A 55,936-nucleotide genomic window follows, 5' to 3' on the forward strand; every position below is an offset into this window, starting at 1 on the left:
GATACCAGCAACTTCTTGGCGTCACGACGCTGCTTGTTGATGAACATACGGCTCAGGATCATGCGTACTCCTTCGCCAGTGACAACGGGTCATGCCCATCAGCAGCGGCAGGCGCAGTCCAACGTGGGTTGGGAACCTCGACCGAGGTGTCCACCACGGCGCGCACCGCATAGTCACGTCGCTCGGGGTCGAAACTCAGTGGCACGTCCTGAACCTGTCGCGCGGCAGTGAGCTCGGCGAAAACTCCCTCGTCCGCTTGTACGTCGAGGGTCACCGTGGGTTGTTTCATGCGTTTCTGATGCGGGACTCCGGCTTGCCAGGGTGTGGTATGCACCAGTTCCTTGACAGGTTCAGCCGAGACTGCGAGCACGATACGACCCTCCGGAACACAGGACCGACGGCCCAGATAGATGGGATAAGCGGGATCGGCGAGGGCCTCGTTCAATCCGTCGATCACCTCGTCTCGACCAGATATGTACGCGGTGTAGACCGCGTCCGACCAGTAGTACCGCTCCGACAATGGCATCGACTTCCCCGAGACCTGATGGTGGGCGGTGTGGAAGTCACGGAGCAGCTCACCGGGTTGATCACACCGAACGGCGAGTGACAACTCGAGAAGGTCCTCCAGCGGATCCTGGCGGCGCATTCCCTTCGCCGCCGCAAGCAGGCCGATCAGCCCGCTCTTGGTTGGCATCGCTTCGGTAGTTCGGCGAACAAACCTGCTGCGTACGCCCCAGCTCTGCAGTGGCCCTGCAAGTCGCAGGACCAAAACGCTCATGATGCGACTCCGGCTTTGCCTGCCCTCGCGGCGAGTTCGTCGAAGCTGACCACATCTCCGAGTTCCGCAAGCCTGGACAGGTCACCCGGCAATCCGCACACCAAGATCTCCTTGGGCTTCCGCCAGGTGTCAAAGACTTCACGGGCATGATCAGCCAGCTTCCCGACAGCGGGCTTCACATAACCGAGGGAGTCCTTCACAGGCTCTTCAAAGGCGCCGACCAGGCTGGCCGGCTGCCCCTCGGCGACGGTGACCAGGACTGCGGTCGGTCGGGTACCCGATGCAAAGGTGTTCTGCTTGCCACTGGGCATCGACTCGACGAACGCGCGGACGAAGGATTCGACAGCCATGGAGACCGCCTTCTCGTCACCCAGGTTGGTGGCGAGTTGGTCCAGGTTGACAGCTGCGTAGCGATAGAAGGTCGACGAGTAGAACTCGACGGTCCCGATCATCCCGGCCCCGGCCTCCTCAGCCGCCTCGACCACATCGTCCACCGCGGTGAAATAGTCAAACTCCGGCACGACTTCGTGCACGCCGATAGCATGGGCGACCTGACAGGCGGCGTCCACGTTGAGGTCGGGAGCATCTGCGACCATCCGCCCGAACAGTGAGATGTCGATCGAATGATCCGCATCCAGCAGGTTCTTGACTCCGGCCGCTTTGAAGGCAGCAACCAGCGCCTTGTCATCCCCGGCATCGGCATTTGCAACGATCACATCCGCGACTGCAGCGATCTGGCGCTGGGAGACGAACAGCAGGTAGCCGAGCTCGGCGGTACCGTCCGGCTCCCCCTTCTTACCCTTCTTGGGCTTGGGGTCGAAACCGGCGGCCTTCAGGGCGGACACTGCGAGAGACTCTGCTCGCTCCTCGAGGTCGCGGTCACGCTCCACCACGGCATCCATGAGCAGCTTGACCACTTGCTTGCTCCGACGACCAACATCCTTCGGATCGAGTTGGTCGTTGAAGTGTCTGCGCATTGCCCGCTTCCAGGACTGGGATGACACCCGGCCGCGTACCGCACCACCGTATGTGGCGGTCTTCGGCGCCCCGGTGTCGTCTCGGTTGAGATTCGCGGGCGGAACGTTCTGGATTGCGTGGATCTCGATATAGGTGGTCATTGTGCTGCTCCTTGGCTGGTCCTGCTGTTGTCGGTGGGGTCATCCATGTCATCAAGGGTCTGATTGATCGAGTCCTCGGTCAGGCGGTAGAAATCCCTTCCCCAGCGCCGCTGGACGTCGACGGCATGGCCGGGGACCTGGATCCAGTAGAGGTCTTCTGCCCAGTCGCCGTAGTTGAAACCGAACCCGGCCGTGCGAAGCTGGCCGATCAAGCCACGCGAGTGGGTGGTGATGCCCGCGAGGTTCCGGCTGGAGGCCAGTGCCATCATGCGTCGGTACGCGGGGCTTTCCTGCGGCGTGGCGCGGTTCTGAGTTGAAGCCAGCAGCCGCAGAGCCGATCCGAATGGCCGGTCCCTGCGATGCATGTGCGCACCCTTTGACTGCTGATGCATGGCCCACTGCGTGAGTGCCACATGCACCGCAACCTCGCGCCGACCAACCGGGGCGGCTGCACCGTCACCGAGTTCGGCCATCGTGTATTGCCAGATCTCGGGGATCGACCCGGGTGGTTTCCCAGCCCCGCGACGAAGCTGGGCGAGGGCTGCGCGCCCGGAAGGGGTCAGGCTGGCTGGGTCCGGGGCCAGCGAGACAATCCGCGCGTTCACGACATCGCGGCAGATCTTGTCAGCCATTTGCGGTCTCCTTCTTCGTGGGCTGGATCGTGGAGAGTTCCTTGCGGAGGTCACGCAGGAAGAACGAGTAAGCCTTGTGTGCGCTCAGATAGCCGAAGTTGGTCTGACGACCCCGGATAGCGGCCGGCCCGGCTCGATCGACGAGGATCCTGGCGTGATCTTGCATGATCCTCTGAACCTGCGTTTGCCAAGCACGCAGGACTTCCAAGGGATCGGAGTCGGCGCTGATCGACGCGACCCACGCGCGGGCCGGCTGGTCCAGGGCGGCCCACGCCTCTGCCATTGCGCGCTGCCGTGCCCCATCGCCGGCATCATCACCGCGCTCGCCCGCAGCCCTTGCGATATTCGCCGCCAACTGCCCGAGCGCCCGAACGCAGGTGTCTGCGTTGTCCACCCCGTCCGTCACCGTTACCTGCAGCTCAGTGCCACCGTCTATGAGCAACACTCCCGGGAGCTCCATCCGATCGTCAATGAGTTCTTCGATCACGGCCTTCTGCGGGCCGTACTGGATACCTACCGCCTGCGCCACATAGGTCGCATCCCGCTCGTCGGCAACTCTCACCGTGTCGGGAGTCTGGAAGCGATCGAACTTCGACCCATTGTCATCGATCTGCTCGGCACCTGCCGCGATCAGTGCGGGCAGCCCCCGCCACATGGCTCGACCCGCTTCGTGCTGGTTCGGCATGTACACGGGCCGGCCGAAGCTCTTCGACTGCGGCTTGGAATACCGCCAGGCGGTCATCGGCTCGATGCCCAGCATTCTCTGTGGGACGACCTTGTCTCCTTGGGCGAGCACCACCCCCCTCACACCTTCCCGATCACCCACAAGGCGTACTCGCCGAGACTGCCAGACAAGGGTCTGGACGGGTCCCGCGGGCATGCTCTCCTCCTCGCGCTCGGACGTGTGTGGTGTTGCCAGTGCCCACACCGGCCGATCATCGAGCGACTCACGGGTTACGGAGATGTTGTTCACCAGGGTCTCGCGCAGGTTGTCACCGTGCAGGACGATCCCACCGATCTGCCCCGCCCAGGACGGGCCGATCGGGTAACCCCTTCCTCCTTTGGACAGGATGTCGCCAACCGCACCGGACCTGATGCCGGATGGATCGAAGGCCTGGACGTGGACCAGCCACCGTGCCGCCTCCGCCGCCGAGATCTTGTCGAGTCCGCGACCGGCGCGGGTTGTGAAGAACGGGGAACCGTTCGGTACATCGGCGATCAACTTTTCCAACCCGGAGTGTTCGTCCTTGGTCGTGCGCAGACCGGCCACCTGCATGAAGGGCCGCTGCGGATGGAACAGATCGAACACATCGTGGTGTTCGATCAAGTAGTCCTGGATGCGGTCGAGGTCGATACCGGAATCGTGGAGGGATCTGATGGCCTTGTTCGTGTGCCAACCGATGGCGTCATGGCAGATGGCCAGTAACACTCTGAGAATCGCGAACCCCTGAGTCGGGATCTCACCGGTGATCGCGCGAATGCTGTCTGCTCTGGCGAAGAGTTGAGCAAGGGACAGTTCGTCGGGCCCCTCAGTGGTCTGGACGAGAACCCACGGTTCGTCAACGAGATTGAAGCTCATCAGGTACCTCTTCAAGTCCTCGATCGGGTGAGTAGTGCAGGTGGATCGGTTTGTTCGTGTCGGCAAAAATTGTGGTCTCCAAGACGTTGCTCCCTTCGTGGGTCTGGTGCATAGGAAGTATCGATTGCCCTTTGATGAGCCGATGCCGGGGCAGTACCCAACCCTTGACGACGCCCTTGTCAAGTGCGGTGATCAATGCCGTCAGTCGAACAGGGTCGATGGTCACCGAGGGAGGCAACTTGACCGTCCAGGTTGCGATGCGGTGTGCCAACTGGTCATCGGGGAGGCTGCTGGTGTCGAGCGTGCCACCATCCGACATCCAAGGCGGAACAATCGCACGACTTCCGTCTGGCTCAAGCGGGATCACGATCACCTCTAGGGAGGGTTTGGCGTCGCGCACCATGGCGCCGAGGTACGCCTCGCTGGAATCGGTCACGAGATGCAACCAGTGGCCGAGATTGTCACCTTCGCCGTCTTCGGGATCCCAGTCGCCAAGGGCGTACCGTTGGGCGTTCGCCTGTCGAGTCCGAACCTCGGCAGAGTGCTTCTCTGCAGCATCGGCCAACTCGGCAGCCTGTGCCTCATCACCGCCGAGGTCCTCACCCCCGAGGGCACGCTGCACCAACGGGGCAATGTCACCGGGGATCCCCAGCTCGCCCCCATGTTGATCGAGTACGCGGGCCGTGCGCAGCAGGTGATGGCCTCCGTACACGAACTTCGACCCTCCGGTGCCTGTCGGTAACGCGCCCGCTCTGTCCGCAATCAGGTACGCCCGTGCATCAGCGAGCCCCGCAGGACGCGTGCGCCACTGGTGTCGATGGAGTCTCCCGACGCGCTGGAAGAGCAAGTCCATCGGCGCCAGATCGGTGATCAGCACGTCGAAATCGACGTCCAGTGATTGCTCGACGACCTGGGTGGCAACGACGATCGACCGCTCAGGCCGAGTCCCGAGGCCCGCCCTCGGCCCGTAGAGTCGCCGAAGCTCGGCGTCATTCTGGGCGCGATCGACAGCCAGGAACCGAGAGTGGGCCAGCGTGACGGGAGCGATTTCACGCGTGCGCAGTAGATCGGCGATCCTCTGGGCGTCCTTGACCGTGTTCCGAACTACCAGTGCGCAACCGCCGTCGGCCAAGTTCTGTTCGAGCAGGTCCGCCAGGTGATCGTCGTCCTCGTCGATCCATTCCCATTGGACGCTGCGCGGGCGGGAACTGTCCTCGACCACCTGTGATGACATGCGCGTGCGAGCCGCGTCGATCCAGGTCAGTTGCGGATAACCCTCGGATTCACAGGTCGTGTCGACACCTGGGGCGTACGCCCGAAGCATGGCGTGTTTCCGCTCGGTCGTCAGCGTCGCGGACAGCAGGATGACGGGCACGCCGTAGAGCCCGAGCCAGCCGAGAACCGTGTCCAGGTAGACATTCATGAAGTCATCGCTGGAATGACACTCATCGATCACCACGACCTTGCCGGCAAACGCGAGGTGTCGAAGCATCAGGTGTTTCTGCTGCAGGCCGGCCATCAATAGCTGGTCGATGGTGCCGATTCCGAAGCTGGCGAGCAGGCGACGCTTGCGCCCCCGGAACCATTGATGCGCGACGGCATTGACCAAGCGGTCCGCACACTCGTCCTCCTCGTCGTGTACGCCTGCGGTTCCTCCCGACCGCTCTATCTCTCGCTCGAAATCGTCAAATGCGGTTACGTGGGCGGCATAGTCCTCATTGAGCGAGGCCTTCCCGTGAGCCAAGGTCATGGACCATGCCGGTACATCCTCGGGTGGCTGCGGGAGCTTTTCCAGCCACGGAAGCATTCTGCTGAACATGCCGTCGGTGGTGGCCTGCGTCGGAAGCGCTACGAACAGGCCTTGGGCGCCCCACTTGGCGGCCAGTATCTCGGCAGCGACGAACGCGGCCTCGGTCTTGCCCGAGCCCATCTCGGATTCGATGAAAAGGAGCCCGATGTCATTGTTGGACACCAGGTCGACCAGGTCTCGCTGCAGTGGCCGAGGTGTTCGATCCTCCCAGCCGTCGAAGCGTGACCGATAGAGTTCACTCGCCGGCAGGATCGGCACCGTCGGCGACCATGAGTGAGGCATGCCGACCTCGCCCCAACCCGCGTCCCAACGTTCGGCGCAGGTGTCTGGGCTCGGCAACTCCGGGCTCAGGTCGTCGTCGGTCATTCTGAGTGGGAAGTAGTCCTGATTGCTCGCCAACCAGTCGGCCATGATGACGAGGCCGCACATCCCTACCAAAGTGGGCAAGGGCACGGATACCCCATCCCACGATCGGAACCGATCGGAGACCCCTCGCTCGGCATCCAGCCAGTCGAGCAGCTCCGTCCTCACCCGACTCCACTCGTCCCCACCGAGGGCCGCCTTCCGTGCTCTCAACTTCGAGAGCCTCCCCGCGGCCGGGCGGCCGTGGTGGGCCCCGACGACTGACGCCAGTTGCTTGGCGAGTACGTCATCGATGTCGTTATCGCGGAGCCACTCCTCCAATGCGAGGTAACTGACCGTGGCATGGGGCAGGTGCTTTCGATCGTTCTTCAGGAGATCCATCACCGCGCAGGGCAACCCTTGCTGACGTGCCCGTTCAGCGAAGGTCTCCACCTGCGCGACGAAGACGGGGGAGGCCTTGCCAACATCATGGGCGGCGGCGAGGAACACGAACAGCGCCCGAGCGTCGATCTCTCCGCCCGGAAACGCCTCACCCCAACGAACCCGAATGCCGGGCGCCAGCCACTGATCCCACAGTCGCTCGGCCATCGCAGCCGAGTCGAGCATGTGCTGATTCAGCGGCAGCCACTCACGGGCACGATTTCCTGATTTCGCCCACACGCAGCGGGCTTGTGGGCTCAGACTGTCATCAACGCCTGCGAAGGTCTCGTCCATGAGATGTCTCCCGGGGGTGGGGGTGACCTACAGCATCGCCCAGTGCCAGCATCGACGTCAATGGCCTGGCAAAACTTTCTACTAAAGCCTTAGAGTTTCGAGAAGAAGCGGGATCATCCCCGCTCACGCGGGGAGCACTCTGACACCCGTGCGGTGGCCAAGCTCTCAACCAAAGCCGGGTCATCCCGCTCCACCACCCAATGCTGTGCACCTGGGCAGCGCAGGAGACCCTACTCGCCTGATCCTGAGGGATCATCCCCGCCCTCGCGGGGAGCACGGCCATCAACTCAGCCGGATACGAGGGCAGCATGGATCATCCCCGCTCTCGCGGGGAGCACCCCTCGTGCTGTGCTGATGCGTATTGCTCGTATGGATCATCCCCGCTCTCGCGGGGAGCACATCGCCGGGCCGTTGGCCTTGTCCTCGATCAACGGATCATCCCCGCTCTCGCGGGGAGCACCGGATCAACTGGTCGATGTCCTTGGCGGTCCGCGGATCATCCCCGCTCTCGCGGGGAGCACCTCCGGGGACCTCGGTGCTTCGCGGTAGATCCGCGGATCATCCCCGCTCTCGCGGGGAGCACCGGCGCGGCCGGGTCACCGATCGAGACCTGATAGGGATCATCCCCGCTCTCGCGGGGAGCACACATCGAGCAGCTCCCCGACTGGCAGACACTCAGGATCATCCCCGCTCTCGCGGGGAGCACGTGGTTCCGTGGCTCGCGTTCGTCGATGTGGGAGGATCATCCCCGCTCTCGCGGGGAGCACCCCCAGACCTGACCGACAACCCAGTCGGACGCTGGATCATCCCCGCTCTCGCGGGGAGCACACTTCCTGACAAGGGATTACACCATCTCCACGACGAACCTGAATTCACTTCTCGAATCCCTGCACCGCCACACCCGGTCGGTTTGGACGACACAGTGGCATACCGACCCCATCCGGCTCGCGCACCCGAAAGACGGCAGGCTGGCCAGGCCGTCACCGATCAGCTCGCCCAGCTCGCCCAATCTAGTCTTCGGCCATGAGCCTGGTCCCGGTCGACCTCGACAATCCCGCGAACCTCAATCACCGCTGGGCGTCATTGGCTGCGCTGTACGCGGCTCAGGGATATGACGACACGTACGGCCGCGGGCGGATCCGGCACTGTCACGACGGCGGCGGCAACTGGGCCCGGATGGCGCTCCTGCCGGGTGGGCGAGCGATCCTCTTCGGCAGGGATCATGAGTACAGCGAGACCTACTGGGAGGGATCCGCCGAATACTTCGAGGAGCCGGAGACCGACCTGCTCACCGGTACACCCCAATGGTGGGGCGAGGCGCTCAACGAGCACCGCGAGGGCGGTGAAGAGGACTGGATCGGTTTCATCTACGGCTGGGAGAACGGCCAATGGTTGCGCGCACCGTACGACGTCGACGACGGGTTCGAGGGCGTCCTGCCGTCCAGGGACCACGACTCCACGGTGGAGCACATCACCGAATGGCTGACCGAGCTCGCGGAACCCTCGACGGTCCCCGATCGCGGCGCGATCGAGAAGTTGGTCCAGGCCGGCCCCGAGGTGACCGTCGAGCAGCTCGCCGCCACGTTCCCATCGCACTGGGACCTGGACGCCGGTGTCACCGCCGCGCGAGCCTTCCGCCTACCGGAGTGATCCGCCCGAAAGCTCAGCGCACCTCGCGCAACAGCGGTACCACGCGCTCACCGAACGTGGTGGTGATCTTGCGTACCACCTCGTACGGGTGGCCGAATGGCAGCGCGAGGATGGCCTCGTCGGCAGCCTGCAGTGCCACATCGCCGGCGAGGAACTTGGCGACGACCTCGGGAGCGTCGGCGACGACGCGGCCGAACATCGCGCGACGGCCGCCCAGCGGGGCGCCGCCCTCGCGGAGCATCGCCTCCTGACGGGTGCGGTCCCGATCGATCAGATATTGGAAGTCGACCAGGTCGCGCTGATCGGTCACCGGTAGCACCTGCCGGCTCGCCGACACATGCCCGTCCCCGTGCCCGGCCTCCCGGCTCGCGGCCCGATAGGCGTCGATCACCTCGAGCTGCAGTTCCTCGAAGGAGCGCCCCGTACCGTCGGTCGGCGCCAGGGTGGAGACCTGCAGTCCGATCCCGAGCCGGCCGGCCATCTCGGCGCTCGTCACCGAACCCGCACCATAGGCGAGCCGGGAGCGTACCGTCGGCGCCTGCGGACGCACCACCAGCTCGGTGCCCTCGTCCTCGGTCTCGAAGAACTCATCGGCCACCGAGACGACCTCACCGTCGAGGAATGAGATCACATCCCCGAGCGTCGCATCGACCTTCTCCCGGACATCACCCACCGCACCGAAGGCGCGCACGTTCACCGCGTCCTGCTTGGCGTACCCCGACCCCATGCCGATGTGCAGCCGCCCACCGGTGAGCAGATCGGTCGTGGCGATGTCCTCGGCGAGCCGGCCGGCGTTCTCGAACCGCAGCGGGATCAGCGCGGTACCGAGCCGCAGCGCACTGGTCCGCATGCCGACAGCGGCCAGGAAGGGCAGGGGTGCGGAGAGGTACGCCTGCAGGTGCCGGTGCCGCACGTAGCCGGCATCGAGCCCCATCCCCTCGGCGCGCTGGAAGAGGTCGATGCCGTCGTCCAGGCCCTGGGAACGCGTCCCGCTGCGCGCGATCCCGGTGTGATCCACGAAGGCGAGGAAGCCCATCGCCTTGTCGCCGATCGAACCGGACGCGGCCGCGGGTGCTGGTGTCGTCTCGACATCACTGGTCATGGAGGAGGAACACCCGGGTCGAGTGAGTTTGTTCCGAACCGCTGACCTCAGTCAACCTGTCCTGGCCGTGCCATACCTGAGGGCGGTCAGCGCATGGCGCTCTGCGCCGAGTAGTGAACGACGACCGCCCCTCCGGTGGCGTAGTTGGCAACGTCGGCAGCGACCTGCCTGCCTACGGCGGACTGTCTCGACTCGATCATCGCTGCCTCGTCTGCGAAGTCCGCCTCGAACACAGCGAAGTAGGGCGTTTCGCCCACGGTTGATGCCACGTCGAAGCTGTAGCGGCATGCGAGCAACCCGGGCATCTGTCTGACCAGGGGTAAGTGGTTATTCACGTAGTACGCGCGGAACTGCTCGGGATCGACGGGTTCGGGATACAGGACCAAGAGTTTGTGCATCAAGACCTCCGATCGATTGGTCGCTTCTCATCGTGGGGCGGATGGCCTCCGCCGCCCAAGCCGCGGTCGATGAAGTCGGTCAGGTACTCGACGCTGTCCGCAACGTTCGCATCCCAGTGGAATGCGTTCTCGGCTTCGAGCTGAGCAAATCCGTGGACGGTGCACCGCACGGTCCGCACTGCGTGGTCGAGGTCGGCTTCGGCGATGTCGTAACCGGCCAGGGCGGCACGCAGGCACGTCACCACTCGGGTGGAGGCGGCCAACAACGGATCACTCTGGTCTCCCAGCTCCTCGCGCAAGGTGGCCGCATACATGCCCGGATGCGACCGAAGGTAGGTGCGCGTACTGGCGAGAATCGCCCGAACTGCGTCCTTACGGGAGGAGCCTTGTATTGCTTCCTCCAGCAGCTCGGCCATCTGGTTCATCCCGCGCACGGCAATCGCGTGGCGCAGGCCTCCCAACCTGTCAATGTGCTTGTACAGCGCGGGTGTTCGCACACCGAGGCGTTCGGCCAGCGAGGCCATACTGAGACTGTCGAGGCCGACTTCGTCGGCCAGTGAGCAACCGGCTTCGACAACGGCAGCAGTGGTGAGTCCGGCTCTAGGCATGCAGGGCATTCTGCAGGAAAGCGATCGCCGCATCGGCGGTCTGTTCGGGGTACTGGGCGTGCGGGTAGTGCCCGGCTCCATCGATCATCGCGATCCGCCCGACGCCGGGCGGCATGGCCTCCACGATGCCGGCGGCTTCTGCGGGAGGATCAGCGAAGTCGGAGTCGTCGGTACCCATGATGATCAACGCAGGACAGCGGACCTCGGCCAAGGACTCCGCCGCGTCCGTCGGCCGCGACTGCAGCATCGCGCGTGCCGCAACCATTCGGCCCGGCTCTCGCAGGTTGTCCAGAAGAGCCGGGAGCCACTCGTCCCAGTCAGCTGGCTTCACCCCGGGATAGGCGACATCCAGGTACTTCGCCCACGTTCGCACACTTCCGGAGATGGCGAATCGCGCGAGGAGCAACGCACCCTTGCGGTAGGCGTGATCGTTGCGGATCAGCGCCCCCAGGCTGAAGGACGGTGGGCGAGTGAACGGTCCGATCTCGATGATCGCCCGGACCAGGTCGGGGCGGGTTGCCGCCGCGATCGTCGCCGATCCGCCGGAGAAGGACTGCCCGACCAGGACGGCGGGTTCGTCCAGAGACTCGATGACCGCTGCCAGGTCGTCCGCCGTGTCGCTGCGGCTGTAGGACGCCCACCCCGTGCTCGACTCGCCGTGACCGCGAAGATCAACCGTTGCCACCCGATATCCCGCGTCGACAAGAAGAGGGACCAGAAATCGATACGTCGCGCGGGTGTCCCCCAGGCCCGGTGACAGGACCACCAGTGGACCAGAGTCGGGACCCTGGAGCTCGGAGGCGATCCAACCGGTGTCACCGCGGCTGACATATCGGACATCTCGCATTTCGTTTCAACTCCTTGGTTACTCCCTATCACTTTTAAGTTAATGCTATTATCCAGATGACGCAACTGGCAATGGCTGAGAGCGAAAGACAGCAGGCCCTTCTCGTTGTTGCGCTCACCCGCCTAGGACCGCGAGAGTGGCGCGGCCCGGCGTACCACTTCCAGCTCGTCGTCGGACACCACCGCCCACGGCTGCCCCGGATCGAGCGGGCAGGAGTAGCGACCGTCAGCGGTCAGGAAGCCGTAGACGCCACCGCTCATCTCGGCCGGATCGAACAACCACGGTGGGTCGGCGTACGGGGCCCCCTCGCTCGCCAGCCAGGCCACCTCGGCACCCTGCTCCACGATGGAACCGAGCATCCGGCGCAGCTCGGCCTGCCACGCGTCACCGGTCAACCACGCGGCGACCGGTACGGTCCAGATGCTCACCTGCCACCCCTGCCCGGTGAGGTCGTGACGACGAGCCCGCGCGGCGGCGTCCAGCGCGGACGGTTGCGGATCGGCGTACGCCGGGAACAGTCCGTGGCACTCCGGGCCGCCACCTTGGCGGTGGCGGCCCGGAGGGCTTGTGATCGGACTCCTCTCGACACGGCCGCAAGCGGCCTACTCGAGGAGCGTGAGGCGTCAGGCGGTGACGGCCTTGGGTTCGCCGACCACGACGAGGCCGTCCTCGTCGTCGGAGCGGTCGAACTTCACCGTGTCGCCTTCGAGCACCTCACCGGAGAGCACCTTGCGGGCAAGGGCATCCTCGATGGTGTTCTGCACCAGCCGGCGCAGCGGGCGGGCACCATAGACCGGGTCGAAACCGGTCATCGCCAACCACTCCTTGCCCGCATCGGAGACGTCGACCTTGATCCGGCGATCGGCCATCCGCTCGTTCAGGCGCTGCAGGTTGATGTCGACGATGCTGGTCAGATCCTCGATGCCCAGCGGGTCGAACATCACCACTTCGTCAAGCCTGTTGAGGAATTCCGGCTTGAATGACTTCCGCACGACCTCCATCACCGCATCGTTCTTGGTCTGCGGATCCAGCTTCGGATCGGCCAGGAACTGCGAGCCCAGGTTCGAGGTCAGGATCAGGATGGTGTTCCGGAAATCGACCGTACGCCCCTGGCCGTCGGTCAGTCGACCGTCGTCCAGCACCTGCAACAGGATGTCGAAGACCTCGGGATTGGCCTTCTCCACCTCATCGAGCAGCACCACGGTGTAGGGGCGCCGCCGCACGGCCTCGGTGAGCTGACCGCCCTGCTCGTAACCGACGTAACCCGGAGGGGCACCGACGAGCCGGGACACCGAGTGCTTCTCGGAATACTCGCTCATGTCGATACGGACCATGGCCTGCTCGTCGTCGAAGAGGAACTCCGCCAGCGACTTGGCCAGCTCGGTCTTGCCGACACCGGTCGGGCCGAGGAAGAGGAACGAACCGGTGGGCCGGTTCGGGTCCGAGATCCCCGCCCGCGAACGGCGTACCGCGTCCGCAACCGCTTGCACGGCAGCCTTCTGGCCGATCAGCCGCTGCGCCAGATGGTTCTCCATCGACAGCAGCTTCTCCGACTCACCCTGCAGCATCCGCCCCACCGGTACGCCGGTCCAGGCGGACACCACCTCGGCGATGTCGGCGGCGCTGACCTCTTCGGACACCATCGGCTTGGCCTCGGCCTCCTCGGCATCGGCCTTCGCCAATTGCTTTTCCAGGTTGGGAATCTGGCCGTAGAGCAGCTCCGAGGCACGGGTCAGATCACCCTCGCGCTGCGCCCGCTCGGCCTCACTGCGCAGCTCGTCGATCTGCTGCTTCAGCTCACCGACCTTGTTCAGGCCCGACTTCTCCGCCTCCCAGCGGGCCTCCAGACCGCGCAACTCCTCCTTGGCGTTGGCGAGCTCCTCCTCCAGACGAGCGAGGCGTTCCTTCGACGCCGGATCGTCCTCCTTGGCCAGCGCCAACTGCTGCATCGTCATCCGGTCCACATTGCGGCGCAGCTGGTCGATCTCCTCGGGGGAGGAGTCGATCTCCATCCGCAGCCGCGAGGCGGCCTCGTCGACCAGGTCGATCGCCTTGTCCGGCAGCTGCCGCGAGGTGATGTAGCGGTTCGACAGCGAGGCCGCGGCAACCAGCGCACCGTCGGTGATCGCGACCTTGTGGTGCGCCTCGTAACGCTCCCGCAGCCCACGCAGGATCGCGATCGTGTCCTCGACACTCGGCTCACCGACGTAGACCTGCTGGAACCGGCGCTCGAAGGCCGGGTCCTTCTCGATGTTCTCGCGGTATTCATCGAGCGTGGTGGCGCCGATCATCCGCAGCTCGCCGCGGGCCAGCATCGGCTTCAGCATGTTGCCGGCGTCCATCGACCCCTCGGCCTTGCCGGCACCGATCACGGTGTGCAGCTCGTCGATGAAGGTGATGACCTGGCCCTCGGCCTCCTTGATCTCGTTCAGCACCGCCTTGAGGCGCTCCTCGAACTCACCGCGGTACTTCGCGCCGGCGATCATCGCACCGAGATCGAGGGAGACCAGCTTGCGGCCCTTCAACGAATCCGGCACGTCACCGGCGACGATGCGCTGGGCCAGACCTTCAACCACAGCAGTCTTTCCGACGCCCGGCTCACCGATCAGCACCGGGTTGTTCTTGGTCCGCCGGCTCAGCACCTGGACCACCCGACGGATCTCCGAGTCGCGGCCGATCACCGGGTCGAGCTTGCCGGAACGCGCCGACTCGGTGAGGTCGATCGAATACTGGTCGAGCGCACCGTTGGTGCCCTCGGCCTCGGGGGAGGTGACCCGCTTGTCACCGCGGGCCTCGTTGAAGGCCTTGGTCAGCTTCTCCGGGGTGGCGCCGACCTGATCCAGAATCGCCTGCGCGTTCGACTTCACCTTGGCGAGCGCGATCAGCAGATGCTCGGTCGCCACATACTGATCGCCGAGCTTCTGGGCCAGATTCTCCGCCTCGGCGTGTACGCGCGCGAGAGCGCCCGACATGGTCGGGTTGGAGACCGTCGAACCCTGGCTCGACGGCAGCTTGGAGATGGCGTTCTGGGCCGCCTGCTCGACGACCTTGGGATCGGCACCGACCTGACTCAGCAGTGCGGCGCAGGTGTTTCCGGGGATGCTCAACAGTGCGAGCAGCAGGTGCTCCGGCTCGGCCTGCGGGTTGCCCTCGGTCAGCGCCGTGCGCACCGCCGCCGAGATCGCATCCCGGCTCATCGTGGTCAGTTTGCTCGTGTCCATACGTCCTCTGCTGGTGAGAAGTTCAAAAGTGTGAGGGGCTCGAGTTGAGCCTTGCAGACTCAACTATGCCGAAAACTCGGCCGTCGGTCCACCCAACTTGAGCCACATAGACTCAACTCCGGGAATGGCCCGGGTATTCCCGGAGCGAGTAGGTCCGACTAGCGTCCTTGGGCATGGGCGACGACGCATCGATCCGGACGCGAGTGATCCTCGTCCGCCATGGCGAGGCCGCGTACGAAACCGACGGAAGCGGCGACAGCGGTGGCAGCCTCACCCCCACGGGACGAGACCAGGCACGACGCCTGGGCCGCAGGCTGGCGTCCTTTCAGCCGGTCCGAATCGTCTCCTCAGAGCTCTCGCGTGCCGTGCAGACGGCCGAGATCGCTGCGAGCGCCCTGGCCCTTCCCGTCGAGGTGAAGGTCGGGCTGCAGGAGTACGACGTGGGTGACGAGCGTGGCCGCCCCTACAACCCCGCCCTGTTCGAGCCACTGCAGCAGCAATGGCTCCGCGGAGATCTCTCGGCCGGCATTCCGGGCGGGGAGGACGGACATGCGGTGGCACGACGAATGTTCACCGTTCTGGACGCCATCTCGGCACGGGCCAGGGGAGCGACGGTCGTCGCGATCAGCCACGGGGGAGCCATCATCTCGGTCCTGGGCAGCATCGCCGCCGGCCATCCGGATCTGCCGGTCGACGGCGACGACATACCCGGCTGCGATCTCTTTGTTCTCGGACGCGGCCGGAACGGATGGCAGTTGATCGGCCGCGACCGGCCCTGAATCCGTCCACGGCATGGGCGGTCCCGCTCCAGCCAACCACCATCAACGGGAATCAACCCTCACAGGATCAGGCAGGAATTGCCGAACTCGTGCCAGGCGTACCCCTCGGCCAGCGCGGCGTCGTAGGCGCGCTGGGTCTTCTCGGCGCCGGCGATGGCCTCGACCAGCAGCAGGTGGGAGGCACCGGCATCGTGCCAGCCGGTGATCAGGCCGTTGACGATCTGGGGCGGCTCCGCGGGGGTGACCACCCGATCGGTCCAGCCCCGGCTCGCCACCACGCGGCCACCGACGACCGCGGATTCGACGGCACGGGTGGCGGTGGTGCCGACCGCGACCACCCGGCCGCCGCTGCGGCGTGCCAGGTTGAGGGTCCGGGCGGTCGCCGGGCCGACCTCGAAGCGCTCCGGCTGCGGCCCCTCGCCGGCTTCCTGGGAGGAGAAACCGGTATGCAGCAGCACGGGCGCGATCAACACGCCACGCCGCAGCAGCGCCTGCACCAGCGCATCGGTGAACGGCCGCCCGGCGCTGGCCATCTCGGCACTGCCGGGCACCTGACCGAAGACCGTCTGGTACGCCGCCAGCGGCCAGCGACCGGCCAGGTAGCCGTAGGCGATCGGCCGGCCCACCGCATCCAGCAGCGCCCGCAGACCACCCTCGGCCTCGGCGCGCCAGAGCCGATTCCCCTCCCCCGTCGGCGACGACCGGTGGGGATGGGGTGCGAGCAACCGCAGACCGGGACCCTCGGTGATCGCCACGTGATCCCCCGGTGCCGCATCGAGGATCGAGCGCCCCGCATCGGGCGCACTGCGCAGCTCGACCACCCAGTCACCGAACGGCCCCTCGGTGGCATGCAGCAAGATCGGCATCCCGCGCCAGCTCGCGTCGACCTCGCCATTGACGGTGGCCGAAGTGTTCACCACCAGCACGTCACCGGCGCGCAGTTCGTCAACCAGGTCGCCGAATCGGCGGTGCCGGATGAACGGCCCGGCGGCCACCAGCAGCCGGACCGCATCCCGCGACCTGGCATCGGCCTCGACGGGCCGGTCCGCGAAACCCGGGGTACGCCCGCCGAACGTCGTGCTGGGCCGCAGCGCGAGCCGGCTCATGCCGCCCCCTCCGTCCGCGCGGAACCAGCCAGCTCGGCCGCCCGGTAGCGACCGCTCGCCGGCCGGGATCCCATCAGGGCACGGATTCCCGGCACGGCGGCCTCCTCGGGCAGCGGCCGGTCCGAGATGTCCTCCCCGGGGAACGCGGCCTGGTGCATCGCGGTCCGCATGTCCCCCGGGTCGACCGCGTACACCCGCAGCCGCGGCTCCTCCACCGCCCAGGTGCCCGCGAGCCGATCCAGCGCCGCCTTGCTGGCGGCGTACCCGCCCCAGGTCTCGTAGCGCTCGACCGCCGCATCGGAGGAGATCGTCACCAGGCTCGGGGCCACTGCCCGCCGCAGCGCCGGCAGCAGACTCCCGCTGAGCGCCAGCGGGGCCACCACATTCGCCTCCAGGATCACCCGGAAGCGATCCGGCGTCAGGTCGGCGAGCGGCACCATCGGGCTCGGGCCGAGGTCGCTGGCGTTGTGCACCAGCACATCGAGCGGCCGGTCGCCGACCGCCTCGACCAAGGCCAGCCGGTGCGCGGGATCGGTGACATCGCCGGGTACCAGCAGGGCGTCGGGCAGCGCCAACCGCAGCGTCCGCAGCCGCTCCGGATCGCGGCCGGTGAGGATCAGTCGGTGACCGGCCTCGTCGAGCGCCATCGCGAGCGCGCGACCGAGTCCGGCAGTCGCTCCGGTGATCAGGGTGAGGGTCATCATCGAGCCTTCCGTCGGTGCCCCCGGGCGGGGGTCGTCAACCCCCACTCTTCAAGTTAGAGTTAGCTTGAAGTCAAGACCTGATCGGGAGGATCCGACGATGAGCGAGCTGACGATGAGCCAGGTGACCCGGCGCTCGGGGGTGAGCGCTTCGGCGCTGCGGTTCTATGAGGAACGCGGCCTGATCAAGGCGCATCGCACCCCGGGCAATCGGCGCGTCTATCCCCGCCACGTGCTCCGCCGGCTGGCGGTGATCCGGGCGGCCCAGGCGGTCGGCATGTCGCTGACCGAGATCGCCGCCTCGCTGGAACCCATCCCGCACGACCGCCCGGTGAGCCGTGCCGAATGGCAGCGGTTGTCGGAGGCCTGGCACGACTCGCTGGAGCTGCGCATCGAGGCGCTGATCGAGCTGCGCGACGGCCTCACCGGGTGCATCGGCTGCGGCTGCCTGAGCCAGCCGAACTGCCCGATGAACAACCGCAACGACGAGCTCGGCGCGCAGGGGCCGGGGCCACGCTCCCTCAGCGCAGTGATCCGCCTGGCGGAGCGGGACGCGGCGACTGCTGATCCGGCTTCCCGTTCCGGGCCGCGTGCGAACCCGCGGGGGACTCCGACTCCAGCGCCTCGGCGACCTCGAGGGTGACCTCGCGGCGGAAGATCCGCGACTCGACCGCGCGCACCCGGCGGACATCGCGCGACAGCGCCTTCCACAGGCTGATGCAGATCAGGATCATCACCACCGAGAACGGCGCGGCGGCGATGATCGCCATCGTCTGCAGGGAATTCAGCCCACCGCTGGCGCTGCCCGCGCGATAACCGGCCCAGAGCAGCACCGCCGCGATCAGGCCCTCCATGGTGGCCCAGAAGACCCGAGACCAGACCGGCGGATGCTGGTTGCCACCATGGCTGATCATGTCCACCACGAAGGACCCGGAGTCGGAGCTGGTGACGAAGAAGACCAGCACCAGCAGCACCGCGACACCACCGAGCAGGGCACCGCCGGGCAGCCGGTCCAGGACCGAGAACAGCGCCTCATTGGTGGACACCGAGCCGTCGGTGATCAGGCCGCCGTTGGTGACCTGCTGATAGAGCGCGGTGCCGCCGATGATGGAGAACCAGGCGGTGGTGAGCAGGGTCGGTACCACCAGGACACCGACCACGAACTCGCGAACCGTGCGCCCCTTGGAGATCCGGGCGATGAAGACGCCGACGAACGGCGCCCAGGCCATCCACCAACCCCAGTAGTAGGTGGTCCAGGAACCCAGCCACTCCTCACCGGAGGCGCCGTAGTAGGGCAGCGTGGAGAAGCTCAGTCCGACGAACTGCTGGGCGTACGAGCCGATGGACTGCACGAACTCGCGCAGCACGAACAGCGTCGGGCCGAGCGCGAGCACCGCCAGCACCAGCAGCGCGGCGAGCACCATGTTGAAGTTGGAGAGCCACTTGATGCCCTTGTCCAGGCCGGAGAGGACCGAGAAGGTGGCGATGGCGGTGATGGCGACGACCAGCACCAGCTGGACCATCTCGTTGTCCGGCAGGATGCCCAGGCTCTGCAGACCGGCAGACATCTGGGTGACACCGAGGCCGAGCGAGCTGGCGACACCGAACAGGGTGCCGACGATGGCGGCGACGTCGATCGCGTGACCGACCGGGCCCTGCACGATGCGCTTGCCCAGCAGGGGTTCCAGCGCCCAGCGGATCGAGATCGGCCGGCGGCGACGGTGCACGGCGTACGCCACCCCGAGACCGACGACGGCATAGATGGCCCAGGCGTGTACGCCCCAGTGCAGCAGGGTCTGCGTCATCGCCCGCTGCGCGATCGCCGGCGCGCCGGCTTCGGCGACATCGGGACGGGGGTTGGCCAGGTGGTTCAGCGGCTCGGCCGCACCCCAGAAGACCAGGCCGATGCCCATGCCGGCGGCGAACAGCATCGAGATCCAGCTGAGGGTGCCGTATTCGGGCTCGTCGTCATCGGCGCCGAGCCGGATCCGGCCGAGCGGGGAGGCCGCGACCACCACGGCGAAGAGGACGAATCCGGTGACGATCAGCACGTAGTACCAGCCGATGCTGGCGGTCACCGCGGTATTGATCGTCTTCAGGGCATCGGAGAACCCACCGCCACCGATCACGGCGGCGATCACGACGAGCGCGATGATGCCGGCGGCGGGTCCGAAGACCGGCCAGAGCGGGCGCTTGGAGCCGGTTTCGGGGGCCGACTGCTCGATCTCGTGCTGAGTGCTGCTCACGGATTCCTTCCGGGGATGGTTGAAATTGCGACCATCCATAGAACGTCAGATCCTGAGGAGATGCAAATCCAACGGGGGAGGATCAGCGCAGGGCGGCGGTCAGCGCTTCCCGGTCCAGGGTGAGATCGGCCGCGGTGGCGGCCAGCGCGCACGCCCCGACGACCGGGTGCGCGGCGTGGCGTACGCCGGGACGCCGGGTCTCGATCCGCTCGCGTACCGGGCCACCGGCCAGCAGCCCGCCGGCGAGCACGAGCTCGTCATCGGCGGTGAGGCCGAGCGCCTCGACGGTCTCCCAGAGCAGCCCCGCCGCCTGGTCGAACAGTGCGCTGACGACCGGGTCGTCGGCATGGTCCGCCAGCAGCGGGGTGAGCGCGGCGAACTGGGCCGGCCGCAGCTCGTCGACGGCACGGATCAACCCCTGCCGCGGATCGCTCGCGCTCTCGGTCGTCACATCCAACCGGGCCAGCAGCGCCGGAGTGAGTGCGGTCCGCGGGCCGCGGGCGTCGAGGTCGGCGGCGACCGCCCGCAGCGCGGCCAACCCCAGCCAGGCACCCGAGCCCAGGTCACCGAGCAGCCAGCCGAGCCCGTCCCGGCGTACCGCGGTCACCCAGCGACGATGCCGGACCGCGATCGCCCCGGTCCCGGCGAGCAGCAGCACCCCGTCCCCGGTCTCGGCCACCGCGCGATAGGCGATCTCGGTGTCCGGCACCACGATCGGCGACCTGCTGACACCGGCCTGGTGCAGGCCGCGGGCGAGCAGCTGGGCCACCTCGAAACCGCGCGCCTCGGCGGCCCCGGCGGCGCCGATGGCGACCGCGGTCACCTCCGCGCCGGTCAGCCCGGCGCCGAGCAGCGCACCCCGGGTGGCCAGCTTCAGATTGCCGGCCGGGTCACCGACCGAGCTGCGCAGATTGCCCCCGGCGGAGCGACCCTGCCCGAGCAGCCGGCCGTTCTCGTCGGTCAGCACCGCCCGGATCGAGCTGCCTCCCAGGTCCACACCAAGCAGTACCGCCACGCCCGCCACCCTCTCGTTCAGCTTCCGGACGATTCCATCACAACCCGAACGAGCAAATAGTGTTAACTTCTCTTCACTGCCGAATCTGCAGAAGTTTGTTCCACTGCACCGGATCCACAGGGAGGTGGGCCCTTGAGTGCCGCGCTCGGCGTTCTGCTGCCCGGAGTGTCCGGCACGACCGTGCCCGACTGGTTGCGGACCCGGATCCGCGCCGGACTGGCCGGAGTGCTGCTGTTCGCCGAGAACACCCCCGATGTCGCCACCACCCGCGCGCTCACCGACGCGCTCCGCGCCGAGCGGGCCGACCTGGTGATCGGCGTGGACGAGGAGGGCGGCGATGTCACCCGGCTGCAGGCCGACACCGGTTCGAGCCTACCCGGGGCAGCCGCGCTCGGCGCCCTCGACGACCCCGATCTGACCCGCCGCGCCGCCCAGTTGCTCGGCGGGCTGCTCGGCCAGGCCGGCATCGATCTCGATCTGGCCCCGGTCCTCGATGTGGCCAGCGAACCGGACAATCCGGTGATCGGGGTACGCAGCTTCGGCGCGGATCCCGAGTTGGTCACCCGGCACGGGCGGGCGTACGCCGAGGGCCTGGCCGCGGCCGGGGTGGCGAGTTGCGGCAAGCACTACCCGGGGCATGGCGACACCCGCAGCGACAGCCACGTCGGTGCGGCCGTCGTCGATGTCCCCGCCGACCTGCTGGCCCGCCGCGATGAGGCACCGTTCGCCGCCACCGGAATGGATTCGGTGATGACCGCCCATGTCGTGGTGCCGGTGCTCGGCCCCGAGCCCGCGTCGGTGTCGGCCTGGTCCACCGAACGGCTGCGCGCGGCCGGATTCAGCGGGCCGATCATCACCGACGCGCTCGGGATGGCCGCGATCAGCGACCGCTGGCCGCTGGGTGAGGCGTGCGTCCGGGCGTTGCAGGCCGGGGCCGATCTGGTCTGCCTGGATGCCCCGCAGAACCGGGAGCCGGAGGCCGCGCTGATCGAGGCCGAGCAGGCCATCGAGCAGGCGCTGGCCGAGGGGCGGCTCTCGGCGGCGGCGCTGGCCGCCTCGGCCGCCCGCAACCGGGCGCTGCACCGGCGCGCTGCGGCGTACTCACCGATGGCGGTCCGCGCGATCACCGCCGAACTCGACGAACTCGGCCTGCAGATCGCCCGGCAGGCGCTGTGGCGCCGCGGTGATCCGGTGCTCTGCCGCGATCCCGGTCAGGCCGCCGACCCGGTCGTGATCGATCTGCGTCGGCGGCACAATCTGGCCGCCGGGAACACCGCCGGGCCGCTCGCCGAGGCACTGCGCCAGGTCTGGCCCGGGGTACGCCTGGACGGCGGGCCGGAACGGGTCGAGCCGGACGCGCCGCTGCTGGTGCTGACCGCCGGCGCCGACCCGGCCGAGGCCCGGGCGCTGGCCGCGTTGCGGGAGCGCCATCCGGATCCGGTGGTGCTGCACACCGGGGTCGCCGCGGCCGCACCCGCCGAGGTACGCCTGATCTGCAGCCATGGCGCCGCCCGCCCGAACGCCCGGGCCGCCGTCGAGGCCCTGCTGGGTCACCGATGAAAGGAATCCGGTCATGACCGCCACCACCCCGCTCGACTGGAGCACCGAACAGGTCAACCCCGATTCGATCGATCTGGACACCCGGGACAGCCAGGCGGTGGTGCAGACCATCCTGGCCGGGGACGCGGGGGTGGCGGCCGCGGTGCAGGCGGTGGCACCGGCGATCACCGAGGCGGTCGATCTGGTGGTGGCCGCACTGTCCACCGGCGGCCGGGTGCACTACGTCGGCTCGGGCACCTCGGGTCGGATGGGGGTGCTCGATGCGGTCGAACTGCTGCCGACCTACAGCGTCGGCGAGGACCGCTTCGTCCCGCATCTGGCCGGTGGGCCGGGGGCGATGATGCAGGCCGTCGAAGGCGCCGAGGACGATGCCCAGGCGGGCGCGCGGGCGGTCGCCGAGGCCGGCGCCGATGATGTGGTGATCGGGCTGGCGGCCAGCGGACGCACCCCCTATGTGCGCGGCGCGCTCGCTGCGGCCCGGGACCGCGGGCTGTCGACGGTGCTGATCGCCGCCAACCCGAAGGCGCCGCTGGCGGCGTACGCCGAGGTGGCGATCCTGGTGGACACCGGGCCCGAGGTGATCACCGGGTCGACCCGGATGAAGGCGGCGACCGCGCAGAAGCTGGTGCTGAACACGCTGTCCACGGCCGCGATGGTGCGCCTGGGCAAGGTCTATTCGAATCTGATGATCGACATGCTGCCGACCAACGAGAAGCTGCGGGCCCGCTCCCTGCGGATGCTGGTCCAGGGCAGCGGGGAGCCGGTGGAGCGCTGCGCCGAGGTGCTCGCGGCGGCCGATGGCGACGTCCGGTTGGCGCTCACCGCGCTGCGGTCGGGCTGCTCGGTCCAGGCGGCGGCCGCGGTGCTGGACGAGCTGCCCCCGGCGGCGGACCGGGCCGGCGACCCGACCGGGATCCGGACCGCGGTGGCCCGGTTGCGGGATCGGGGGAAGCGGCCATGAACGGGCCGCTGGTCACCGTCGGGATGCGGGCCCGGCTGCCGTCGCTGCACCCCGCGCTGCGCGAGGTGGCCGAGCAGATCCTCGCCGATCCGCCGGCGGCGGCCGCGCGGACCATCTCCGAGTTGGCGACGGCCGCCGGCACCTCGCAGTCCACGGTGGTCCGGCTGGCCCACGAGCTGGGCTATTCGGGCTATCGGGAGCTGCGGCAGGCGCTCGCCTCGGAGGTGGCGGTCCGCGAGTTCGACCGGCCCGAGCCGGAGGGTGACATCGCCGCCGGCGACGATCTCGCGTCGGTGATGCGCAAGATCGCCGCCGCCGACGTGCAGGCGGTCAAGGACACCGTCGCCACCGTGTCGGTTCCGGTGGTGGAGGCAGTGGTCACCGCGATGAACAGTGCGCGGCGGATCGACCTCTACGGTGTCGGCGCCTCCGGGGTGGTGGCCGGTGACCTGCTGCAGAAGCTGCACCGGATCGGCGTGCTCGCGATGGCCTTCACCGATTCCCATCTGGGGCTCACCTCGGCGGCCCTGCTGGAACCCGGGGACGTCGCGATCGCCTTCACCCACAGCGGTTCCACCGTCGACACCGTCGACTGCCTGGCGCTGGCGGCCCGGCGCGGGGCGACCACGGTCGCGGTGACCAATGTGCCGCGCTCCCCCGTCACCGAGGTCGCCCAGCACAACCTGCTCACCGCCGCCCGCGAGACCACCTTCCGCGCCGGTGCGACCGCCTCCCGGCTGGCGCAGCTGACGATCGTCGACTGTCTGTTCGTCGCGCTCGCCCAGCGCCGCTTCGACGCCACCCAGCAGGCGCTGCAGGCGACCGCCGATGCGGTCGCCGAGCGCCGCCGGATCAGACGCTGACGCTCTCCCGCGGCTCCGGGGCCGCGGTGCGGATCAGATGGTCGAAGGCGGACAGGGCCGCGGTGGCACCGGTCCCCTCGGCGACCACGATCTGCTTGAACGGCACCACCGTGCAGTCACCGGCACCGTAGATGCCGGGCACATTGGTCCGGCCACGGTCGTCGATCACCAGTTCGCCGCGCTCGGACAGCTCGACACCACTGTCCACCAGCCATTCGGTGTTGGGCAGCAGCCCGATCTGCACGAACACACCGTTGACGTCCAGGGTGCGCTGCTCGCCGGATTCCCTGTCCTCATAGGAGATCCGGGTGAGCTGTCCACCGTCGCCGTGCACCTCGGTGGTCCGGGCGCCGGTGAGGACGGCGGTGTTGGGCAGGCTGTGCAGCTTGTCCAACAGCACCTCGTCGGCCTTCAGGTCGTCCAGGAACTCGATCACGGTGACCTTCTCGGTGACCCCGGCCAGGTCGATGGCGGCCTCGACACCGGAGTTGCCACCGCCGACCACGGCGATCGGCTTGTCCTTGAACAGCGGGCCGTCGCAGTGTGGGCAGAAGGAGACACCCTTGTTGCGGTAGTCCTGCTCACCGGGTACGCCGAGGGTCCGCCAGCGGGCGCCGGTCGCCAGGATCACGGTGCGTGCCTTCAGCGAACCCCCGCCCTCGAAGTGCACGGTGTGCAGTTCACCCTCGGCACCCGGTTCCAGGGAGGTGGCGGTGACATTCTTCATCAGGTCGAGGTCGTACGCCGCCAGGTGCTGTTCCAGCCCCGCGGCGAACTTCGGGCCCTCGGTGTAGGGTACCGAGACGAAGTTCTCGATCGCCATGGTGTCCAGCACCTGCCCGCCGACGTTCGGCGCGGCCAACCCCGTGCGGATGCCCTTGCGGGCGGCGTAGATGGCGGCCGCGGCGCCGGCGGGGCCGCCGCCGAGGACCAGCACCTCGTAGGGATCTTTTGCGTTGAAGGATTCGGTGGAGACACCGGCGGTGGACAGCTTGGCGACGAAGTCACCGATGTCCATCCGGCCCGAGCCCCATTCCTCACCGTTCAGGAACACCGTCGGGACGGCCAGGATGCGGCGCTCCTCGACCTCGTCCTGGAACAGCGAACCCTCGACGGCGGTGTGCTTGATGTTCGGGTTCAGCACCGCCATCGCGTTCAGCGCCTGGACCACCGTCGGGCAGTTCTGGCAGCTGAGCGACATGTAGGTGACGAACTCCAGTTCGCCCGGAATCGCCTTGACCGCTTCGATCAGCGGCTCGTCGGCCTTCACCGGTACGCCGCCGACCTGCAGCATCGCCAGCACCAGGGAGGTGAACTCGTGGCCCAGCGGCAGCCCGGCGAAGCGCACCGAGATGTCGGTTCCCGGCCGCTCGATCGCGAAGGAGGGTCGGCGCTGGTCGTCGTCGCGCTGCTCATGGGTGACCAGGTCGGAGACCGCGGCGATCTCGTCGAGCATCGTCTTCATCTCCGCCGACTTGGGCCGGTCGTCGAGCGAGCTGGCCAGCACGATCGGTTCGGTGATGCGCTCCAGGTAGCCCTTGAGCTGTTCCAGCAATTCCTTGTCGAGCACGAAAATCTCTCCTGCGGGGTCGTTTGGTGGGGGTGCGGGAAGGGTTCGGATAAAGCAGTGGCGGGTGTCATCCACCGGCGTGGACAACACCCGCCAACTCGCCGGGTAGGCGTACCTGAGGTCGGATCAGATCTTGCCGACCAGGTCGATGCCCGGCTTCAGGGTCGCGGCCTCGGCCTCTTCCCACTTGGCGGGGCAGACCTCGCCCGGGTGGTTGCGCACATACTGCGCGGCCTTCACCTTGCGGACCAGCTCGGCGGCGTTGCGACCGACACCCTCGGAGGAGGTCTCGGTGAACTGGATGATGCCGTCGGGGTCGACCAGGAAGGTACCGCGGTCGGCCAGGCCCTGGCCCTCGCGCATGTTCTGGAAGTTGTTGGTGATCACGCCGGAGGGGTCGCCGAGCATGTAGTAGTCGATCTTGCCGATGGTCTCGGACGTGTCGTGCCAGGCCTTGTGCACGAAGTGGGTGTCGGTGGACACCGAGTAGACCTCGACACCGAGCTGCTGCAGTTCGGCGTAGAAGTCAGCCAGGTCGCCGAGCTCGGTCGGGCAGACGAAGGTGAAGTCCGCCGGGTAGAAGAAGAAGATCGCCCACTTGCCGAGCACATCGGTGTCGGACACGTCCACGAACTCGCCCTGCTTGTAGGCGGTGGTCTGGAAGGGGAGGATCTTGGTGTTGACGAGAGACATACGCGTCCTTTCATGCGGTGACTTCTTGAATGATTCAACACCACGGTAGCCGTGAGTATTCGCCTTTCGCAGGTGATGTCAATCACCCGCGAAAAATGGAACCCAGCTTGACAGAGCGGGCTTGTTCACCGTGCCGTTGCGGTGAGTTCAGCGATCCGGCCGAGGGCCAGTGCGACCTCCGCGAAGCTGGTACTGAGCGGCGCCAACCCCAGCCGGATGCCGTCCGGTTCGCGGAAGTCGGGGATGATGCCCTCGGTCCACAGCTGCGCGCAGAGTCGCCGGCTGTCCGGGTGGGCGATGGTGACGTGCCCACCGCGGATGGCCGGGTCGCGCGGCGAGACGAGGCGTACGCCCTCGCCGGCCTGCCCGGCGTCGACGGCGGCGACCACGAACTCGGTGAGCGCGATCGACTTCTCGCGCACCGAGGCCAGCGACACCCGATCGATCAGCTCGATCGTGTCGGCCACCCCGGCCATCGCGAGGACCGGTGGCGTACCCGAGATGAAGCCCCGCATTCCCTGGCCTGCTTGATAACCCGGCCCCATCCGAAATGGATCGGCATGTCCCATCCAGCCCTGGATCGGTTGCCGGAGATGCGGTTGATGCCGGGTGGCGACGTAGCAGAACGCCGGCGCGCCGGGCCCGCCGTTGAGAAACTTGTAGCTGCAGCCGACCGCGAGGTCCACCTGGTGGGCATCCAGGTCGGCGGGGACCACCCCGGCGGAATGGCACAGGTCCCACAGGATCAGCGCGCCGGCGTCGTGGGTGAGCTTCGTGATCGCCGGCAGGTCGGCGATCTGCGCGGATTTGTATGCCACCTGGGAAAGCAGCACGACGGCGGTCCGCTCGTCGAGCACGGCGGCGACCTGGTCGGCGGTCACCGCGGCGGCCGGATCGGGGGTGATCCAGACCAGCTCGAAACCGGCCTCGGCGGCGACGCCTTCGGCAACGTAGCGGTCGGTCGGGAAGTTCTCGGTGTCCACCACGATGCGGTTGCGCCCTGCCGGTGCGGCGGCGGTCGCGGCCCGGAGCAGCTTGTAGAGCAGCACGGTGGTCGAGTCGGCGAAGCAGACCTGACCCGGCGCGGCGCCCAGGCAGACCCGGCCGAGTTCGTCACCGAGACGGAACGGCAGCTCCATCCACTGCTCGTCCCAGGAGCGGATCAGCCGGGTGCCCCAGGCACCGTCGACGAGATCGAGCAACCGCTGCCGGGTGGCCCGCAGTGGGCGGCCCAGGGAGTTGCCGTCCAGATAGGCCTGGACGGCATCGACACCCTGGCCGGCCGGTACGAACTCGTCGCGGCAGGCGCGCAGCGGGTCGGCGGCGTCGAGTTGGTCGGCGCGCTCGGTGAGGGTGTTCTGCTGCTGGGTGCTCACCGGCCGATCTCCGTCCGGACGGCGAACAGTTCGGGGAAGAAGGTGAGGTCGAGCGCCCGCTGCAGGAAGCCGACCCCCGAGGAGCCACCGGTACCGGTCTTCATCCCGATCGTGCGCTGCACGGTCTTCAGGTGCCGGAAGCGCCAGAGCTGGAAGTTGTCCTCCAGGTCGACGAGCTCCTCGCAGGCCTCGTAGACGTCCCAGTGGTCGTGGGCGTGGGAATAGATGTCGGCGAAGACCTTGGTGAGTTCGGGGTCGCTGACGTGGGCGGTGGTGACATCGCGCTCCAGCACCCGCTGCGGGATCGGGTAGCCGCGGCGGGCCAGGCCGCGCAGGAACTCGTCGTAGAGGCTGGGCCGGTGCAGCAGATCATCGAGCAGGGCGTACGCGTCGGGGTCGGCACGGTGCACCTTGAGCATGCCCCGGTTCTTGTTGCCGAGTGCGAACTCGACGGCCCGGTACTGCCAGGACTGGAAACCCGACGCGTGACCGAGGAAGCCGCGGAACTCGGCGTACTCGCTGGGGGTCAGCGTCGCCAGCACCGACCACTGATCGGTGAGAGTGCGCTGGATGTGCTTCACCCGCGCGATCCGCTTCAGCGAGACCCGCATCTCGTCACCTGCCAGCAGATCCATCGCCGAGGTGAGCTCGTGCAGCATCAGCTTGAGCCAGAGCTCGGAGGTCTGGTGCTGGATGATGAACAGCATCTCGTCGTGGTGCACCGGGTCGCTGACCGGTTGCTGAGCGGCGAGCAGGGTCGGCAGCTGCAGATAGGAGTCGTAGCTCATCTGCTCGGCGAAGTCCGTGTGCACCCCGGCCTCGATGTCGCGGGTGTTGCGGGCACGGGTCTCGTCGGTCACCTTCTGCACCCTAAGTGTCCGATTTGAACTCTGTCCACAGCGCGCGATCCGGACAGCATCCGCGCGGTCGGATCGGAGTTGTCCACATCCCACGGGGTGTACGCCCGACATCTGCGACGGGTTGTCCACAGGGGGTGCACGAATCGGCGCGAGCTTCACCAAGGTGCGGTATGAGACCACGACAAGATCCCTCTCCCGGACTACTCGCGCTGGCCGAGGCCCAGGCGTACACGCTGAGTCGACGGCAGTGCCGGGCACACGGGCTCGGCCCCGATGTCATCGCACGCCTGATCCACTCGAACTGGCAGGTGATCACCCCGGGTGTGTATGCCGTCCACCCGCTGCCGATCGACTGGCTGGCCCGTGCCTGGACCGGGGTCCTGATCGGCGGTGAGACCGCACTGGTCGGCGGCTGGGCGGCTGCTCATCTGCACGGATTCGCGAACGAACCGCGGTTGATCCAGATCTGGGTCGGCAAGACCCCACCGCGCCCTCGGCCCCAGATCTACTTCCGCCGCGATGGCCACGGACGCACGGCCACCCAGGACGGAATCCCGCGTACCGGTGTCGTGGACACCGTCCTCGATCTGTGCCAACGATCGACAGCCGATGGCGTGGCCTCGTTGATCGCCGAGGCCTGCAACAAGACCGCGGTGACACCCGACGAACTGGCCGAGGCGGTGGGCCGCCGCGTGACACTGGGGCAGCGGGAGCTGATCCGGGAGTGCCTGGAAGCGGTGACCGGCGGTGCCGACAGCGCCCTGGAGCGTCGCTATCTCCTCGATGTGGAACAGGCGCACGGCCTCCCCACCGCACATCGGCAATCGTGGACCGATCAGGCCACACGAGTGGACGCACTGTTGGCCGAGTATGGCGTGGTGGTCGAGCTCGACGGCCGCAAGGGGCACATCGGCACCGGTGCTTTCCGCGACCTGCGGCGCGACAACGAACACCAGACCCGGGGGCTGATCACGCTGCGATACGGGTGGGACGACTTGGTGTTCCGGCCCTGCGAGGTGGCTCGGCAGATCGCGATGGTGCTCATGCAGCGCGGTTGGCCGGGGCCGATGACGCGATGCGCGCACTGCTTGGAAGCCCCGCTGGCAATCGCGGGGTGACTACAACTGGTGAATTGGACGACTTCGGAGGGGTGTACCCGGGAGCCGTCCAATTCACCGGTTGACAACACAGTTCAAATTGGATGGTTGCCGGGGCCCCGAGTTCGGCGGGGTGTAACCGGGATGTCACCCGGGCGGGTGATGCTGGGCCGGTGACCAACGCTGCTCGAGACCTCTTCCCTCGCCCGGACCACGCGGTGCTGACCCGGCGAGCACTGCTCGGGGTGGGTGGCTCGCTCGCCGCCGCGGGCCTGCTCGCCGGGACGGCCCGCCCGGCCGCGGCCCGGCAGCCGTTCCGGATCGCGGTGGCGACCAACGAACCGTGGGGCACCTACCACGTCAGACCGATGCTCGATGAGGTCGCGGCCCGCGGTGGAACCCTCACCCAGCTCGTGCCCGACCGCTCCGGGCTGCCAGCCGGGGATCCGGTGACCGCACTCCCGCTCGCCACCGCGAACCCGCGCGACGTCGATGTGCTGGTGGTCTCCGGCGCCACCGACTGGCCGGCCCGGGCGGTCCGCGCGCTGCCCGGCGTACCGGTGGTGGCCTCCGGACTCGCCTATCTCAACCCGACCCGCGCCCCGTACGCCGCCGAGGTCGCCGCCCGGATCACCGCGGCCACCGCCGGCTCGAACGCCGAGCAGCAGACCTTCGCCGCGCATCTGGGAATCCGGCCGCAGCAGATTCGGGTCGTCGGCATCCCCGAGCTCGACGACCTGCCGGAGCGCCGACCCGAACCGGGCACGGTGTTGATCCTCACCTCGGTCACCTACCCCGACGCCACCGGCGGTGCCGCCCCGGGGACCGAGCTGCTGCTGGCCTCCGCGCGGGCCCTTGCCGCGCAGGGCAAACGGATCATCGTCGGCCTGCACCCGCGCGAGAATCCCGCCCTGTGGAGCGAGTTCGAGATCGCCGCCGAGGGGTCGCTCGCCGCATCGGCGCGCGCGGAGGTCGCGATCGGCATCCCGGGGACGGTGTTCCCGAAGATCGCCGCGGTCGGCACCCCGCTGGTCGGGGTGGTCGCCGACGGGCTGAACGTTCCGGACTACCTGCTCAGCGTGTGTACGCCGGCCCGCACCCTCGATGAGGTGCTGGCGGCGGTCACCGCCGCCCGGCCGGTGTCCCGCCAGCAGCTGCGCGAGGTCGTCGGGCCGATCGGGCGCGCTGGTCGCACGCTGGTCCAGGCCTGGTACGCGGCCAGCCGGGCCGGCGCTCGCTGACCTCCGATCAGCGGACGGTTCCTGTCCGGTTGCCCCGGGATCCTTGTGCTCATGGACATCACAACGTTCACCCTGCGCATCGACGACGATCGGCTGGCCGATCTGCACCGCCGCTTGGGCGAGACCCGGTGGCCCACCGAGGACCCCCGGGCCGAGGAGGACTGGGGGTTGCCGCAGCCGGTCGCCCGAGAGCTGGCGGCCTACTGGGCCGACGGCTTCGACTGGCGCGCCCAGGAGGAGCGGATCAACGCCGTGCCGCAGTTCACCGCACCGATCGACGGCCATGAGCTGCATTTCTTCCACCAGCACAGCGATCGCGAGGATGCGACCCCGTTGCTGCTGCTGCACGGCTGGCCCGGTTCGTCCACCGAGTTCTTGCCGATGCTCGATGCCCTCACCGACCCGCCGGAGGATCAGCCCGCATTCGAGGTGATCGTGCCCAGCCTGCCCGGATTCGGGATGGGCGGGGCGGCACCGGGCTGGGATGCCGATCGGGTGGCCGCCGCACTCGCCACGCTGATGCGCGGGCTCGGCTATTCGCGCTACTGGGTGCATGCCTACGACTTCGGCGCCATCATCGCCCGCAAGCTCGCGATCACCGCCCCCGAGGAGGTGGCGATGCTGCATCTCACCCAGGTGCTGCAGGGTGAGCAGTTGACCCGGGAGACCGCCGACCCCGACGACGCGTGGGAGCAGAAGGCCCTGGCCGCCGGCGAGCACTATGCCTGGCAGCTGATGGGGTACGCGATGCTGCAGTCCACCCGGCCGGAGGCGCTGGCCTACGGCCTCAGCGATTCACCGGTCGGCCTGCTGGGCTGGTTGGTCGACGTCCAACGGGTCTGGGCGGCGACGCCCGATGCCCTGGACCGCGACGAGATGCTGACCACGGTCTCGCTCTACTGGTTCGGCAACACCATTGCCTCCTCGATCCGCTACTACCGCTCCGGGGCCGGGGAGTGGGGTGCCGAACAGGCCGATTGTCCTGTACCGGTGGCGATCGCGGCGATGCCGGACGACTTCGGCATCCCGGTCCGTCGGCTGGTCGAGAAGCACAACGACGTCCGCCGCTGGCGGGTGCTGGAGCGCGGTGGGCACTTCGCCGGATGGGAGCAGCCCGAACTGATGGTGGCCGAGTTGCGGGATGCGCGGACCGAGCTGGGCGGTTAGGCCCCCTGGAGACCCGGCGGGACCGGTTGCGAGGGATGCGGCCGGTCCCCCAGCTCCGCCTGCTTGCGCCACAGTTGTCGGGTCAGCTCCGCGCGCACCTCGGCGTACGCCGGATCTCCTGCCACATTGCGCAATTCCTGCGGATCAGCCTGCAGGTCGTAGAGCTCCCAATAGGGGTCGAAGCGGGCCTGCGTGGTACCGGGGATGCCCATTCCGTCGTTGTAGAAGTAGATCAGCTTGTAGCGATCGGTCCGCAGGCCGTAGTGCGCGAGGGTGCGGTGGTTGTGCTCGTCGTTCTCCCAGTAGCGGTAGTAGAAGGCGCCACCGGGTTCATCGGCGCGGGCACCGGTCAGCTCGGGCCAGACGCTCTCCCCCTGCATCCGCGCGGGCGCGGGCACGTCGGCGGCCTCGAGGAGGGTCTGGGCGAAGTCGACGTTGGTGACGATCCGCCGGATCGGTTCCGGATCGGCCGGGATCAGTGCCGGGCAGCTGATCAGGAACGGCATCTGGATGGATTCCTCATACATGAAGCGTTTGTCGAACCAGCCGTGGTCGCCGAGGAAGAAGCCCTGGTCGGAGACGTAGATCAGGATCGTGTCGTCGAAGCGGCCGTTGTCGTCCAGCCAGTCGATCACCCGGCCGACATTGTCGTCGATCGAGGCGACGCAGGCCAGATAGTCCTCCATGTAGCGGCGGTATTTCCAGCGTGCCAGCTCTTCACCGGTCAACCCCGCGGGCGGGGCGACCTTGAGATCGTCCAACGTCAGATCGTCCGCGATCCGCATCAGCGCCCGCCGGGCCGCCGCACCGCGGGTGGCGTAGTCGTCGTCGAAGGTGTCCGGCAGCGGGATCTCCGCGTCGGCGTACATGCCGGCATGTTTCGCATCCGGTTCCCAGTTGCGGTGCGGGGCCTTGTGGTGCAGCAGCAGGCAGAACGGGTCCTCGGCCGGCACCGTCGCCAACCAGTCCAACGAGAGGTCGGTGATGATGTCGGTCGCGTACCCCGGAATCGTCCGGATCCCTTCGCTGGTGAGGAATCTGGGATCGTGGTATTCCCCCTGACCGAGCAGCACCGCCCAGTCGTCGAAGTGTTCCGGGTCGTGTCCGGGTCCCTCACCGAGGTGCCATTTCCCGAAGACCGCGGTGGCGTACCCGGCCTCGGAGAGTGCGGAGACGAAGGTCGGCTGGGTGGACAGCATCGGCGTCTCCAGCCCATACACCCCGTTCACGTGCGAGTACGCCCCGGTGAGGATCGAGGCGCGGCTCGGGGTGCAGATCGAGTTCGTGACGAAGCAACGATCCAGCCGCCGACCCCGCTCGGCGATCTCATCGAGCCGCGGGGTCTGGTTCACCCGTGATCCGTAGGCCCCGATCGCGTGCGCGGCGTGATCGTCGGTGAGGATCATCAGGATGTTCGGGCGAGCGGCCACGATCACCGTCCCAGTTGACGTGGCGGATTGCGCCGGGCGTAGCGGCGCTGCGCGGGAGTGAGGTGCACCCCACCGACCTGATCGGCGGTGAACAGGCGGGAGCCGGCGGGCGCCGAGTGGGCGAGCCGCAGCAGTTCGGTGAGTTCGCTGGCGTGTTCACGCAGCTCCTCGAGTTCGGCCTCCAGCTCGAGGATCCGGCGGATCCCCTGCAGGTTGATGCCCTCGTCCTGGCTGAGCCGCTGGATCAACCGCAGGCGGCTGACATCGCGCGGGGAATAGCGGCGGCCGCGACCGGAGGTGCGGCGCGGTTGGACGAGCCCCATCCGGTCATAGCTGCGCAGCGTCTGCGGGTGCATCCCGGAGAGCTTCGCGGCCACCGAGATGACGAAGATCGGGGCGTCCCGGTCGACGACCTGGAGGCCGTCACCGGGAACCTGCCCCGACTCGTCGTCCTGCTTGCGCGGGGACATCAGGCACCGAGCCCGGCCCGCGGATCGGGTTCGGAGGCCTTGTCGGCGTACGCCTGCAGCGCCGAGCGGGCGTCCTCGGACAGCTCCGAGGGCACGACCACCTCGACGGTGACCAGCAGGTCTCCCGGCGTACCGTCCTTTCGGGTGATGCCCTTCCCGCGGGCCCGGAAGGTGCGGCCGTTCGGCGTACCCGCCGGCACCTTCAGGCGTACCGGAAGACCGTTCAGCGTCGGCACCTCGATCTGGGCGCCCAGGGCGGCCTCGGTGAAGGTGATCGGCACGGACACGGTGAGGTTGTCACCGCTGCGCCCGAAGACCGGGTGCGGCAGCACGTGCACGATCACGTAGAGGTCGCCGGCCGCGCCGCCGTTCTCGCCGGCACCGCCCTTGCCCTTGATCCGGATCCGCTGCCCGTCGGTCACCCCGGCCGGGATGCGTACCTGCATCGTCCGGGTCGACTTGGCCCGCCCGGAGCCGTTGCAGACCGGGCAGGGATCCTCGACGATCAGGCCGCGGCCGCGGCAGTCGACACAGGGTTCGCTGACCGCGAAGACGCCACCGGAGGTGGAGGTGGTCATCCCCGAGCCGTGGCAGGTCGGGCAGACCTTCGGCATCGTCCCGGCGCGGGCGCCGGTGCCGTGGCAGGCGGAACAGGCATCGGTGGACACCATCTGGATCGGTACCGTCTTGCCGGCCACCGCGTCGGTGAAGTCCAGGGTGACCTCACCCTCGACGTCGGTGCCGCGGCGCGGCCCGCGTCCACCGGTGGAGGTACGCCCGCCACTGCCGCGGTTGAACAGCCCGCCGAAGATGTCGCCGAAGTCACCCGCGCCGCCCTGGGCCTGCCGGAACAGGTCCTCGGCGGTGGGTGCGCCACCGCGACCGGATCCACCGCCGCTGCCCGGGAAGCGAAATCCGCCGCCGCCGAACAGCTTGCGGGCGTCGTCGTATTCCTTGCGCTTCTTGGCATCGGAGAGGATCGAGTTGGCCTCGGAGGCCTCCTTGAACCGCTTCTCCGCCGCGGCGTTGTCGGGGTTCTGGTCCGGGTGGTTCTCCCGGGCGATCTTGCGGAACGCCTTCTTGATCTCGTCCGCACTGGCGTCCTTGGACACGCCAAGGACCTTGTAGTAGTCCTTTTCGATCCAGTCCTTGGTGCTCATCGGCCTTCCTTGCGTGTATCGATGTCAGCCAGCGTTGGTGTCGCCACCCTCGGCGCCCGGTTCGGGTTCCCCGGTGGGCATCGCCACCGCGACCCGGGCGGGACGCAGTACGCGGCCGCGGAAGCGGTAGCCGACCTGCATCACGTCGAGCAGCGTCGGCTCACCGGCACCGGGCGTGGGCGCCTGCATCAGGGCGTCGTGCAGCTGCGGGTCGAAGGGCTCACCCTTGTCGCCGTAGACCTCGATGCCGTACTTGGCGGCGACCTTCTCCAGCTCCTCGGCGAGCAGCTTGAACCCGCCGCTGAGTTCCTCGTGCTGGCGGGCGGTGCGCAGATCGTCCAGCACCGGCAGCAGGTCGACCACGACGGCCTCGATGCCGGCCCCGCGGGCCTGGTCGCGGTCGCGGTCGACGCGCCGCTTGTAGTTCACGTATTCGGCCTGCAGCCGCTTCAGATCGTTGGTCCGCTCACCGAGCTGGGTCTCCAGTTCGGCGATCCGGGCGTCCTGCGCTCCGGTGCCGGTCTCCGCACCGTCGGCGGAGGCGTTGTCGGGGTACGCCTGGTCGGCCGCGCGGCGGGGGGTGCCCATCGGCTCCTGGGGCACCTGCTGCGCGGCGGCGGGGTCGAGATCGTCGCCGCTGGGGGCGCCCGGCTCGGTGTGTCCGTGCGATGGTTCCACGTTGTCTCCTGTGTTCTTCGTCAGCGTCGGCTCGGCGATGGCCGAAGTGGTGCGCAGCCGGCGGCACGATGGCCGCGAGGCCACCGTGCCGCCGGATGCGGTCAGCTCACTTCTTGTCGTTCTCGTCGTCCACGATCTCGGCGTCGACGACATCGTCGTCGCTGCCGGAACCGGACTCGGAGTCCGAACCGCTCTGCTCCTGCTGATCGCCACCGGCCTGCTGCTGCTCGGCCGCGGCCTGGGCGTACATCGCCTGACCCATCGCGGAGGCCTTGGTGTTCAGGTCCTCCATCGCGGCCTTCAGCTGGTCGGTGTCGGCGTTCTCGTTCTCGAGCAGCTCCTTGAGGCTCTTCAGCGAGTCCTGCACCGGGGTCTTCACGTCATCACCGAGCTTGTCACCGTTGTCGGTGAGCAGCTTCTCGGTGCGGAAGGCCAGCGAGTCGGCCTCGTTGCGGACGTCCACGGCCTCGCGGCGCTTGCGGTCCTCCTCGGCGTGCGACTCGGCGTCCTTGACCATCCGGTCGATGTCGTCCTTGTTCAGGGCCGACCCGCCGGTCACGGTCATCGACTGCTCCTTGCCGGTGGCCAGGTCCTTGGCGTTCACGTGCACGATGCCGTTGGCGTCGATGTCGAAGGTGACCTCGATCTGCGGCACGCCACGCGGCGCGGGCATGATGCCGGTCAGCGAGAAGTTGCCGAGGGACTTGTTGTCCTTCGCGAAGTCGCGCTCACCCTGGTAGACCTGGATCATCACCTCGGGCTGGTTGTCCTCGGCGGTGGTGAACACCTCGCTCGACTTGGTCGGGATCGTGGTGTTGCGCTCGATGATCTTGGTCATCACGCCGCCCTTGGTCTCGATACCGAGGCTCAGCGGGGTGACGTCGAGGAGCAGCACGTCCTTGACCTCGCCCTTCAGCACACCGGCCTGCAGGCTGGCGCCCAGGGCGACGACCTCGTCGGGGTTCACACCCTTGTTGGGCTCCTTGCCGCCGGTCAGCTCCTTGACGAGCTCGGCGACGGCGGGCATCCGGGTGGAGCCACCGACCAGCACGACGTGCTTGATGTCGCCGACGGAGATGCCGGCGTCCTTGATCACGGCGTTGAACGGGGCGCGGGTGCGCTCCAGCAGGTCGGAGGTCATCTTCTGGAACTCCGAGCGGGTCAGCTTCTCCTCCAGGTGCAGCGGACCCGACTCACCCAGGGTGATGTAGGGCAGGTTGATCGAGGTCTCCGAGGCGGAGGACAGCTCGATCTTCGCCTTCTCGGCGGCCTCGGCGAGGCGCTGCTTGGCGATCTTGTCCTTGCCCAGGTCGACGCCGTTCTTGTTCTTGAACTGGGTGATCAGCCACTCGACGATCCGGTTGTCCCAGTCGTCGCCACCGAGGCGGTTGTCACCGTTGGTGGCCTTCACCTCGAAGAACGACTTGCCGCCCTCGTGGCCGATGTCCAGCAGGGACACGTCGAAGGTGCCGCCACCGAGGTCGAAGACGAGCACCATCTGGTCGGAGTCGTCCTTGTCCAGGCCGTACGCCAGCGCGGCGGCGGTCGGCTCGTTGACGATCCGGTCGACGGTCAGCCCGGCGATCTCACCGGCCTCCTTGGTGGCCTGCCGCTCGGAATCGGAGAAGTACGCCGGAACGGTGATCACGGCGTTGGTGACGGGCTCACCCAGGTACGCCTCGGCGTCGCGCTTCAGCTTCATCAGCACACGGGCGCTGATCTCCTGGGCGGTGTACTTCTTGCCATCGATGTCGACGCTCCAGTCGGTGCCCATGTGGCGCTTGACGGAGCGGATGGTGCGGTCGACGTTGGTGACGGCCTGACGCTTGGCGACCTCGCCGACCAGGACCTCGCCGCCCTTGGCGAACGCGACGACCGACGGCGTGGTGCGCGCGCCCTCGGCATTGGGGATGACGGTGGGCTCGCCGCCCTCGAGGACGGCGACTACGGAGTTGGTGGTGCCCAGGTCGATGCCTACTGCACGAGCCATGTGTGTTTCCTCCAGTGCGGTGTTTCGATTTTTTGAGTCTTGGGGGCTCAACTCTGACATTGAGCCTTGCGCACTCAACTATGTCGAAGTCCTGCACGGGGATCAAGTCGAAGTTGAGTACATCTGACTCAACTCCGGGAAGGGTCGGGGTTATTCCCGACTCCTGAAATCCGCAACTACCGGGGCGCCGCCGAACGCTGGGACATGCACAAGCTGGATTCAACCGAGCGGTAATCCCAGTCCCACTGGGTTTGATCATGGAACCTCTGGACCACTGCATGTCCCAGCGCACGCGCACCACCGCTCGCTGCACCACTTAGTGTGGATCGCATGGAGTTGCCACCGACCAGGCACGGGGAGTGGACGGCGACGCACGTCTCCGGCGAGCACCTGCTCTACGGCCGTACCGGCGGTTGGCGGACCATCATCGCGCACCCGTCGGGCTGGCGGATCGAGCACTACGAGGCCCAGCGGGAGGCGTACCTCTTCACCCCCGACGATGCGGAGGTGGGCACACTGCGGGTGCCCAAGGGCGCCGGGATCCGGATCGACGACATGATCAGCTATGCCCGCGCCTGGATCGAATCCGAGGGATTGACCCGAGGACTCCCCCAGCTCGACCAACCGGGTTAGCGTTGCGCCATGCCGATCGAAGCCGTGATGCCGCCCGAGCTGCCCGAGGGCCCCGCCGTCAACAACAGCTACAGCTATGGCGTCCGCGCGGGAGACACGCTGCACGTCTCCGGCATGGTGTCCTTCGGTCCCGACGGGTCGATCGTCGGCGAGGGCGATGTCGAGGCGCAGCTCGAGCAGGCGCTGACCAACCTGCGGCACGTCGTCGAGGCGGCCGGCGGCACGATGGCCGATGTCGTCTCCACCACCACCTATCTGATCGACACCGGGGACGCCGCGAAGGCGTCCGCGGCCCGGGCCCGGCACTTCACCGGCCCGGTCAAGCCGACGCACACCGTGATCGGGGTGGCCGCGCTGGCACGGCCGGCCTTCCTGGTCGAGATCGCGGCCATCGCCTGGCTCGGCTGACCCCCGGTGGCTTCGACTCGCAAGCTCGCTCAGCCGGCGGGAGGGAGGGTACGCCGCAGTTCGGCGAGCCAGTCGTCGAGGTCCCAGCCCTGCTCGGCCACCCAGGCGTCGTCGAAGTAGGTGTTGGCGTATCGGTCCCCGGAGTCGCAGAGCAGCGTCACCACCGACCCCTGTTCGCCGCGTTCGCGCATCTCGGTGATGATCCGGGCGACGGCGACGATGTTGGTACCGGTCGAGGCGCCGACCCGGCGGCCGAGCCGCTCGGCCAGGAATCGGGCCCCGGCGACCGAGGCCTGGTCGGGCACCCGGATCATCCGATCCACCACCGTACCGACGAAACTCGGCTCGACCCGGGGTCGGCCGATCCCCTCGATCCGCGAGCCACGGTCGCAGGTCGCCGTCGGATCGCCCTCGACCCAGCCACCGAAGAAGGCGGAGTTCTCCACATCGGCCACGCAGAGCCGCGTCCCCATCCGACCCAGCCGCAGATAACGGCCCAGGGTCGCGCTGGTACCACCGGTGCCGGCGCCGACCACCACCCAGCTCGGGATCGGATGGGTCTCGGCGCCGAGCTGGCGGATGATCGATTCGGCGATGTTGTTGTTGCCGCGCCAGTCGGTGGCCCGCTCGGCGTAGGTGAACTGGTCCAGGAAGTGCCCGCCGTGCTCGCGCGCCAGGCGTACCGACTCGGTGACCATCTGATCGGCCCGGTCGACGAAATGGCAGCGGCCGCCTTCGCGCTCGATCAGCTCGATCTTCTGCCGGCTGGTACCGCGCGGGACGACGGCGACGAACTTCAACCCGAGCATCCGGGCGAAGTGCGCTTCGGAGACCGCGGTCGAGCCCGAGGACGCCTCCACCACCATCGTGTCGGGGCCGAGCCAGCCGTTCACCAGCGCGTAGAGGAACAGCGAGCGGGCCAACCGGTGCTTGAGGCTGCCGGTCGGGTGGGTGGATTCGTCCTTCAGATAGAGGTCGATCCCCCAGTCGGTGGGCAGTTCCAGCCGGATCAGATGGGTGTCGGCGGAGCGGCGGGCGTCCGCGTCGAGGCGGCGTACGCTCTCGGCCACCCAGTCCCGCAGGGCCGGGTCGCTGCGATCCACATCGGCGAGATCGGCGAGGCGGGTGGGGCTGGCATCGGCGGTCACGCCCGTCATTGTGCCCCAGTCCCTGCGGGAGCGTCGGGGTCGCGATGACACACTGGGCGTCATGACCACCCACGAGGAAGCGGGCTTCGGGCGATCGATCGTCTTCCTGCCGCCATTGGGTGGCACGGCCGCGTTCTTCGCCGATCAGCTCGCCGCCTTCGCCCCGGATCATCGCAGCATCGCGGTGACCCTCTCCGGCAACGGTGACGCCGGTCCGCTGGATGTGCCGGTGAGCGAGGTGGTGCGGACCCACGCGGCCGAGGTGGTACGCCTGCTGGAGCGGCTCGGCGTCCCGCGGGCGCACCTGGTCGGGGTCGGTTACGGGGGCGCGGTCGCCCAGCAGCTGGCGCTGGAACACCCCCAGCTGCTGCGATCGCTGATCCTGGCCGACACCTGGGCCGAGCTGACCCCGAACAATCCCGCCGATCATCTGATCGCCGCCGCCCTGCGGACCGCGCCGCTGACCTACAAGTTGCCCCGCAGCCTGCAGGTCGGGTCGGTGCTGAACAACTATCTGCGCTGGCCCGCGGTCGGTCAGCGGCTGGCCGAGCAGCTGCGGGATGCCGACCTGGCGAGCCTGGAGCTGCAGCATCGGGCGTACCTGCGGATCCGGTACGCCACCGCGATGCGTGGGGTGAATCTGCCGTCGCTGGTGCTGGCCGGGGACCAGGCGCGGCATCTGGTGGGGTTGGGCCGCCAGCTCGCGGCGCAGATCCCCGATGCCCGGTTCGAGACGATCGCCGGCAGCATCGAGCCGTCGAATCTGGTGCAGCCGGAGCTGTTCAACGAGGCGGTACGCCGGTTCGTGACCCCCCTGGAGGTCAGCTGAGGTCGAGGTCGACCATCAGCTCGTTGGCGATCGACTCCAGCGCCTCGGCCAGCAGCCGGCGATCCACCTCGGCCGGGCCGACCAGCCGGGCGCGGGCCTCGAAGAGCTGGCCACCGAACTCGGGGGCGTCGCGGACATCGGTCTCGAGCTGTTCGATGCTGACACCCTGGGCGGCCAGCACCGAGGAGATCTGGTGCACGATGCCGGGCCGGTCGTTGCCGAGCAGGTGCAGTTCCAGCAGCGCGGTCGACTCCTCGGCCTCGCCATCGGTGCGCGACATCGTGACCTCGAGCAACCCCTGATGACCCAGCGACCGCAGTTCCTGGGTGAGCGGGTCGACCTTCTCATCGCTGATCTCGACCAGCACGATGCCGGCGAATTTGCCGCCGAGGCGGGCCATCTCACTGGTGTGCCAGCTGCCACCGCAATCGGTCACCGCCTGCGCCAGCGCGCTCACCAGTCCGGGACGGTCGTCGCCGACCAGGGTCAACACCACGCTTGCCATGGGCTCAGCCTAGGCCGAAGGGGATCCCCAGACCGAACCAGATCATGAAGAAGATGATCCAGACCACCCACACCACGGCGGCGATCGGAATGGTGAAGGAGGCCAGCGTGCCGATCCCGGCGGAGCGGCGGTACTGCTGCATGAAACCGAGCGCCATCACGAAATAGGGGCTCATCGGGGTGACGCAGTTGGTCACCGAGTCGGCGATCCGATACATCGCCTGGGTGGTGGCGGGGTCGATGCCGAGCAGCATCAGCATCGGCACGAAGATCGGCGCGGCCAGCGACCACATCGCCGAACCGGAGGTGATGATGAAGTTCATCACCGAGATGATCATGGCGATCAGCAGCAGGATCAGCCAGGCGGGCATGTTCGCGTTGTCGAGCACCCGGGCGCCGGAGATCGCGATCACCTCACCGATCCCGGACCACTTGAAGTAGGCCAGGAACTGGCTGATCGCGAAGAACAGCACCAGGATCGGCGCCAGCTGCGCGATGCCCTTGGCCATCGCCTGCACGACCTGGGAGAGCTTGGTGAACTCCTTGGCGACGAAGCCGTAGACGACACCGATCAGGGTGAAGAAGATGCCCAGCAGCAGCGCCATCCCGCTGAACACCGGTGAGCTGGTGATCGAACCGCCCTTGCCGCGGAAGGCGGAGTTCTGCGGGATCATGATCACCACGATCAGTGCGATGAACGCCGCCCCGGCGACCGCCGACCAGATCAGTCCGCGGCGCTGGATCGGGGTGATCTGCAGGGATTCGCGGGAGACCTCCGCGATCCCGTGGTCGGTGTCCTCGGCGAGATCGGGCCGTTTGGCCAGCACCAGTTCGACGACCGCGGTGATCGTCAGTGCCACCACGAAGGAGGAGGCCAGCCCGAACCAGTAGTTGGCCAGCGGGGTGACCAGCACGCTCGGGTCGATGGTCTGCGCGGCGGCGGTGGTGATCCCCGACAGCAGCACGTCGGTGGTGGTGATCGACGGGGAGGCGTCGTAACCGGCCGAGATCGAGACGAAGGCGACGACCGCACCGAGGATCGGGGAGCGGCCGGCGGCGCGGAAGACCATCGCACCGAGCGGGATCAGCGCGACATAGGCGGAGTCCCCGGCGACGTGGCCGATCATCGCGGTCATCGCCAGCGCGAAGGTGAGGTAGCGGGCCGGCACCTTGGTCACGGTGTTGCGCAGCAGGGTGTCGATCAGCCCGGAGTGCTGGGCCACCGCGATGCCCAGCATGGTGGTCAGAATCGTTGCCAGGGGTGGAAAATTGGCGTAGTTGGTGACCGCCTTGCCGACCATCTCCTGCACGCCCTCGGCGGTGAGCAGGCTCTTCACCGCGATCACCTTGCCGGTGGCCGGATGGTGCACTTGGACGCCGGCGGCGGCCAGCGCGGCGCTCAGCACCATGGTGAACAGCGCGAGGATCGCGAACAACCAGAATGGGTGCGGCAGCTTGTTGCCGACCCGCTCGATGGCCTCGAAGCTCCTGATGGCGGCCTGCAGTCCACGGGAGGTGGATGGCTCCGCGGTGCGCTGTGTCGACATGGAACGGGACCGTAGTCCTCCCCCGCGCGCGAATGGAACCCGTCTCCATCCCTTGATACTTCGATGGTAGGAATCTCACCCGCGTTCACCGACGCTCACCGACGCGGGTGGGCGGCCTCCATTTCCAGCAGGTACGCCTTGGCCTCGGCCCCGCCGCGATAGGCCCCCGTGCCGCCGTCCGAGCGGACCACCCGGTGGCAGGGCAGCAGCAGCGGCAACGGGTTGGTGGCGCAGGCGGTACCGACGGCGCGCACCGCCCGCGGCCGACCTGTGTCGGCGGCCAGTTCGGCGTACGAAACCGTTGCGCCATAGGGGATTCCGGCGAGCGCCCGGACCACTTCGGCACGGTAACCGCGGGTCAGTCGCAGGTCCAGTGGCACCCGCGGCTCGTCGTGCCGGCCGGTGAAGTAGTGGTCCAGCCGGTATGCCGCGGCGTCCAGGCGGCGCGGGCCGTGCAGGGTGCGCGGTGAGATCCGCTCGGCGAGTTCGGCGAGCACCGCGTCGTGGCCCTCGATCGCGAACCCGACCCGCACCACACCCTGCTCGGTGGCCGCCAGCAGCAGCTGACCGATCGGTGAGTCGACGGTCCGCCAGGCGATGTCGATCAGCCCGGCACCCTCGGCGCGGGCGGTGAACCGCTCGGTGAGGGCGGCCAGCCGCTCCGTCTCCTCCTGCTCGGTGGTCACAGTTCATCCTTTCGTCGGCGCAGGGAGCGCATCCCGTCGGCGGCGGCCCGCCGGACCGCCTCCGGGGTGGCGCCGACCAGGGCCGCGGTCTCGGTGTGGGAGAACCCCAGCAGGTAGTGGTGGGTGATCGCCTGCCGCTGCTTCGGCGGCAGCTCGGCGACCAGACCCCACACCGGTTCCGGAGGTGCCGGGTTTCCCTGTCCGGACGGGGTTTCCGGGAGCTGGTCGGTGGGCAGGACGCGGCGCCTGCGGATCAGGTCGAGGCAGCGGCGCCGGGCAATGGTGACCAGCCAGGCCTCGACGTTGGCGTCCTCGGCCAGCTCCGGCCAGCCGCGCAGGGCGGAGAGGAACGTCTCCGACCAGGCGTCGTCGGCGTCCGCGGCGGGCAGCACCGCGCGACAGACCCGGAGCACGGTCCGGCCGTGCTCGCGGACCACCTGGTCGAACGGTGCCCGCACGTCACGCCTGGCTGAAGGTGGGTGCCTCATCGAAGGCGTCGCCGAAGAGTGAGCCGGGCAGCGCTCCCTCCCGCTCCAGCAGCCAGACCTTGCGGTCCACGCCACCGGCGTACCCGGTCAGGCTGCCGTCGGCTCCGACCACCCGATGACAGGGCACGATCACCGAGATCGGGTTGTGTCCGACCGCCTGGCCGACGAGTTGGGCATTGCGCACGCCGACCCGTGCGGCCAGCGCCCCGTAGGAGGTGGTCTCGCCGTAGGGGATCTGCAGCAGCTCGGCCCAGATCTGTTGCTGGAAGGCGTTTCCGCGCAGCTCGATCGGCACGGTGAACGCTTGCCGCGTGCCCGCGGCGTACTCCGACAGCTCGGCCCGGACCTGTTCGATCACCCCGTCGGGGGCGCTCGGTTCCCCCCAGGCTCGCCGGTCGGGATTGGTCCAGTGGCCGGGGAAGTAGATGCCGACCACCTGCTCCGCGCCGCCCGCACCCCCTGCACCGTCTGTACCGTCCACGCGGTCGGCCACGACGGTCAACGCGCCCAGGGTGGTGTCGATTTCTGCGTATCGCATGATTCCTCCTCACCCCGGAGTCGCACCGGCCACCGGATCCGTGAGGTCCATCCTGCCGCAGGTGATAGGACAGGGAGGTGCCGACTCCGCCCGCCGACCCGTTCCCCGGACACCTCCCGGGCGATCCGGCGTACCGGCGGATCGCGGTCTGCCTGTTCCTTGCCGGATTGGCGACCTTCGCGCTGCTCTATGCCCCGCAGCCGTTGCTGCCGCAGTTGTCACAGCGGTTCGCGGTGAGCGCGGCGACGGCGACGTTGAGCGTCTCGGTGACCACCCTCGGGTTGGGGGTGGCGTTGCTGCTGGCCGGCCCGGCGACGGAGGTGCTGGGGCGTACGCCGCTGATGCACGCGTCGCTGTTCGCCTCCAGCCTGGTCGGCCTGGCCTGTGCATTCGCGCCGAACTGGGAGCTGCTGCTGGTGCTGCGCGGCCTGCAAGGGTTGACCCTGGCGGGGTTGCCGGCGGTCGCGACGGCGTACCTGCGGGAGGAGGTGCATCCCACCGCGGCGGCCCGGGCGACCGGCCTCTACATCGGCGGTACCGCGCTGGGCGGGATGAGCGGGCGGTTGATCGGCGGCGTGGTCGGCGATCTGGTCGGTTGGCGCGGTGCGTTCGCCGCGATCGGTTCACTCGGGTTGATCTGTGCGGTGGTGGCGTTCCTGCTGCTGCCCCGCTCGCGGAACTTCATCCCGGTACCAGCGCGGGCCGGTGAGGTGCTGCGGACCGCCCGCCGGGTCCTCTCGGATCCCGCATTGCTCGCCCTGTATGGGATTTCGGGGTGCCTGATGGGTGGGTTCGTCGCGGTCTACAACACCATGGGGTTCCGGTTGGCGGCACCACCGTTCGTGCTGCCGCTCGCGCTCGCCTCGCTGATCTTCGTCACCTATGCGGTCGGGTCCTTCGCGAGCTCGTACGCCGGGTCGCTGGCCGATCGGCACGGGCAGCGGGTGGTGGTGCCGTTGGCGATCCTGGTGGGGTTGTTGGGGTTGGCGATCACGCTGCCGTCCTCGCTGGTCGCGGTGCTGATCGGGTTGACCGTTTTCACCGCGGGCTTCTTCGCCGCGCACGGGGTGGCCAGCGGCTGGGTGGCGGCCCGGGCGGCACTGGGCGGTGGCGGTACCGGGCAGGCGGCCTCGCTCTATCTGTTCGCCTACTACCTGGGGTCCTCGGTCTTCGGTTCCCTCTCCGGAATCGCCTGGACCCGCGCCCACTGGACCGGCGTGGCCGCCATGGTCGGCGCCCTCTGGTTGGTCGCCCTCGTCCTCAGCCTGCTGCTGCGCCGCATCCCCCGCCTCCGCCCCTGACATCCGCCACCCCGTTCATCGCGCAGGTCGCACCGCGAGGGCCTTCCCCATGTTCATCGAGTAGGTCGCGCAGCGACCGTGTCGAGATGAACCCCGCACCCTTCTGAACCGGTCGGGGCATCGTCCTTCGGTCCGAGCATGGTGTGCCATGCCCCAACCGAACTCCCATGCCCCGACCACAGGCGCGCGGCCCCCCACGTTGGTTGAGCGAGGAGCGCAGCGACGAGTCGAAACCAAGCCCCCAGAAAGCTCGCTCAGCCGACGTGGCAAGTCATCACCGATCCGTCGGACCGACGCACAGTCAGTCGATGTGGCGGGTACCCGCGTCGATCAGCTGGTCGATCCCCTTCGTGACCGCCCGGCGCGGCGACCGCCCGGGGACCAGGGTCAGGTTCGGCGGCATCGCGGCACAGTCCAGCACCATCGTGCCCAGGGTCTCGGGGCCACGGAACACCCCTCTCGGCATCGATCTGCGGGCGAGCTGCTGGACACACCACTTGACCGGATCGGAATCCGGTCGCGTCCAAGCCGACGCGGTCTTCGCGCGGATCAGGCTGTTCTCCGCGGGCTGATCCAATCCGTCGAGGGCGCGCAGGTGGTTGGTGTGCCAGCTGACCCCCGGTTCGGCCGGCAACTCGGCGTACTGTCCGGCGACCGCCTCGACCCCGACATACTCACCGGTCCGCCAGTCGGTCAACGCATAGTGGAAGCCACCGGCCGACGGGTTGTCCCGCAGATATTCCAATGCACCGGACAGCGACGAGCAGTCGGCCAGTCCGCGGGCCACGAAGTGCCGCCCCGGGGCCAGCGCGGGCTGGATGACGGTGATCGAATCGCAGCCGTACGCCAGGCTGAGTTCGTTGACCACGAACGAGTTCGACGGCAGCATCCCCGGCGTCCAGAACACCCAGATCGCCGCCCGACCCTCGATGCCCAGGGTGAGTGGAACACAGTCGAACTCCGGCGGCCCGTCCTCGTTGTGGGCGACCACCAAGCCCCGCTCACCGCGTACCGCCACATCGGTGCAGCCGCGCGGATCAGACCCGAGATCCCCACGCAGGTTGAGAATTTCGAGATCGGCCAGGGGTACGCCCGCCCCCTCGGCCAGCGCGCGCAGCTCGGCGTGCGCAGGCGTACGCCGGGACGCGGCCAGCACCCCGGTGAAGTGCGGCGATCGCTCCGCCCGCTCCCGCAGCGCGCGCATCGACGGAGCCGCCAGCACCGCTCGGATCCGCTCGGCACCGGCCCGGCCGAGCTCGGCGAACGCGGTCTCGGTCTCCCCGCGCACGATGAACCAGTCCAGCCCGGCCAACCGCTGCTGCTTGATCATGCGATCTCGGCCACCTCGCCGCCGGTCAGCACGATCAGCTCCTCGAAGCTCATCGGCAGCATCCCGTGCGGGATCCCGCCACCGGACCAGATCTCGGGGTAGCCGCGCAGCTCGGTGTCGATCAGGGTGCGGATCGGCCGCGGGTGCCCCACCGGTGCCACCCCACCGATCACCTGACCGGTGTGGGTGCGCACGAACGCGGCGTCCGCCCTGCCGATCGGCTCCCCGATCAGCGCCGCCACCTTGTCGGTGTCCACCCGGTGGGCGCCGCTGGTCATCACCAGCAGCGGCGCCCCGGACTCGGTCCGGAAGATCAACGAGTTCGCGATCGCACCGACCTCGACACCCAGCAGTTCCGCGGCCGCGCGGGCCGTCGGGGCCGCATCGGGCAGCACCACCACCCGCCCGGCGAAGCCCTTTCCGGCGACGACCTCGTTGACCCGCTCGACGCTGGGATGCATCGTCATGAGAATCCTCTCGGAAAAACTGCTGCTAGCGTGGGCCGCCTTGTCCGACCCGTAGCCCTGAGAGTGCCATGCAGATCTATGAACACACCACCGAGATCGCCGTCGAACCGGAGCGCCTGTTCGCCCGGCTCAACGATGTCGACGCGCTGACGGCGTACATGCCACGCCACGCCGCGCTGGCGGAATCGGTGAGCGATGCCTGGTTGCGGGTCGAAGAGCCCGACTGCACGCTCAGCTGGGGTTCGGACCAGCACTACCCCGGCAGCCTCGACGTGCTGCCCACCGGAACCGGGCACAGCCAGCTGGTGGTCCGGGTGAGCGCCGACAGCGACGTCACCGCCCAACTGCTGGTCGCGGTGGAGGCCCTGCGGACCCGTGCCGAGGAGTCCCAGGCCGCCTGACAAACGGAACCATTGCAGCCCGTCCCGCACCGACGTACAGTTTTCTGTACAGGGGGTTGACATGAAGACCATGAGCTACAGCGAGTCGCGGGCGCGCTATGCCGAGGTGCTTGACGGCGTCACCAATGACCGTGAAGAGGTGGTGATCACCCGCGCCGGCCACGAACCGGTGGTGATCGTCTCGCTGGCGGACTACGAGGCGTTGCGTGAAACGGCGTATCTGATGCGTTCCCCGGCGAATGCACGCAGGCTCCTCGATGCCATGGAACGCTTGGAATCCGGACGCGGAGAAAGGCACGACCCGGTCGAGGCGGACTGAGGTGCTGCTCGTCTGGGACGAGAACGCCTGGGGTGACTACCTGTGGTGGCAGGCCCAGGACCGCAAGGTGCTGAAACGGATCAACCTGCTGCTGAGCGACATTCAGCGAAACGGCATCGACGGAATCGGAAAGCCCGAACCGCTCCGTCATGACTTCGCCGGGTACTGGTCGCGCCGCATCACCGACGAACATCGACTGGTCCACAAGGTCACCGACGGCGAGGTGAGGATCGCCGCCTGCCGCTATCACTACGGCTGACCACACTCAGGTCGTGTGGCGGCTCGCACCCCGCCAGCCTGACCCTTAGGGTATTTCCATGGCCACCTTCATCCATGTGCTGCGGGACCTCGCGCTGCTGATCGCCCGCGTGGCATTCGGCGCCCTGCTGGTCTTCCGCGGCTGGCGCCGCTGGACCGGTGAGGGCGGCATGCAGTCCCAGATCGACTATCTGGCGCAGTTCCAGACCCCGCAGCCGGAGATCCTGGCCTGGGGCGGGACGCTGCTGGAGATCATCGGCGGGCTGTTCCTGATCTTCGGTCTGCTCACCCCGCTGGTCGGCCTGGCGATCGTGGTGCAGCAGGTGATGGTGATCCTGTGGACCCGCTACTTCCGCGGCCCCTGGCTGGAGAACGGCGGGTACGAATACAACGTCGTGCAGGCCGCGCTGGCCCTGCTGCTCGCCGTCTTCGGCGCGGGCCGGGCGGCCATCGACCAGCTCTTCAAGCGCCCCAGGGACCGCGACGACGATGACGACGCCCTCCCGCTGGGGCGTACGCCGCAGCCGACCGGCAGCACCGCGGTCAACTCGCGCACCCGGGTCGACGACAACGACCCGGCCTGACCCTTCGACTCGTCGCTGCGCTCCTCGCTCAGGGTGCGTGGAGGTCACAGGATTCACACAGCCAACACATAGCCGGGCAGCATCGCGCGGTGTCACAGTGGAACCATGGCACGTACCGAAGAACCCGCGCTGACCCGGCCGGACGGTTCCCCGATCCGGGTCCTGACCGTGGACGACGAGCAGTCGCTGACCGAACTGCTGTCGATGGCGATGCGTTACGAGGGCTGGGAGGTGGCCACCGCCGCCTCCGGCAACGAGGCCGTCAAGGTCGCCCGTGAGGTACGCCCGGACGCGATCGTGCTGGACATGATGCTGCCCGACTTCGACGGGCTCGAGGTGATGCGCCGGATCCGCACCGAGCAGCCCGAGGTGCCGGTGATCTTCCTGACCGCCAAGGATGCGGTCTCCGATCGGGTCGGCGGGCTGACCGCCGGCGGTGACGACTATGTCACCAAGCCGTTCTCGCTGGAGGAGGTGATCGCCCGGTTGCGTGGCCTGCTGCGCCGCTCGGGTGCCTCGCTGCTGCGCTCGGACTCCCAGCTGGTCGTCGGCGATCTCACCCTGGACGAGGATTCCCACGAGGTCACCCGCGGCGGTGACGACATCCAGCTCACCGCCACCGAGTTCGAACTGCTGCGCTATCTGATGCGCAACCCGCGCCGGGTGCTGTCCAAGGCCCAGATCCTGGACCGGGTCTGGAACTACGACTTCGGCGGCCAGGCCAACGTGGTCGAGCTCTACATCTCCTATCTCCGCAAGAAGATCGACGCCGACCGGGCGCCGATGATCCACACCATGCGCGGCGCCGGGTACGTGCTCCGGCCCGCCGCGGGCTGACATGCCCGAATTCCTGCCAGCCGACGACGGCCGACCGGGCGTACCGGCCGAACCGCCGCACCCCGGCGGGCTGGCACCGATCGCCCCGCTCGGCCCCGGCACCCTCGGCCGCCGGTTGGTGGTCCGGATGGCCGCCCTGGTGGCGGTGGTCGCGGTCGTGCTGTCCACGCTGACCACGCTCTCCACCCGGCAGACCCTGGAACGCAGTGTGGATCGCCAGCTCGAAACCGCCTTCTCCCGCCAGGACAAATACCCCAAGGGCGGCATCAGCGGCAGCCGGCCCGCACCCCCGCTCACCCTCTCCCCCTCGCTGCCGATCGGCACCATCGTGATGGTCAGCGACGGGAAGAACTTCGCCGCCAACATGCGCGTCGACCGCAACACCCCCGAGGACACGGGCAACTCACTCAGCGATCCGGACACCCGGAAGCTGCTTTCCCTGCCACCGAACGGAAAACACGTCAGCGTCCGGCTCCCCCAGTCCGGTCACTACCGGGCACTGGCGGTGAACCGCGACGGCCTCACCTATCTCGTCGCCCTGCCGCTGGCCGAGCTGGACAAGACGATCGCCGAGATGATCATCTTCGAGCTGATCCTCTCGCTGCTGGCCATCGGGTTGTCGATCCTGGTCGTGCGCACCGTGGTGATCCGCAGCCTGAAACCGCTGAACCGGCTCGCCGGCACCGCCCAGCAGGTCTCCCAGCTGGAGCTGTCCCGCGGCGAGGTCGAGCTGCCGGTCCGGGTCAGCCCCACCGACGCCGACCCGGCCAACGAGGTCGGTCAGGTCGGCTGGGCGTTCAACCACATGCTCGGCAACGTCGAGGGTGCGCTCGCCTCCCGGCAGGCATCGGAGACGAAGGTGCGCCAGTTCGTCGCCGACGCCTCCCACGAACTGCGCAATCCGCTCGCGGCGATCCGCGGGTACGCCGAACTGACCCGCCGGCACCGCGACCAGGTGCCGACCGACACCGCCTTCGCGATGGCCCGGGTCGAATCCGAGGCGGAGCGGATGTCGCGGCTGGTCGAGGACATGCTGCTGCTCGCCCGGATGGACTCCAATCCGAACCTGCAGCTGGAACCGGTGAACCTCAACGATCTGCTGCTGAACGCGATCTCCGACGCCCAGGCCGCCAACTCGGCGTACGACTGGGGAGTCGACCTGCCGGAACCGCCGGTGATCGCCCGCGCCGACCGGCACCGGCTGCACCAGGTGGTGGCCAATCTGCTGGCGAACGCGCGCAAGCACACCCCGGAGGGCACCGTGGTCACCGTCGGTACCCGGCTGCAGGGCGATCAGGCGGTGATCACCGTCGCCGACAACGGGCCCGGCATCCCACCGCAGATCATCGACCACGTCTTCGAGCGGTTCACCCGCGCCGATGTGGCCCGGACCCGCTCGGGCACCTCGAAGGACTCCACCGGACTGGGCCTGGCGATCGTGCAGGCGGTGATGGAGGCCCATCGGGGCAGCGCGTCGGTCGAATCCGAGCCCGGGCGGACCGTCTTCACCCTGCGGTTGCCGGCCGCCTGAGCACCCGGCACCGGTGTGCCAGACTGGTTCGATGCCATCCCGGTCGCTCAGCGACGCACCCCCTCGGCTGACCGGCTTCCGGATCGCCGTCGCGGTGATCGGGGTGCTCGGGATCGCGGCCAGCGGGTGGGTGCTGCGGCTGCCGGTCACCGACACCCGCTTCTTCCCCGCCACCGCCGTCCTCGGCCTGATCTGGCTCGGCGGCGCCCTGCTCGCCGTCCGGGTCGGCGGGCAGCGGATTCCGCTCGGCGGACGCGATGCCCGCGCGCTCGGACTCGGAATCGGCGCCGGTCTGGCGCTGCTGACGCTCTTCGTGCTCGGCGCGCTGATCGTCTCCCGGTTGCCGCTGCTCCGCGACCCCGTGCTGGCGCTGATCGGGCACGCCGGGCAGGGGGCGCTGCCGGTGGCGATCATCGCCACCGCGGTCAACGGCATCGCCGAGGAATGCTATTTCCGCGGGGCGCTCTACCAGGCCCTGCCCACCCGCACCGCGATCCTCGGCAGCACCGCGGGGTACGCACTGGGTGCGGCGGCCAGCGGCATCGTCCTGCTGGTGCTGGCCGCACTGCTGCTGGGTCTGCTCACCGCCCTGCTGCGACACCGCACCGGGGGCATCGCCGCCCCGGTGCTCGCCCACGTGATCTGGTCGCTGGGCATGCTGCTCCTGCTGCCGATGCTGCTCACCAACTGACCCAGGAGGCTCGATGAACGACACCGCAGGCCCGCGTACCGCGTTCGTCACCGGCGCGAGTGGCTCGATCGGCAGCAAGCTGATCGCGACCCTGCTGGACCGCGGCTGGCAGGTCCGGGCGCTGACCCGGGACCGCGGGCACCTGGCTCGGTTCGACTGGTCCGATGCGGTGCAGATCGTCCAGGGCGAGGTCACCGACACCGACCGGCTCACCGAGGGGATGCGGGGCGCCGACGCGGCCTGGTACCTGTTGCACTCGATGGGTGAGGGTGCCGACTTCGTGGCCAAGGAGCGGGCCAGCGCCGACAGCTTCGCCACCGCCGCCCGGGCCGCCGGGGTGGAACGGATCGTCTACCTGGGCGGGTTGCATCCCGACGGCGTGGAGCTCTCCGAACATCTCGGTTCCCGGGTGCTGGTCGGTGACATCCTGCTGGCGAGCGGGGTGCCGACCGCGGCCCTGCAGGCGGGGCCGGTGCTGGGTGAGGGCTCGGCCTCCTTCGACATGTTGCGTCAGCTGTCCGAGCGGTTGCCGGCCGCGATCGCGCCCGACTGGTTGAAGAACCGGACCCAGCCGATCGCCATCGATGACGCGCTGCACTATCTGACCGCCGCGGCCGAGCTGCCGCCCGCGGTGAACCGACGCTTCGACATCGGCGGCCCCGAACCGCTCAGTTTCGCGGAGATGATGAAGCGGTACGCCCGGGCCGTCGGCCTGGGTTCGCGGGGCGTGCTGATCCTGCCGATCACCACCCCCGGGCTCGCCGCCCGCTGGATCGGACTGGTCACCAGTACGCCCGCGGCGCTGGCCACCCCGCTGATCGGCAGCCTGCTGCACGACAGCATCGTCACCGAGCGGGACCTGGACGAGCTGGTCGGGCCGCCGCCGGGTGGCCACACCGGTTTCGAGGAGGCGATCCGGCGCGCCACCGCCGGTCTCGACACGCGCCGCTGGCGGCGTACCATCGCCGCCACCGCCGCCGCCTGCACCGCCACCGCCGTCGTCGGCGCGCTCGCCACCACCCCGGCGGTGCGCTGGTTCCGCGGCCTGGACCGGCCGAGCTGGCAGCCGCCGGACAGCGCCTTCGGGCCGGTCTGGACGCTGCTCTATGCCGACCTGGCCGCGATGTCCGCGCTGACGATCGCCGAAGCGGCCGAGTCGGATCCCGACCGGGCCCGTGCCCTGTGGCGGGCGCTGGCGGTCAACCTGGTGCTGAACGCCGGCTGGAGTGTGGTCTTCTGGCGGTTCCGGCGGCTGCCGCTGGCCGCGCTCTGGGCGGCAGCGCTGACCGCCAGTTCGGCCGACCTGACCCGCCGGATCGGCGAGCGGAACACCGCCCGCGGGTTGCTGCTCGCGCCCTATCCGCTCTGGTGCGGTTTCGCCACCGCGCTGTCCACCGCGATCGCCCGCCGGAACCGGAACGAGGACCGATGACGAATCTGCTCTGGCTGCGCCGGGATCTGCGTCGCCACGACCATCCGGCGCTGGCCGCGGCCGCCGACGGGGCCGATGTGGTCGCCCTGTTCGTGCTCGACCCGGGGTTGCTGGCCGGGGCCGGTGCGGCGCGGCGGGCCTGGCTGGCCGCCACGCTGCGGGCCACCGCTGCGGCGTACCAGGGAAAACTCGTGCTGCGGATCGGCGACCCGCGCGCGGTGGTCCCGGCTGTGGCGGCCGAGGCCGGTGCGGTCGCGGTGCATGTGTCGGCCGAGACCACCCCGACCGGGCGGCGACGCGACGCGGCGGTCCAACGGCGGCTGGCCGATACCGGGGTGGACTGGGTGGAGACCGGCTCGCCGTATGCGGTCACCCCGCCCCGGGTGGTGAACAAGCAGGGCGAGGGTTACAAGGTGTTCACGCCGTTCTCCAAGGCCTGGCTGGATCACGGTTGGCGGGCGCCGGCGGCCGATCCGGACCGGTTGCGGTTGCGAGAGCTGCCGAGCGACCCGGCGGCCGAGCAGTGGCTGGAGCAGGCGCTGACCGAGGGCCCGCAGGAGCTGCCGCCGGCCGGTGAGGAGGCCGCGCTGGATCGCTGGGCGGAGTTCCTCGACGAGGAGTTGACCGACTACGACGGTGGCCGGGATCTGCTCGCCGAGGATGCCACCTCGCGGCTGTCCCCCTATCTGAAGCTCGGCGTGATCCATCCCCGGACCCTGCTCGCCGATCTGGCCGGGCGGAGTGGTGAGGGCGTGCAGCGCTATCGGACCGAGCTGTGCTGGCGCGAGTTCTATGCCGATGTGTTGTGGCGCGACCCGGACAGCCTCTGGCACGACCTGCGCCCGGAGCTGGCGACGATGGAATACGACCACGACGAGCAGCTGGTGCAGCGCTGGCGCGAGGGGCAGACCGGTTTCCCGGTCGTGGACGCGGCGATGCGGCAGCTGCTGGCGACCGGCTGGATGCACAACCGGGCCCGGATGATCACCGCCAGCTTCCTCTGCAAGGACCTGCACGAGTGGTGGCCGATCGGTGCCCGGCACTTCCTCGACCACCTGATCGACGGCGATGTCGCCTCCAACAACCACGGCTGGCAGTGGGCCGCGGGCACCGGTACCGACGCGGCCCCCTATTTCCGGGTGTTCAACCCGATCAGCCAGGGGCAGAAGTTCGATCCGAGGGGTGACTATGTACGCCGCTGGGTGCCGGAACTGCGGCACCTGAACGGGGCGAGCGTGCACACCCCCTGGGATGCCGCCGACGGCTATGCACACGGCTATCCGGAGCCGATCGTCGACCATGCCGCCGAGCGCAAGGAGGCGCTGGCCCGGTACCAGACCGCGCGCGGCAACTGACCCTCAGCCGGTGTTCAGACCGGCCAGGTCTCCTGCCGGTAGGCACCGTCCCAGAACATCCACTCGTAGCGCGAGGTGGTGGTGAAGTGCTGCCGCATCCGCTCCAGCTCGACCGGCGAGGCGGTCGCGCCGACGGTGTCGGTCTCGGTGAGCACCGCGTCGACGATCTGCCGGAATTCCTCGCCGGCATAGAGATCGATCCACGCCTGGTAGAGCGGATCGGGTGAGCCGGCGGCCACCAGCGCCTCCCCCACCCGGGCATAGATCCAGTAGCAGGGCAGCACGGCGGCGACCGCCTCGGCGTAGGAGCCGGTGTGCACGATCGCGGTCAGATAGCTGACGTAGGCCTGGGTGGCCGGGCTGGGTGGGCCGAGCCGGGCCGGGTCGACGCCGAGTTCGCCCAGGAGGGATTCGTGCAGCTCGCGTTCGGCGGCGATGGCGCCGGCGGCGTGTTCGGCGAACATCACGGTGGCCTCCGGCCGCGGCGCCCGCGCCGCGCAGCCGGCGAGCGCTGCGGCGTACCCCCGCAGATAGAGGGCGTCCTGGACGATGTAGTGCCCGAACGCCTCCCGGGGCAGGCTGCCGTCGCTCAGCCCGGTGAGGAACGGATGGTCGAGGATCGCGGCATAGATGGTCTCGATGTCGGACCAGAGCACATCACGGGTACGCGTGGTCATGGGAGCCACGCTAGGCGGTGGCACCGGATCAGCGCAGACCGGGGGGCAGCTGCACATCCGCTCTCAACAACTCGATCTGTGCGAGTTCGCCACTGGCTCCGAAAGTGACCGAACCGATCACGTTTCCATCCGAATCACTCAAGCGATACTGCTTGGCCTCACGCCCCAGGATGCTTGCATTGAAAGTGA

56 protein-coding genes, 1 pseudogene and 1 CRISPR repeat array (2 of these 58 running past the window's edge) are annotated in these 55,936 nt (G+C 68.5%); of the genes and pseudogenes, 22 read left to right on the forward strand and 35 right to left on the reverse strand.

The window, feature by feature from the left end; genetic code table 11:
- The 6 genes in view from cas6e to BI335_RS09445 are tightly spaced (each overlapping or abutting the next) and all read right to left on the reverse strand, a layout consistent with a single transcriptional unit that may run on beyond the window.
- Positions 1–62 carry the 5' end (the start) of a type I-E CRISPR-associated protein Cas6/Cse3/CasE gene (gene cas6e / locus BI335_RS09420; RefSeq protein ID WP_094430535.1) on the reverse strand. The gene continues 580 nt to the left of window position 1, outside the view, so only the first 62 of its 642 coding nucleotides appear in the window; it begins with the start codon at positions 60–62; its stop codon lies beyond the left edge, outside the window.
- Complete coding sequence (gene cas5e, locus BI335_RS09425) at positions 59–778, reverse strand: type I-E CRISPR-associated protein Cas5/CasD (RefSeq protein ID WP_229119525.1); 720 nt, start codon at positions 776–778, stop codon at positions 59–61. Before cas5e ends, cas6e begins: the two co-directional genes overlap by 4 nt.
- Positions 775–1,896, reverse strand: a complete 1,122-nt coding sequence (gene cas7e / locus BI335_RS09430) for a type I-E CRISPR-associated protein Cas7/Cse4/CasC (RefSeq protein WP_094430539.1) — start codon at positions 1,894–1,896, stop codon at positions 775–777. Before cas7e ends, cas5e begins: the two co-directional genes overlap by 4 nt.
- Positions 1,893–2,528 (reverse strand): type I-E CRISPR-associated protein Cse2/CasB, encoded by a 636-nt coding sequence (casB, locus tag BI335_RS09435; protein ID WP_094430541.1) that lies wholly within the window; start codon positions 2,526–2,528, stop codon positions 1,893–1,895. Before casB ends, cas7e begins: the two co-directional genes overlap by 4 nt.
- Positions 2,521–4,107, reverse strand: coding sequence for a type I-E CRISPR-associated protein Cse1/CasA (gene casA, locus BI335_RS09440; RefSeq protein ID WP_094430543.1), 1,587 nt, complete (start codon positions 4,105–4,107; stop codon positions 2,521–2,523). The genes casB and casA overlap by 8 nt, the downstream gene beginning before the upstream one ends.
- Positions 4,088–6,994 (reverse strand): CRISPR-associated helicase/endonuclease Cas3, encoded by a 2,907-nt coding sequence (locus tag BI335_RS09445; RefSeq protein ID WP_094430545.1) that lies wholly within the window; start codon positions 6,992–6,994, stop codon positions 4,088–4,090. The genes casA and BI335_RS09445 overlap by 20 nt, the downstream gene beginning before the upstream one ends.
- A gap of 249 nt (positions 6,995–7,243) precedes the next feature.
- Positions 7,244–7,822: a CRISPR direct-repeat array (repeat unit 28 nt; unit sequence GGATCATCCCCGCTCTCGCGGGGAGCAC).
- Positions 7,823–8,017: 195 nt separating this feature from the next.
- Here BI335_RS09445 and BI335_RS09450 point away from each other — a divergent pair.
- Positions 8,018–8,644, forward strand: coding sequence for a hypothetical protein (locus BI335_RS09450; RefSeq protein ID WP_094430547.1), 627 nt, complete (start codon positions 8,018–8,020; stop codon positions 8,642–8,644).
- A gap of 13 nt (positions 8,645–8,657) precedes the next feature.
- Here the strand turns inward: BI335_RS09450 and BI335_RS09455 are convergent, their stop codons facing one another.
- The 6 genes from BI335_RS09455 to clpB form a co-directional block, all read right to left on the reverse strand.
- Entirely contained in the window at positions 8,658–9,746 is a 1,089-nt protein-coding gene (locus BI335_RS09455; RefSeq protein ID WP_094430549.1) for an LLM class flavin-dependent oxidoreductase, read from the reverse strand.
- Positions 9,747–9,832: 86 nt separating this feature from the next.
- Entirely contained in the window at positions 9,833–10,144 is a 312-nt protein-coding gene (locus BI335_RS09460) for an EthD family reductase (RefSeq protein ID WP_094356564.1), read from the reverse strand.
- On the reverse strand, positions 10,144–10,752 hold the full coding sequence (locus tag BI335_RS09465; RefSeq protein ID WP_166646814.1) for a TetR/AcrR family transcriptional regulator: 609 nt from the start codon (positions 10,750–10,752) through the stop codon (positions 10,144–10,146). Before BI335_RS09465 ends, BI335_RS09460 begins: the two co-directional genes overlap by 1 nt.
- Positions 10,745–11,518, reverse strand: coding sequence for an alpha/beta fold hydrolase (locus tag BI335_RS09470; protein ID WP_208109280.1), 774 nt, complete (start codon positions 11,516–11,518; stop codon positions 10,745–10,747). The genes BI335_RS09465 and BI335_RS09470 overlap by 8 nt, the downstream gene beginning before the upstream one ends.
- 203 nt (positions 11,519–11,721) lie before the next feature.
- Positions 11,722–12,027, reverse strand: coding sequence for a hypothetical protein (locus BI335_RS09475; RefSeq protein ID WP_094356567.1), 306 nt, complete (start codon positions 12,025–12,027; stop codon positions 11,722–11,724).
- Positions 12,028–12,222: 195 nt separating this feature from the next.
- Entirely contained in the window at positions 12,223–14,820 is a 2,598-nt protein-coding gene (clpB, locus tag BI335_RS09480) for an ATP-dependent chaperone ClpB (protein ID WP_094430555.1), read from the reverse strand.
- Between the two features lie 173 nt (positions 14,821–14,993).
- Between clpB and BI335_RS09485 the strand changes: the two genes are divergently transcribed.
- Positions 14,994–15,599: a histidine phosphatase family protein gene (locus BI335_RS09485; RefSeq protein ID WP_094356569.1), complete on the forward strand. Its 606-nt coding sequence runs from the start codon at positions 14,994–14,996 to the stop codon at positions 15,597–15,599.
- 59 nt (positions 15,600–15,658) lie between these two features.
- Here the strand turns inward: BI335_RS09485 and BI335_RS09490 are convergent, their stop codons facing one another.
- Together BI335_RS09490 and BI335_RS22270 are read right to left on the reverse strand one after the other, a co-directional pair.
- On the reverse strand, positions 15,659–16,705 hold the full coding sequence (locus BI335_RS09490) for an S-adenosylmethionine:tRNA ribosyltransferase-isomerase (RefSeq protein ID WP_094430557.1): 1,047 nt from the start codon (positions 16,703–16,705) through the stop codon (positions 15,659–15,661).
- Positions 16,702–17,409 carry an SDR family NAD(P)-dependent oxidoreductase gene (locus BI335_RS22270; RefSeq protein WP_267489861.1) on the reverse strand — a complete coding sequence of 236 codons (708 nt, stop codon included), beginning with the start codon at positions 17,407–17,409 and terminating at the stop codon, positions 16,702–16,704. Before BI335_RS22270 ends, BI335_RS09490 begins: the two co-directional genes overlap by 4 nt.
- Positions 17,410–17,521: 112 nt before the next feature.
- Between BI335_RS22270 and soxR the strand changes: the two are divergent.
- A pseudogene (gene soxR / locus BI335_RS21890) lies at positions 17,522–17,872 on the forward strand (redox-sensitive transcriptional activator SoxR); the annotation flags it as partial.
- A gap of 55 nt (positions 17,873–17,927) precedes the next feature.
- Here the strand turns inward: soxR and BI335_RS09505 are convergent.
- Together BI335_RS09505 and BI335_RS09510 are read right to left on the reverse strand one after the other, a co-directional pair.
- The gene (locus BI335_RS09505) at positions 17,928–19,652 is read right to left on the reverse strand and encodes a BCCT family transporter (protein WP_229119526.1); all 1,725 of its coding nucleotides are present in this window, start codon (positions 19,650–19,652) and stop codon (positions 17,928–17,930) included.
- 82 nt (positions 19,653–19,734) lie between these two features.
- The gene (locus BI335_RS09510; RefSeq protein WP_172421816.1) at positions 19,735–20,667 is read right to left on the reverse strand and encodes an N-acetylglucosamine kinase; all 933 of its coding nucleotides are present in this window, start codon (positions 20,665–20,667) and stop codon (positions 19,735–19,737) included.
- A gap of 132 nt (positions 20,668–20,799) precedes the next feature.
- Here BI335_RS09510 and BI335_RS09515 point away from each other — a divergent pair, with 132 nt between their 5' ends.
- The 3 genes from BI335_RS09515 to BI335_RS09525 are packed head-to-tail and all read left to right on the forward strand — an operon-like array spanning position 20,800 to position 24,051.
- A complete protein-coding gene (locus BI335_RS09515; RefSeq protein ID WP_094430563.1) occupies positions 20,800–22,227 on the forward strand; it encodes a glycoside hydrolase family 3 N-terminal domain-containing protein in 1,428 nt (475 codons plus the stop codon).
- 13 nt (positions 22,228–22,240) lie between these two features.
- Positions 22,241–23,188, forward strand: a complete 948-nt coding sequence (locus BI335_RS09520; protein WP_094356575.1) for an N-acetylmuramic acid 6-phosphate etherase — start codon at positions 22,241–22,243, stop codon at positions 23,186–23,188.
- Positions 23,185–24,051, forward strand: a complete 867-nt coding sequence (locus tag BI335_RS09525; RefSeq protein ID WP_094356576.1) for a MurR/RpiR family transcriptional regulator — start codon at positions 23,185–23,187, stop codon at positions 24,049–24,051. The genes BI335_RS09520 and BI335_RS09525 overlap by 4 nt, the downstream gene beginning before the upstream one ends.
- Here the strand turns inward: BI335_RS09525 and ahpF are convergent.
- The 4 genes from ahpF to kynA form a co-directional block, all read right to left on the reverse strand.
- Positions 24,041–25,621 carry an alkyl hydroperoxide reductase subunit F gene (gene ahpF, locus BI335_RS09530; protein WP_094430565.1) on the reverse strand — a complete coding sequence of 527 codons (1,581 nt, stop codon included), beginning with the start codon at positions 25,619–25,621 and terminating at the stop codon, positions 24,041–24,043. The genes BI335_RS09525 and ahpF overlap by 11 nt on opposite strands.
- Before the next feature lie 126 nt (positions 25,622–25,747).
- Entirely contained in the window at positions 25,748–26,314 is a 567-nt protein-coding gene (gene ahpC / locus BI335_RS09535) for an alkyl hydroperoxide reductase subunit C (protein WP_094356578.1), read from the reverse strand.
- 125 nt (positions 26,315–26,439) lie between these two features.
- On the reverse strand, positions 26,440–27,690 hold the full coding sequence (gene kynU / locus BI335_RS09540) for a kynureninase (protein WP_094430567.1): 1,251 nt from the start codon (positions 27,688–27,690) through the stop codon (positions 26,440–26,442).
- A complete protein-coding gene (gene kynA / locus BI335_RS09545; RefSeq protein WP_208109279.1) occupies positions 27,687–28,550 on the reverse strand; it encodes a tryptophan 2,3-dioxygenase in 864 nt (287 codons plus the stop codon). Before kynA ends, kynU begins: the two co-directional genes overlap by 4 nt.
- Positions 28,551–28,720: 170 nt before the next feature.
- On the opposite strand from kynA, the gene BI335_RS09550 reads away from it, so the two are divergent.
- The 3 genes from BI335_RS09550 (at position 28,721) to BI335_RS09560 (ending at position 32,055) form a co-directional block, all read left to right on the forward strand.
- On the forward strand, positions 28,721–29,668 hold the full coding sequence (locus tag BI335_RS09550) for a PDDEXK family nuclease (RefSeq protein WP_144009106.1): 948 nt from the start codon (positions 28,721–28,723) through the stop codon (positions 29,666–29,668).
- A gap of 152 nt (positions 29,669–29,820) precedes the next feature.
- Positions 29,821–30,888, forward strand: coding sequence for a hypothetical protein (locus BI335_RS09555; RefSeq protein WP_229119527.1), 1,068 nt, complete (start codon positions 29,821–29,823; stop codon positions 30,886–30,888).
- Between the two features lie 51 nt (positions 30,889–30,939).
- Positions 30,940–32,055, forward strand: a complete 1,116-nt coding sequence (locus BI335_RS09560) for an epoxide hydrolase family protein (RefSeq protein WP_094430569.1) — start codon at positions 30,940–30,942, stop codon at positions 32,053–32,055.
- On the opposite strand, the gene BI335_RS09565 is transcribed toward BI335_RS09560, so the two are convergent.
- From BI335_RS09565 to dnaK, 5 genes are all read right to left on the reverse strand, one after another.
- Positions 32,052–33,491: a sulfatase family protein gene (locus BI335_RS09565; RefSeq protein WP_229119528.1), complete on the reverse strand. Its 1,440-nt coding sequence runs from the start codon at positions 33,489–33,491 to the stop codon at positions 32,052–32,054. The genes BI335_RS09560 and BI335_RS09565 overlap by 4 nt on opposite strands.
- The gene (locus BI335_RS09570; RefSeq protein WP_094356582.1) at positions 33,488–33,955 is read right to left on the reverse strand and encodes a heat shock protein transcriptional repressor HspR; all 468 of its coding nucleotides are present in this window, start codon (positions 33,953–33,955) and stop codon (positions 33,488–33,490) included. Before BI335_RS09570 ends, BI335_RS09565 begins: the two co-directional genes overlap by 4 nt.
- A complete protein-coding gene (gene dnaJ, locus BI335_RS09575) occupies positions 33,955–35,115 on the reverse strand; it encodes a molecular chaperone DnaJ (RefSeq protein WP_094402645.1) in 1,161 nt (386 codons plus the stop codon). Before dnaJ ends, BI335_RS09570 begins: the two co-directional genes overlap by 1 nt.
- Positions 35,116–35,139: 24 nt before the next feature.
- The gene (locus BI335_RS09580) at positions 35,140–35,793 is read right to left on the reverse strand and encodes a nucleotide exchange factor GrpE (RefSeq protein ID WP_229117644.1); all 654 of its coding nucleotides are present in this window, start codon (positions 35,791–35,793) and stop codon (positions 35,140–35,142) included.
- A gap of 106 nt (positions 35,794–35,899) precedes the next feature.
- Entirely contained in the window at positions 35,900–37,783 is a 1,884-nt protein-coding gene (gene dnaK / locus BI335_RS09585) for a molecular chaperone DnaK (protein WP_094404518.1), read from the reverse strand.
- A gap of 330 nt (positions 37,784–38,113) precedes the next feature.
- On the opposite strand from dnaK, the gene BI335_RS09590 reads away from it, so the two are divergent.
- Positions 38,114–38,416, forward strand: a complete 303-nt coding sequence (locus BI335_RS09590) for a hypothetical protein (protein ID WP_094356585.1) — start codon at positions 38,114–38,116, stop codon at positions 38,414–38,416.
- A gap of 9 nt (positions 38,417–38,425) precedes the next feature.
- The gene (locus BI335_RS09595; protein ID WP_229119529.1) at positions 38,426–38,824 is read left to right on the forward strand and encodes a RidA family protein; all 399 of its coding nucleotides are present in this window, start codon (positions 38,426–38,428) and stop codon (positions 38,822–38,824) included.
- Positions 38,825–38,853: 29 nt separating this feature from the next.
- Here the strand turns inward: BI335_RS09595 and BI335_RS09600 are convergent, their stop codons facing one another.
- Positions 38,854–39,972, reverse strand: a complete 1,119-nt coding sequence (locus BI335_RS09600; protein WP_458859441.1) for a PLP-dependent cysteine synthase family protein — start codon at positions 39,970–39,972, stop codon at positions 38,854–38,856.
- Between the two features lie 61 nt (positions 39,973–40,033).
- On the opposite strand from BI335_RS09600, the gene BI335_RS09605 reads away from it, so the two are divergent.
- Positions 40,034–40,801, forward strand: coding sequence for an alpha/beta fold hydrolase (locus tag BI335_RS09605; protein ID WP_094402640.1), 768 nt, complete (start codon positions 40,034–40,036; stop codon positions 40,799–40,801).
- Here the strand turns inward: BI335_RS09605 and BI335_RS09610 are convergent.
- The 5 genes from BI335_RS09610 to BI335_RS22370 all read right to left on the reverse strand — a co-directional run bounded on the left by BI335_RS09610 (position 40,794) and on the right by BI335_RS22370 (position 44,564).
- Complete coding sequence (locus BI335_RS09610) at positions 40,794–41,306, reverse strand: glycine cleavage system transcriptional repressor (protein WP_094356588.1); 513 nt, start codon at positions 41,304–41,306, stop codon at positions 40,794–40,796. The genes BI335_RS09605 and BI335_RS09610 overlap by 8 nt on opposite strands.
- Before the next feature lie 4 nt (positions 41,307–41,310).
- Positions 41,311–42,852: an AbgT family transporter gene (locus BI335_RS09615; protein ID WP_094356589.1), complete on the reverse strand. Its 1,542-nt coding sequence runs from the start codon at positions 42,850–42,852 to the stop codon at positions 41,311–41,313.
- A gap of 95 nt (positions 42,853–42,947) precedes the next feature.
- The gene (locus tag BI335_RS09620) at positions 42,948–43,538 is read right to left on the reverse strand and encodes a methylated-DNA--[protein]-cysteine S-methyltransferase (protein ID WP_094356590.1); all 591 of its coding nucleotides are present in this window, start codon (positions 43,536–43,538) and stop codon (positions 42,948–42,950) included.
- Positions 43,535–43,996 carry an RNA polymerase sigma factor gene (locus BI335_RS09625; protein ID WP_229119530.1) on the reverse strand — a complete coding sequence of 154 codons (462 nt, stop codon included), beginning with the start codon at positions 43,994–43,996 and terminating at the stop codon, positions 43,535–43,537. The genes BI335_RS09620 and BI335_RS09625 overlap by 4 nt, the downstream gene beginning before the upstream one ends.
- 1 nt (position 43,997) lies before the next feature.
- A complete protein-coding gene (locus BI335_RS22370) occupies positions 43,998–44,564 on the reverse strand; it encodes a methylated-DNA--[protein]-cysteine S-methyltransferase (RefSeq protein ID WP_094356592.1) in 567 nt (188 codons plus the stop codon).
- Positions 44,565–44,641: 77 nt separating this feature from the next.
- Here BI335_RS22370 and BI335_RS09635 point away from each other — a divergent pair, with 77 nt between their 5' ends.
- Entirely contained in the window at positions 44,642–45,865 is a 1,224-nt protein-coding gene (locus BI335_RS09635; protein ID WP_094430576.1) for an MFS transporter, read from the forward strand.
- Between the two features lie 301 nt (positions 45,866–46,166).
- Here BI335_RS09635 and BI335_RS09640 read toward each other — a convergent pair whose 3' ends face one another.
- Both BI335_RS09640 and BI335_RS09645 read right to left on the reverse strand, forming a co-directional pair.
- The gene (locus tag BI335_RS09640; RefSeq protein ID WP_094430578.1) at positions 46,167–47,195 is read right to left on the reverse strand and encodes a C45 family autoproteolytic acyltransferase/hydolase; all 1,029 of its coding nucleotides are present in this window, start codon (positions 47,193–47,195) and stop codon (positions 46,167–46,169) included.
- A complete protein-coding gene (locus BI335_RS09645; protein ID WP_229118966.1) occupies positions 47,192–47,662 on the reverse strand; it encodes a YbaK/EbsC family protein in 471 nt (156 codons plus the stop codon). Before BI335_RS09645 ends, BI335_RS09640 begins: the two co-directional genes overlap by 4 nt.
- A 68-nt stretch (positions 47,663–47,730) precedes the next feature.
- Between BI335_RS09645 and BI335_RS09650 the strand changes: the two genes are divergently transcribed.
- The 9 genes from BI335_RS09650 to BI335_RS09690 all read left to right on the forward strand — a co-directional run bounded on the left by BI335_RS09650 (position 47,731) and on the right by BI335_RS09690 (position 55,070).
- Positions 47,731–48,063 (forward strand): hypothetical protein, encoded by a 333-nt coding sequence (locus BI335_RS09650; RefSeq protein ID WP_094356595.1) that lies wholly within the window; start codon positions 47,731–47,733, stop codon positions 48,061–48,063.
- A 61-nt stretch (positions 48,064–48,124) separates the two neighbouring features.
- A complete protein-coding gene (locus tag BI335_RS09655) occupies positions 48,125–48,382 on the forward strand; it encodes a type II toxin-antitoxin system Phd/YefM family antitoxin (protein ID WP_094404506.1) in 258 nt (85 codons plus the stop codon).
- 1 nt (position 48,383) lies between these two features.
- Positions 48,384–48,641 carry a Txe/YoeB family addiction module toxin gene (locus tag BI335_RS09660; protein WP_094430581.1) on the forward strand — a complete coding sequence of 86 codons (258 nt, stop codon included), beginning with the start codon at positions 48,384–48,386 and terminating at the stop codon, positions 48,639–48,641.
- A 58-nt stretch (positions 48,642–48,699) separates the two neighbouring features.
- Positions 48,700–49,224 (forward strand): DoxX family protein, encoded by a 525-nt coding sequence (locus BI335_RS09665; RefSeq protein WP_094356598.1) that lies wholly within the window; start codon positions 48,700–48,702, stop codon positions 49,222–49,224.
- A 105-nt stretch (positions 49,225–49,329) separates the two neighbouring features.
- Positions 49,330–50,061: a response regulator transcription factor gene (locus BI335_RS09670; RefSeq protein ID WP_094356599.1), complete on the forward strand. Its 732-nt coding sequence runs from the start codon at positions 49,330–49,332 to the stop codon at positions 50,059–50,061.
- A 1-nt stretch (position 50,062) separates the two neighbouring features.
- Complete coding sequence (locus tag BI335_RS09675) at positions 50,063–51,592, forward strand: sensor histidine kinase (RefSeq protein WP_094430583.1); 1,530 nt, start codon at positions 50,063–50,065, stop codon at positions 51,590–51,592.
- Between the two features lie 31 nt (positions 51,593–51,623).
- Complete coding sequence (locus BI335_RS09680; RefSeq protein WP_094430585.1) at positions 51,624–52,283, forward strand: CPBP family glutamic-type intramembrane protease; 660 nt, start codon at positions 51,624–51,626, stop codon at positions 52,281–52,283.
- Between the two features lie 13 nt (positions 52,284–52,296).
- A complete protein-coding gene (locus BI335_RS09685; RefSeq protein ID WP_094430587.1) occupies positions 52,297–53,715 on the forward strand; it encodes a tryptophan-rich sensory protein in 1,419 nt (472 codons plus the stop codon).
- On the forward strand, positions 53,712–55,070 hold the full coding sequence (locus BI335_RS09690) for a cryptochrome/photolyase family protein (RefSeq protein WP_094430589.1): 1,359 nt from the start codon (positions 53,712–53,714) through the stop codon (positions 55,068–55,070). Before BI335_RS09685 ends, BI335_RS09690 begins: the two co-directional genes overlap by 4 nt.
- Positions 55,071–55,084: 14 nt before the next feature.
- On the opposite strand, the gene tenA is transcribed toward BI335_RS09690, so the two are convergent.
- Positions 55,085–55,747 carry a thiaminase II gene (tenA, locus tag BI335_RS09695; protein ID WP_094430591.1) on the reverse strand — a complete coding sequence of 221 codons (663 nt, stop codon included), beginning with the start codon at positions 55,745–55,747 and terminating at the stop codon, positions 55,085–55,087.
- A 28-nt stretch (positions 55,748–55,775) separates the two neighbouring features.
- A protein-coding gene (locus BI335_RS09700; protein ID WP_094430593.1) for a hypothetical protein crosses the window boundary here: on the reverse strand, positions 55,776–55,936 show its 3' portion. Its footprint extends 58 nt past the window's final position; 161 of the gene's 219 nt are visible here — the last part of the coding sequence; its start codon lies beyond the right edge, outside the window — the gene reads right to left on this strand; its stop codon occupies positions 55,776–55,778.

The sequence above is a fragment of the Enemella evansiae genome (assembly GCF_002250705.1).
Classification (GTDB): domain Bacteria; phylum Actinomycetota; class Actinomycetes; order Propionibacteriales; family Propionibacteriaceae; genus Enemella; species Enemella evansiae.

What these genes read in the sequence shown, in the direction of transcription:
- cas5e (WP_229119525.1), bottom strand. Translation starts at nt 778, where the DNA reads ATGAGCGTTTTGGTCCTGCGACTTGCAGGGCCACTGCAGAGCTGGGGC.
- cas7e (WP_094430539.1), bottom strand. Translation starts at nt 1,896, where the DNA reads ATGACCACCTATATCGAGATCCACGCAATCCAGAACGTTCCGCCCGCG.
- casB (WP_094430541.1), bottom strand. Translation starts at nt 2,528, where the DNA reads ATGGCTGACAAGATCTGCCGCGATGTCGTGAACGCGCGGATTGTCTCG.
- casA (WP_094430543.1), bottom strand. Translation starts at nt 4,107, where the DNA reads ATGAGCTTCAATCTCGTTGACGAACCGTGGGTTCTCGTCCAGACCACT.
- BI335_RS09445 (WP_094430545.1), bottom strand. Translation starts at nt 6,994, where the DNA reads ATGGACGAGACCTTCGCAGGCGTTGATGACAGTCTGAGCCCACAAGCC.
- BI335_RS09450 (WP_094430547.1), top strand. Translation starts at nt 8,018, where the DNA reads ATGAGCCTGGTCCCGGTCGACCTCGACAATCCCGCGAACCTCAATCAC.
- BI335_RS09455 (WP_094430549.1), bottom strand. Translation starts at nt 9,746, where the DNA reads ATGACCAGTGATGTCGAGACGACACCAGCACCCGCGGCCGCGTCCGGT.
- BI335_RS09460 (WP_094356564.1), bottom strand. Translation starts at nt 10,144, where the DNA reads ATGCACAAACTCTTGGTCCTGTATCCCGAACCCGTCGATCCCGAGCAG.
- BI335_RS09465 (WP_166646814.1), bottom strand. Translation starts at nt 10,752, where the DNA reads ATGCCTAGAGCCGGACTCACCACTGCTGCCGTTGTCGAAGCCGGTTGC.
- clpB (WP_094430555.1), bottom strand. Translation starts at nt 14,820, where the DNA reads ATGGACACGAGCAAACTGACCACGATGAGCCGGGATGCGATCTCGGCG.
- BI335_RS09485 (WP_094356569.1), top strand. Translation starts at nt 14,994, where the DNA reads ATGGGCGACGACGCATCGATCCGGACGCGAGTGATCCTCGTCCGCCAT.
- BI335_RS09490 (WP_094430557.1), bottom strand. Translation starts at nt 16,705, where the DNA reads ATGAGCCGGCTCGCGCTGCGGCCCAGCACGACGTTCGGCGGGCGTACC.
- BI335_RS22270 (WP_267489861.1), bottom strand. Translation starts at nt 17,409, where the DNA reads ATGATGACCCTCACCCTGATCACCGGAGCGACTGCCGGACTCGGTCGC.
- BI335_RS09520 (WP_094356575.1), top strand. Translation starts at nt 22,241, where the DNA reads ATGACCGCCACCACCCCGCTCGACTGGAGCACCGAACAGGTCAACCCC.
- BI335_RS09525 (WP_094356576.1), top strand. Translation starts at nt 23,185, where the DNA reads ATGAACGGGCCGCTGGTCACCGTCGGGATGCGGGCCCGGCTGCCGTCG.
- ahpC (WP_094356578.1), bottom strand. Translation starts at nt 26,314, where the DNA reads ATGTCTCTCGTCAACACCAAGATCCTCCCCTTCCAGACCACCGCCTAC.
- BI335_RS09550 (WP_144009106.1), top strand. Translation starts at nt 28,721, where the DNA reads ATGAGACCACGACAAGATCCCTCTCCCGGACTACTCGCGCTGGCCGAG.
- BI335_RS09560 (WP_094430569.1), top strand. Translation starts at nt 30,940, where the DNA reads ATGGACATCACAACGTTCACCCTGCGCATCGACGACGATCGGCTGGCC.
- BI335_RS09570 (WP_094356582.1), bottom strand. Translation starts at nt 33,955, where the DNA reads ATGTCCCCGCGCAAGCAGGACGACGAGTCGGGGCAGGTTCCCGGTGAC.
- dnaJ (WP_094402645.1), bottom strand. Translation starts at nt 35,115, where the DNA reads ATGAGCACCAAGGACTGGATCGAAAAGGACTACTACAAGGTCCTTGGC.
- dnaK (WP_094404518.1), bottom strand. Translation starts at nt 37,783, where the DNA reads ATGGCTCGTGCAGTAGGCATCGACCTGGGCACCACCAACTCCGTAGTC.
- BI335_RS09590 (WP_094356585.1), top strand. Translation starts at nt 38,114, where the DNA reads ATGGAGTTGCCACCGACCAGGCACGGGGAGTGGACGGCGACGCACGTC.
- BI335_RS09595 (WP_229119529.1), top strand. Translation starts at nt 38,426, where the DNA reads ATGCCGATCGAAGCCGTGATGCCGCCCGAGCTGCCCGAGGGCCCCGCC.
- BI335_RS09605 (WP_094402640.1), top strand. Translation starts at nt 40,034, where the DNA reads ATGACCACCCACGAGGAAGCGGGCTTCGGGCGATCGATCGTCTTCCTG.
- BI335_RS09610 (WP_094356588.1), bottom strand. Translation starts at nt 41,306, where the DNA reads ATGGCAAGCGTGGTGTTGACCCTGGTCGGCGACGACCGTCCCGGACTG.
- BI335_RS09615 (WP_094356589.1), bottom strand. Translation starts at nt 42,852, where the DNA reads ATGTCGACACAGCGCACCGCGGAGCCATCCACCTCCCGTGGACTGCAG.
- BI335_RS22370 (WP_094356592.1), bottom strand. Translation starts at nt 44,564, where the DNA reads ATGCGATACGCAGAAATCGACACCACCCTGGGCGCGTTGACCGTCGTG.
- BI335_RS09640 (WP_094430578.1), bottom strand. Translation starts at nt 47,195, where the DNA reads ATGATCAAGCAGCAGCGGTTGGCCGGGCTGGACTGGTTCATCGTGCGC.
- BI335_RS09645 (WP_229118966.1), bottom strand. Translation starts at nt 47,662, where the DNA reads ATGACGATGCATCCCAGCGTCGAGCGGGTCAACGAGGTCGTCGCCGGA.
- BI335_RS09650 (WP_094356595.1), top strand. Translation starts at nt 47,731, where the DNA reads ATGCAGATCTATGAACACACCACCGAGATCGCCGTCGAACCGGAGCGC.
- BI335_RS09655 (WP_094404506.1), top strand. Translation starts at nt 48,125, where the DNA reads ATGAAGACCATGAGCTACAGCGAGTCGCGGGCGCGCTATGCCGAGGTG.
- BI335_RS09665 (WP_094356598.1), top strand. Translation starts at nt 48,700, where the DNA reads ATGGCCACCTTCATCCATGTGCTGCGGGACCTCGCGCTGCTGATCGCC.
- BI335_RS09670 (WP_094356599.1), top strand. Translation starts at nt 49,330, where the DNA reads ATGGCACGTACCGAAGAACCCGCGCTGACCCGGCCGGACGGTTCCCCG.
- BI335_RS09675 (WP_094430583.1), top strand. Translation starts at nt 50,063, where the DNA reads ATGCCCGAATTCCTGCCAGCCGACGACGGCCGACCGGGCGTACCGGCC.
- BI335_RS09680 (WP_094430585.1), top strand. Translation starts at nt 51,624, where the DNA reads ATGCCATCCCGGTCGCTCAGCGACGCACCCCCTCGGCTGACCGGCTTC.
- BI335_RS09685 (WP_094430587.1), top strand. Translation starts at nt 52,297, where the DNA reads ATGAACGACACCGCAGGCCCGCGTACCGCGTTCGTCACCGGCGCGAGT.
- BI335_RS09690 (WP_094430589.1), top strand. Translation starts at nt 53,712, where the DNA reads ATGACGAATCTGCTCTGGCTGCGCCGGGATCTGCGTCGCCACGACCAT.
- tenA (WP_094430591.1), bottom strand. Translation starts at nt 55,747, where the DNA reads ATGACCACGCGTACCCGTGATGTGCTCTGGTCCGACATCGAGACCATC.